The sequence below is a fragment of the Streptomyces sp. NPDC018263 genome, from assembly GCF_055562575.1.
On sequence record NZ_JBVHFA010000002.1, the window covers coordinates 247,604 to 303,440 of the forward strand.

At 72.9% G+C, this 55,837-nt stretch carries 52 protein-coding genes (1 of these 52 only partly in view); 26 read left to right on the top strand and 26 right to left on the bottom strand.

Going from position 1 to position 55,837, the window contains the following annotated elements:
• The coding region (locus tag ACZ3HQ_RS06025; RefSeq protein ID WP_467508424.1) for an FG-GAP-like repeat-containing protein at positions 1–412 on the top strand (412 nt) is incomplete at its 5' end.
• A 107-nt stretch (positions 413–519) separates the two neighbouring features.
• Here ACZ3HQ_RS06025 and gndA read toward each other — a convergent pair.
• Positions 520–1,959 (bottom strand): NADP-dependent phosphogluconate dehydrogenase, encoded by a 1,440-nt coding sequence (gene gndA / locus ACZ3HQ_RS06030; RefSeq protein ID WP_467508426.1) that lies wholly within the window; start codon positions 1,957–1,959, stop codon positions 520–522.
• 283 nt (positions 1,960–2,242) lie between these two features.
• Between gndA and ACZ3HQ_RS06035 the strand changes: the two genes are divergently transcribed.
• Entirely contained in the window at positions 2,243–3,484 is a 1,242-nt protein-coding gene (locus ACZ3HQ_RS06035; RefSeq protein ID WP_467508428.1) for a transglycosylase family protein, read from the top strand.
• A gap of 3 nt (positions 3,485–3,487) precedes the next feature.
• Here ACZ3HQ_RS06035 and ACZ3HQ_RS06040 read toward each other — a convergent pair whose 3' ends face one another.
• The gene (locus ACZ3HQ_RS06040) at positions 3,488–4,492 is read right to left on the bottom strand and encodes a DMT family transporter (protein WP_467508430.1); all 1,005 of its coding nucleotides are present in this window, start codon (positions 4,490–4,492) and stop codon (positions 3,488–3,490) included.
• Between the two features lie 202 nt (positions 4,493–4,694).
• On the opposite strand from ACZ3HQ_RS06040, the gene ACZ3HQ_RS06045 reads away from it, so the two are divergent.
• The 8 genes from ACZ3HQ_RS06045 (at position 4,695) to ACZ3HQ_RS06080 (ending at position 14,492) form a co-directional block, all read left to right on the top strand.
• The gene (locus ACZ3HQ_RS06045; RefSeq protein WP_467509051.1) at positions 4,695–5,432 is read left to right on the top strand and encodes a (2Fe-2S)-binding protein; all 738 of its coding nucleotides are present in this window, start codon (positions 4,695–4,697) and stop codon (positions 5,430–5,432) included.
• Positions 5,433–5,472: 40 nt separating this feature from the next.
• Positions 5,473–6,624 carry a glycogen synthase gene (glgA, locus tag ACZ3HQ_RS06050; protein ID WP_467508432.1) on the top strand — a complete coding sequence of 384 codons (1,152 nt, stop codon included), beginning with the start codon at positions 5,473–5,475 and terminating at the stop codon, positions 6,622–6,624.
• A gap of 52 nt (positions 6,625–6,676) precedes the next feature.
• Positions 6,677–7,897 (top strand): glucose-1-phosphate adenylyltransferase, encoded by a 1,221-nt coding sequence (gene glgC / locus ACZ3HQ_RS06055; RefSeq protein ID WP_467508434.1) that lies wholly within the window; start codon positions 6,677–6,679, stop codon positions 7,895–7,897.
• Positions 7,898–8,020: 123 nt separating this feature from the next.
• On the top strand, positions 8,021–10,339 hold the full coding sequence (locus tag ACZ3HQ_RS06060) for a GH92 family glycosyl hydrolase (protein WP_467508436.1): 2,319 nt from the start codon (positions 8,021–8,023) through the stop codon (positions 10,337–10,339).
• 147 nt (positions 10,340–10,486) lie between these two features.
• Positions 10,487–11,818 carry a wax ester/triacylglycerol synthase family O-acyltransferase gene (locus ACZ3HQ_RS06065; RefSeq protein WP_467508438.1) on the top strand — a complete coding sequence of 444 codons (1,332 nt, stop codon included), beginning with the start codon at positions 10,487–10,489 and terminating at the stop codon, positions 11,816–11,818.
• A gap of 147 nt (positions 11,819–11,965) precedes the next feature.
• Entirely contained in the window at positions 11,966–13,483 is a 1,518-nt protein-coding gene (locus tag ACZ3HQ_RS06070) for an SDR family NAD(P)-dependent oxidoreductase (protein ID WP_467508439.1), read from the top strand.
• A 299-nt stretch (positions 13,484–13,782) separates the two neighbouring features.
• Complete coding sequence (locus ACZ3HQ_RS06075) at positions 13,783–13,956, top strand: hypothetical protein (RefSeq protein ID WP_399565485.1); 174 nt, start codon at positions 13,783–13,785, stop codon at positions 13,954–13,956.
• Positions 13,957–14,009: 53 nt separating this feature from the next.
• On the top strand, positions 14,010–14,492 hold the full coding sequence (locus tag ACZ3HQ_RS06080; protein WP_467508442.1) for a GNAT family N-acetyltransferase: 483 nt from the start codon (positions 14,010–14,012) through the stop codon (positions 14,490–14,492).
• A 14-nt stretch (positions 14,493–14,506) separates the two neighbouring features.
• On the opposite strand, the gene ACZ3HQ_RS06085 is transcribed toward ACZ3HQ_RS06080, so the two are convergent.
• Together ACZ3HQ_RS06085 and ACZ3HQ_RS06090 are read right to left on the bottom strand one after the other, a co-directional pair.
• On the bottom strand, positions 14,507–15,850 hold the full coding sequence (locus ACZ3HQ_RS06085; RefSeq protein WP_467508444.1) for an amidase: 1,344 nt from the start codon (positions 15,848–15,850) through the stop codon (positions 14,507–14,509).
• A gap of 88 nt (positions 15,851–15,938) precedes the next feature.
• Entirely contained in the window at positions 15,939–17,351 is a 1,413-nt protein-coding gene (locus ACZ3HQ_RS06090; RefSeq protein ID WP_467508445.1) for a lipase maturation factor family protein, read from the bottom strand.
• A gap of 191 nt (positions 17,352–17,542) precedes the next feature.
• Here ACZ3HQ_RS06090 and ACZ3HQ_RS06095 point away from each other — a divergent pair, with 191 nt between their 5' ends.
• A complete protein-coding gene (locus ACZ3HQ_RS06095; protein WP_467508447.1) occupies positions 17,543–19,636 on the top strand; it encodes a SpoIIE family protein phosphatase in 2,094 nt (697 codons plus the stop codon).
• Positions 19,637–19,678: 42 nt separating this feature from the next.
• Positions 19,679–20,542 (top strand): Fpg/Nei family DNA glycosylase, encoded by an 864-nt coding sequence (locus tag ACZ3HQ_RS06100; RefSeq protein ID WP_467508449.1) that lies wholly within the window; start codon positions 19,679–19,681, stop codon positions 20,540–20,542.
• A 10-nt stretch (positions 20,543–20,552) separates the two neighbouring features.
• On the opposite strand, the gene ACZ3HQ_RS06105 is transcribed toward ACZ3HQ_RS06100, so the two are convergent.
• From ACZ3HQ_RS06105 to ACZ3HQ_RS06115, 3 genes are all read right to left on the bottom strand, one after another.
• Positions 20,553–21,206, bottom strand: coding sequence for a zf-HC2 domain-containing protein (locus ACZ3HQ_RS06105; RefSeq protein ID WP_467508451.1), 654 nt, complete (start codon positions 21,204–21,206; stop codon positions 20,553–20,555).
• Positions 21,207–21,451: 245 nt separating this feature from the next.
• Positions 21,452–21,967: a hypothetical protein gene (locus ACZ3HQ_RS06110; RefSeq protein WP_467508453.1), complete on the bottom strand. Its 516-nt coding sequence runs from the start codon at positions 21,965–21,967 to the stop codon at positions 21,452–21,454.
• Positions 21,968–22,102: 135 nt separating this feature from the next.
• On the bottom strand, positions 22,103–22,648 hold the full coding sequence (locus ACZ3HQ_RS06115) for a sigma-70 family RNA polymerase sigma factor (RefSeq protein WP_467508455.1): 546 nt from the start codon (positions 22,646–22,648) through the stop codon (positions 22,103–22,105).
• A 228-nt stretch (positions 22,649–22,876) separates the two neighbouring features.
• On the opposite strand from ACZ3HQ_RS06115, the gene ACZ3HQ_RS06120 reads away from it, so the two are divergent.
• Entirely contained in the window at positions 22,877–23,977 is a 1,101-nt protein-coding gene (locus tag ACZ3HQ_RS06120; protein ID WP_467508457.1) for a CapA family protein, read from the top strand.
• Here the strand turns inward: ACZ3HQ_RS06120 and ACZ3HQ_RS06125 are convergent, their stop codons facing one another.
• Positions 23,978–25,399, bottom strand: coding sequence for an amino acid permease (locus tag ACZ3HQ_RS06125; RefSeq protein WP_467508459.1), 1,422 nt, complete (start codon positions 25,397–25,399; stop codon positions 23,978–23,980).
• A 90-nt stretch (positions 25,400–25,489) separates the two neighbouring features.
• The gene (locus ACZ3HQ_RS06130) at positions 25,490–26,413 is read right to left on the bottom strand and encodes a LysR family transcriptional regulator (RefSeq protein ID WP_467508460.1); all 924 of its coding nucleotides are present in this window, start codon (positions 26,411–26,413) and stop codon (positions 25,490–25,492) included.
• A gap of 109 nt (positions 26,414–26,522) precedes the next feature.
• Here ACZ3HQ_RS06130 and ACZ3HQ_RS06135 point away from each other — a divergent pair, with 109 nt between their 5' ends.
• The gene (locus ACZ3HQ_RS06135; RefSeq protein ID WP_467508461.1) at positions 26,523–27,779 is read left to right on the top strand and encodes an MFS transporter; all 1,257 of its coding nucleotides are present in this window, start codon (positions 26,523–26,525) and stop codon (positions 27,777–27,779) included.
• Here ACZ3HQ_RS06135 and ACZ3HQ_RS06140 read toward each other — a convergent pair.
• Positions 27,715–28,188 (bottom strand): universal stress protein, encoded by a 474-nt coding sequence (locus tag ACZ3HQ_RS06140; protein WP_467508463.1) that lies wholly within the window; start codon positions 28,186–28,188, stop codon positions 27,715–27,717. The genes ACZ3HQ_RS06135 and ACZ3HQ_RS06140 overlap by 65 nt on opposite strands.
• Before the next feature lie 152 nt (positions 28,189–28,340).
• Between ACZ3HQ_RS06140 and ACZ3HQ_RS06145 the strand changes: the two genes are divergently transcribed.
• Positions 28,341–29,174, top strand: a complete 834-nt coding sequence (locus ACZ3HQ_RS06145; protein WP_467508464.1) for a polysaccharide deacetylase family protein — start codon at positions 28,341–28,343, stop codon at positions 29,172–29,174.
• 30 nt (positions 29,175–29,204) lie between these two features.
• On the opposite strand, the gene ACZ3HQ_RS06150 is transcribed toward ACZ3HQ_RS06145, so the two are convergent.
• Positions 29,205–29,960, bottom strand: a complete 756-nt coding sequence (locus tag ACZ3HQ_RS06150; RefSeq protein ID WP_467508465.1) for a class F sortase — start codon at positions 29,958–29,960, stop codon at positions 29,205–29,207.
• Between the two features lie 333 nt (positions 29,961–30,293).
• On the opposite strand from ACZ3HQ_RS06150, the gene ACZ3HQ_RS06155 reads away from it, so the two are divergent.
• Positions 30,294–31,136 carry a hypothetical protein gene (locus ACZ3HQ_RS06155; RefSeq protein ID WP_467508466.1) on the top strand — a complete coding sequence of 281 codons (843 nt, stop codon included), beginning with the start codon at positions 30,294–30,296 and terminating at the stop codon, positions 31,134–31,136.
• 91 nt (positions 31,137–31,227) lie between these two features.
• On the opposite strand, the gene ACZ3HQ_RS06160 is transcribed toward ACZ3HQ_RS06155, so the two are convergent.
• Together ACZ3HQ_RS06160 and ACZ3HQ_RS06165 are read right to left on the bottom strand one after the other, a co-directional pair.
• Positions 31,228–31,986 (bottom strand): bestrophin-like domain, encoded by a 759-nt coding sequence (locus ACZ3HQ_RS06160; RefSeq protein ID WP_467508467.1) that lies wholly within the window; start codon positions 31,984–31,986, stop codon positions 31,228–31,230.
• Positions 31,987–32,016: 30 nt separating this feature from the next.
• Complete coding sequence (locus tag ACZ3HQ_RS06165) at positions 32,017–32,145, bottom strand: hypothetical protein (protein ID WP_467508469.1); 129 nt, start codon at positions 32,143–32,145, stop codon at positions 32,017–32,019.
• Positions 32,146–32,988: 843 nt separating this feature from the next.
• Here ACZ3HQ_RS06165 and ACZ3HQ_RS06170 point away from each other — a divergent pair.
• The 3 genes from ACZ3HQ_RS06170 (at position 32,989) to ACZ3HQ_RS06180 (ending at position 37,117) form a co-directional block, all read left to right on the top strand.
• Positions 32,989–33,939, top strand: coding sequence for an SCO0930 family lipoprotein (locus ACZ3HQ_RS06170; RefSeq protein WP_467508471.1), 951 nt, complete (start codon positions 32,989–32,991; stop codon positions 33,937–33,939).
• Between the two features lie 230 nt (positions 33,940–34,169).
• Positions 34,170–34,982, top strand: a complete 813-nt coding sequence (locus ACZ3HQ_RS06175) for an SAM-dependent methyltransferase (protein ID WP_467508473.1) — start codon at positions 34,170–34,172, stop codon at positions 34,980–34,982.
• The gene (locus tag ACZ3HQ_RS06180) at positions 34,979–37,117 is read left to right on the top strand and encodes a putative bifunctional diguanylate cyclase/phosphodiesterase (RefSeq protein WP_467508475.1); all 2,139 of its coding nucleotides are present in this window, start codon (positions 34,979–34,981) and stop codon (positions 37,115–37,117) included. The genes ACZ3HQ_RS06175 and ACZ3HQ_RS06180 overlap by 4 nt, the downstream gene beginning before the upstream one ends.
• Positions 37,118–37,234: 117 nt before the next feature.
• Here the strand turns inward: ACZ3HQ_RS06180 and ACZ3HQ_RS06185 are convergent, their stop codons facing one another.
• Positions 37,235–38,119 (bottom strand): LysR family transcriptional regulator, encoded by an 885-nt coding sequence (locus tag ACZ3HQ_RS06185; RefSeq protein ID WP_467508477.1) that lies wholly within the window; start codon positions 38,117–38,119, stop codon positions 37,235–37,237.
• A 118-nt stretch (positions 38,120–38,237) separates the two neighbouring features.
• Between ACZ3HQ_RS06185 and ACZ3HQ_RS06190 the strand changes: the two genes are divergently transcribed.
• From ACZ3HQ_RS06190 to ACZ3HQ_RS06200, 3 genes are read left to right on the top strand one after another with little or no spacing between them, the layout of a single operon-like run.
• The gene (locus ACZ3HQ_RS06190) at positions 38,238–38,909 is read left to right on the top strand and encodes a succinate dehydrogenase (protein ID WP_467509052.1); all 672 of its coding nucleotides are present in this window, start codon (positions 38,238–38,240) and stop codon (positions 38,907–38,909) included.
• A 2-nt stretch (positions 38,910–38,911) separates the two neighbouring features.
• Positions 38,912–40,858, top strand: coding sequence for a fumarate reductase/succinate dehydrogenase flavoprotein subunit (locus ACZ3HQ_RS06195; RefSeq protein ID WP_467508479.1), 1,947 nt, complete (start codon positions 38,912–38,914; stop codon positions 40,856–40,858).
• On the top strand, positions 40,855–41,604 hold the full coding sequence (locus ACZ3HQ_RS06200) for a succinate dehydrogenase/fumarate reductase iron-sulfur subunit (RefSeq protein WP_467508480.1): 750 nt from the start codon (positions 40,855–40,857) through the stop codon (positions 41,602–41,604). The genes ACZ3HQ_RS06195 and ACZ3HQ_RS06200 overlap by 4 nt, the downstream gene beginning before the upstream one ends.
• A gap of 101 nt (positions 41,605–41,705) precedes the next feature.
• On the opposite strand, the gene ACZ3HQ_RS06205 is transcribed toward ACZ3HQ_RS06200, so the two are convergent.
• Both ACZ3HQ_RS06205 and ACZ3HQ_RS06210 read right to left on the bottom strand, forming a co-directional pair.
• Complete coding sequence (locus ACZ3HQ_RS06205) at positions 41,706–43,460, bottom strand: NlpC/P60 family protein (protein ID WP_467508481.1); 1,755 nt, start codon at positions 43,458–43,460, stop codon at positions 41,706–41,708.
• A gap of 132 nt (positions 43,461–43,592) precedes the next feature.
• Positions 43,593–43,787 carry an antitoxin gene (locus ACZ3HQ_RS06210; RefSeq protein ID WP_086694295.1) on the bottom strand — a complete coding sequence of 65 codons (195 nt, stop codon included), beginning with the start codon at positions 43,785–43,787 and terminating at the stop codon, positions 43,593–43,595.
• A gap of 107 nt (positions 43,788–43,894) precedes the next feature.
• Between ACZ3HQ_RS06210 and ACZ3HQ_RS06215 the strand changes: the two genes are divergently transcribed.
• Complete coding sequence (locus ACZ3HQ_RS06215; protein WP_467508483.1) at positions 43,895–44,386, top strand: phosphatase domain-containing protein; 492 nt, start codon at positions 43,895–43,897, stop codon at positions 44,384–44,386.
• Between the two features lie 59 nt (positions 44,387–44,445).
• Here ACZ3HQ_RS06215 and ACZ3HQ_RS06220 read toward each other — a convergent pair whose 3' ends face one another.
• The 7 genes from ACZ3HQ_RS06220 to ACZ3HQ_RS06250 form a co-directional block, all read right to left on the bottom strand.
• The gene (locus tag ACZ3HQ_RS06220) at positions 44,446–44,658 is read right to left on the bottom strand and encodes a dodecin (RefSeq protein ID WP_030817079.1); all 213 of its coding nucleotides are present in this window, start codon (positions 44,656–44,658) and stop codon (positions 44,446–44,448) included.
• A 158-nt stretch (positions 44,659–44,816) separates the two neighbouring features.
• Positions 44,817–45,776, bottom strand: coding sequence for an L-histidine N(alpha)-methyltransferase (gene egtD, locus ACZ3HQ_RS06225; protein ID WP_467508485.1), 960 nt, complete (start codon positions 45,774–45,776; stop codon positions 44,817–44,819).
• A complete protein-coding gene (egtC, locus tag ACZ3HQ_RS06230; RefSeq protein ID WP_467508486.1) occupies positions 45,773–46,552 on the bottom strand; it encodes an ergothioneine biosynthesis protein EgtC in 780 nt (259 codons plus the stop codon). Before egtC ends, egtD begins: the two co-directional genes overlap by 4 nt.
• On the bottom strand, positions 46,552–47,886 hold the full coding sequence (gene egtB / locus ACZ3HQ_RS06235; protein WP_467508488.1) for an ergothioneine biosynthesis protein EgtB: 1,335 nt from the start codon (positions 47,884–47,886) through the stop codon (positions 46,552–46,554). The genes egtC and egtB overlap by 1 nt, the downstream gene beginning before the upstream one ends.
• Positions 47,883–49,220 carry an ergothioneine biosynthesis glutamate--cysteine ligase EgtA gene (gene egtA / locus ACZ3HQ_RS06240; protein WP_467508490.1) on the bottom strand — a complete coding sequence of 446 codons (1,338 nt, stop codon included), beginning with the start codon at positions 49,218–49,220 and terminating at the stop codon, positions 47,883–47,885. The genes egtB and egtA overlap by 4 nt, the downstream gene beginning before the upstream one ends.
• A 378-nt stretch (positions 49,221–49,598) precedes the next feature.
• Complete coding sequence (locus ACZ3HQ_RS06245; RefSeq protein WP_467508492.1) at positions 49,599–50,045, bottom strand: type II toxin-antitoxin system PemK/MazF family toxin; 447 nt, start codon at positions 50,043–50,045, stop codon at positions 49,599–49,601.
• A gap of 46 nt (positions 50,046–50,091) precedes the next feature.
• A complete protein-coding gene (locus tag ACZ3HQ_RS06250; protein WP_467508494.1) occupies positions 50,092–51,078 on the bottom strand; it encodes an alpha/beta hydrolase in 987 nt (328 codons plus the stop codon).
• Between the two features lie 121 nt (positions 51,079–51,199).
• Here ACZ3HQ_RS06250 and ACZ3HQ_RS06255 point away from each other — a divergent pair, with 121 nt between their 5' ends.
• On the top strand, positions 51,200–52,168 hold the full coding sequence (locus ACZ3HQ_RS06255) for an SDR family NAD(P)-dependent oxidoreductase (protein ID WP_467508496.1): 969 nt from the start codon (positions 51,200–51,202) through the stop codon (positions 52,166–52,168).
• 63 nt (positions 52,169–52,231) lie between these two features.
• Here ACZ3HQ_RS06255 and ACZ3HQ_RS06260 read toward each other — a convergent pair whose 3' ends face one another.
• Positions 52,232–52,795 carry an NAD(P)H-dependent oxidoreductase gene (locus tag ACZ3HQ_RS06260; protein WP_031182146.1) on the bottom strand — a complete coding sequence of 188 codons (564 nt, stop codon included), beginning with the start codon at positions 52,793–52,795 and terminating at the stop codon, positions 52,232–52,234.
• A 102-nt stretch (positions 52,796–52,897) separates the two neighbouring features.
• Between ACZ3HQ_RS06260 and ACZ3HQ_RS06265 the strand changes: the two genes are divergently transcribed.
• Positions 52,898–53,641 (top strand): TetR/AcrR family transcriptional regulator, encoded by a 744-nt coding sequence (locus ACZ3HQ_RS06265; protein ID WP_467508498.1) that lies wholly within the window; start codon positions 52,898–52,900, stop codon positions 53,639–53,641.
• Here ACZ3HQ_RS06265 and ACZ3HQ_RS06270 read toward each other — a convergent pair.
• Both ACZ3HQ_RS06270 and ACZ3HQ_RS06275 read right to left on the bottom strand, forming a co-directional pair.
• Positions 53,553–54,713: an FAD-dependent oxidoreductase gene (locus tag ACZ3HQ_RS06270; protein ID WP_467508500.1), complete on the bottom strand. Its 1,161-nt coding sequence runs from the start codon at positions 54,711–54,713 to the stop codon at positions 53,553–53,555. The two genes, ACZ3HQ_RS06265 and ACZ3HQ_RS06270, sit on opposite strands and share 89 nt — an antisense overlap.
• A gap of 17 nt (positions 54,714–54,730) precedes the next feature.
• Complete coding sequence (locus tag ACZ3HQ_RS06275; RefSeq protein WP_467508501.1) at positions 54,731–55,396, bottom strand: TetR/AcrR family transcriptional regulator; 666 nt, start codon at positions 55,394–55,396, stop codon at positions 54,731–54,733.
• A 139-nt stretch (positions 55,397–55,535) separates the two neighbouring features.
• On the opposite strand from ACZ3HQ_RS06275, the gene ACZ3HQ_RS06280 reads away from it, so the two are divergent.
• Positions 55,536–55,837, top strand: the 5' portion of a protein-coding gene (locus ACZ3HQ_RS06280) for a LacI family DNA-binding transcriptional regulator (RefSeq protein WP_467508503.1). Its footprint extends 697 nt past the window's final position; 302 of the gene's 999 nt are visible here — the first part of the coding sequence; its start codon is at positions 55,536–55,538; its stop codon lies off the right edge, out of view.

Consider the following 55,837-nt stretch of genomic DNA (forward strand, 5'->3'; position numbering starts at 1 on the left):
GATCGTGCACACCAAGGACGGAAACGTCGCCGTCCGTACCAACCGTGGCACCTACTGGGACCAGGGTACGAACTGGTCCGGTGGCTGGGGCCGTTTCACCGACGGCAGCGACCTGGGCCGGCTGTACTTCGCCGATGTCACCGGCGACGGCAAGGCGGACCTGATCGTGCACACCAAGGACGGAAACGTCGCCGTCCGTACCAACCGTGGCACCTACTGGGACCAGGGTACGAACTGGTCCGGTGGCTGGGGCCGTTTCGTCGACGGCAACGACCTGGGCAGCCTGATCTTCGGCGACGCCACCGGTGACGCCAAGGCCGACCTGCTCGTCTACACCAAGGATGGCCGAGTCGCCCTGCGTACCAATCGCGGCACCTACTGGGACCAGGGCAGGGACATGGTCACCCTGTGACCCCGTGAGCCGTCGGCTCCTCGCCCGGTGGTCCGCCCGTCCTGGTGCCCGGATGCCCGTGAACGCTTGCTGTTCACGGGCATCCGGGCTGTGGTCTCCCGCCGGTGTCAGGCGCTGACCTCGGTGCGGTCGCCGCCCCAGAGGGTGTGGAAGGTGCCGTCGCGGTCGACGCGACGGTAGGTGTGGGCGCCGAAATAGTCGCGCTGGCCCTGGGTGAGGGCTGCCGGGAGGCGGGGGGCGCGCAGGGAGTCGTAGTAGGCGAGGGTGGCGGCGAAGGCGGGGGTGGGGACGCCCTGGGTGACGGCGGTGGCGATGACGCCGCGCCAGTCGTCCTGGGCGGCGGCGATCTCGTCGGCGAAGCCCTCGTCGGCCAGGAGGCTGGGGAGGTCGGGCTGGGCCTCGTAGGCCCGGGTGATGCGGTCGAGGAAGGCGGCGCGGATGATGCAGCCGCCGCGCCAGATCGCGGCCACCTTGCCGAGGTCGATATCCCAGTCGTACTCGGCGCTGCCGGCGGCGATCTGGTGGAAGCCCTGGGTGTAGGAGACGATCTTCGAGGCGTAGAGGGCCTGCTCGACCTGGTCGGCGAAGGCCGCCGCCTCCTCCTTGCCCAGCGGCGTCGGCTTCGGCCCCGCAAGGTGCCGGGAGGCCTCGCGCAGCTCTGCGTGGCCGGAGACGGAGCGGGCGAAGACGGCCTCGGCGATGGCGGAGACCGGCACGCCCAGGTCGAGCGCGATCTGCACCGTCCACCGCCCGGTGCCCTTCTGCTCGGCCTGGTCGACCACCACGTCCACGAAGGGCTTGCCGGTCTCCGCGTCCACGTGGGACAGCACCTCGGCGGTGATCTCGATCAGGTAGGAGTCGAGGCGGCCCCGGTTCCAGGTACGGAAGATGTCCGCGATCTCGGCGGGCGAGTACCCGGCGACATCGCGCAGCAACTGGTACGCCTCACCGATGAGTTGCATATCGGCGTACTCGATGCCGTTGTGCACCATCTTCACGAAGTGCCCGGCGCCGTCGGGACCCACGTGCGTCACACAGGGCGCGCCGTCGTCCGCCTTCGCGGAGATCTTCTCCAGCATCGGGCCCAGTGAGTCGTACGACTCCACCGAGCCGCCCGGCATGATGCTCGGCCCGTGCAGCGCGCCCTCCTCGCCGCCGGAGATGCCGGTGCCCACGAAGTGGATGCCCTGCTCGCGCAGCTCCCGCTCCCGGCGCCGGGTGTCCGCGAAGTGCGCGTTGCCCCCGTCGATGATCATGTCGCCGGGCTCCAGCAGCGGCGCGAACTCCTCGATCACCGCGTCCGTCGGCTCGCCCGCCTTGACCATGATCACCAGTCGGCGCGGCCGCTCCAGCGCCGCCACGAAGTCCTTGGCGGTCTCGGCCGGGACGAACTCGCCCTCGTCCCCGAACTCCTCGACCAGCTCGCGCGTCTTCGACGCCGTGCGGTTGTGGACGGCGACCGTATAGCCGTTGCGCGCGAAGTTCCGGGCGAGATTGCGGCCCATGACCGCGAGGCCGGTGACGCCGATCTGCGCGTGTGTGCTCATACCGCCTGCTCCCTAGCTGCGTCGTTGCTGCGGGCCGTCGGTGGGGGCCCTGCGGCCCATCCTGTCGCGCCGCCCCGGCGAGCGCACATCCGGCTCGCCAGGTACAGGTACGGACGCGGTACCCGTCCCGGCTCACTTCACGGGGTGCCGAACAGCTCCGACCTCAACCAACGCCCGTCTCCAGCCACTTGAAACCGTGACAGGCCGGATTCCGCTCTTGTCCTGGCCTGTTCCCGGCGCTTACTTTTGCCCCTCCTGACGCATGTCGAGGGGATTTCGGACCATGGCCGTACGCGGCCGGCATCGCCGGTACCAGCCGAGCAGGATCAACCGCGCCTCACTCACCGTCACCGCCGGCGGCGCCGGACTCGCCATTCCGCTGGTCGCGGCGGGCACCGCGGACGCGGCGGACGCCTCCACCTGGAACAAGGTCGCGGCCTGCGAGTCCAGCGGCAACTGGAGCATCAACACCGGCAACGGCTACTTCGGCGGCCTCCAGTTCACCCGCTCCACCTGGGAGGCGTACGGCGGCACCCGGTACGCGCCCCGCGCCGACCAGGCCACGCGGGCGCAGCAGATCGCCGTCGCCGAGAAGGTCCTCGACGGCCAGGGCCCCGGCGCCTGGCCCGCCTGCGGCCCGCGCGCCGGCCTCGCCCGCGGCGGGAACGCGCCCCACGTGGAGAGCGCGCCGAGTCATCCGGCCAAGGCGGTCAAGAGCCAGGCGAGACCCGCCGCCGCCCAGGACGTACGCCCGCAGACCACCCCGCAGTCCCGCGCCGGCCGCGCCGAGATGTACACCGTGGTGCGCGGCGACACGCTGTCCGGCATCGCCGGGGAGCACCGGGTACGGGAGGGCTGGCGCGGCCTCTACGAGGACAACCGCACCGTCATCGGCGCCGACCCCGACCTGATCGTCCCCGGCCAGCGGCTCAGCCTGCACGGCGCCGCCAAGGCGCCCGGCACTGCCGCGCCGAAGCACCGGACGCAGCCGCGGACGACCGAGAAGAAGACCGAGAAGAAGGCCGAGAAGAAGGCCGAGAAGAAGACCGAGAAAAGGGCCGCGCCGAAGCCGCAGCGCAAGGCCGCCACCGAGCACAAGACGTCTTCGAGCCACTCCGGCCACACCGTCGTCGCCCCCGTGCGCGCCTCCATCGGCACCAGCTACCGCACGGCCGGCTCACACTGGTCGAAGGGCTACCACACCGGCGTCGACTTCCTGGTGCCCACCGGCACCTCCGTCCATGCCATCTCCGACGGCCTGGTGGTCTCGGCCGGCTGGGGCGGTTCGTACGGCTATCAGGTCGTCGTACGGCACAGTGACGGCCGCTACTCGCAGTACGCCCACCTCTCCGCCATCTCCGTGCGGTCCGGGCAGAGCGTGGGCGCCGGCCAGCGCCTCGGCCGGTCCGGCGCGACCGGCAACGTCACCGGCCCCCACCTGCACTTCGAGGTGCGCACCGGGCCCGCCTTCGGCAGCGACGTCGACCCGGTCGCCTATCTGAGGGCACACGGCGCCCAGCTCTGACGGTCAGGCGCACAGAGGGACGTCGGGCAGCGAGCGGGGGACGGCGGGGGTGTCCCCGTCGTCCCCCTCCGGTGCGGGCTCGGTGTCCACGGAGGTGAGCACCGGGGCGGACGGGTCCACCGGCCACCGCGCACCCGGTACGCGCGCGGGGTCCGCCGGGGACGCCTCCCGGTCCGCCGGGCCGCCCAGCCGCTCCGTGGTCAGCAGGATCAGCCCGCCGCACGTCACCACCGCGCAGCCCAGGGCCAGGACCGTGCCCGTGGTGCCGTGCCGGAAGGTCTCGCCGAAGACGACGATGCCGACGACGGCGGCCAGCACCGGATTGACCACGGTCAGCGTGGCCAGCGGCGCGGCCAGCCCGCCGTCCCGGTAGGCCGACTGGGACAGGAACACCCCGGCCGCCGACAGGACGGCGATCACCCCGAGCGACGGCAGCCCGGCGAGACCGGCGCCCGCGCTCCAGTCGACGGCGACCGTCTTGGTGAACACCGACGACATGCCGAACGCCGCTCCCGCGCCGGTCGCCAGCAGCACGCTGCGCACCGCCGGATGCCGGTGCGCGGCCCGCGCGGCCGCCATCAGCGCGACGATCGCGCCGCCCGTCACCAGCGCCAGCGCCGTCCGCTGCGCCGGGCCCAGGGAGCCCGCCCCGGAGGCGCCGACCAGCGCGAGCAGGCCCGCGAGACCGGCCGTCGCCATCACCGCGCCCCGCCAGGCGGTCGCCCCGGCCTTCCGGCCGACGAACAGCGCCGCCATGGGCAGCGCGAAGACGATGGTCAGCGCGCCCAGCGGCTGGACCAGGCTCAGCGGGCCCAAGGCCAGCGCCACGACGTGCAGCACCCCGCCGAGACCGTTCAGCCCCAGCGCCGCCCACCACCCCGGCCTGCGCAGCGGCGCGAACCGCTCACCGGAGCAGGTGTCCGCGACGCGCTCCTGCACGACGGCACCGCCCGCGTACGCGACGGCGGAGACGAAGGACAGCAGCACGGACAACGCGAGGGCGCTCATCGGTGGCCACCTCGCGGCAATCGGGCCCGGCTCAGGGCACGGTCGGCTTCCATGCCGGACACTCTGCCCGCTCACGCCCGAATAGTCGTCGTCCCTGAGCACGCGATGAGTCCTACTGCCGATGGAGTACGAATGCGCCCCGCTCATCCCCACGGCGGGTGACGCGACGCCCGCCTTGGGGGGACTGGTACAAGTGCTGACCGTGGAACTCGATCCCGGCCTCACCGCGTTGCACCCGCTCGGCGGCTTCTTCGTCCTGCGCACCGGCGGTCCCGCAGACCCGACGGCACCTCCTCTCGACCGGACATACGCGGGACAGGTGACGGGCGTTCAGGCCGACGCCCTGGCGGACCGGGTCGCCGTCGTCGCGGACCGGCTGCGCGTCCGCGAGCCCCGCGTCTGCGCCTCCCTGGCCCAGCAGGGCCTCGCCGCCCGCCTCTGGTCGGCCGCGCTCGCCTGCGCCGCGCTGTACGGCCGGGTGCCCGACCTCCACCCGCGCCTGCTGCGCTGGGACGCCGCCGCCACCGCCCCCGAGGACCTGTGGCTGACCGAGGTCCACCCGCTGCCCGGCGACCCCGGCACCCTCGCCGACACCGTGCTGCACGCGCACCTTGAGCCCCTGGGGGAAGCCCTGACCCGCCGGTACGGGGTCGCGCCCGGCCTGCTGCGGGGCAACGCCGCCTCCGCCCTCGCCGGAGCCGCACGGCAACTGGACCAGTGGGCCCGCCGCAATTCCCGTACGGACGTGGCCGAGAGGGCGGCCGGCCTCACCGACGCCCTCTTCACGCACCCCCTGTTGCGCGACACCGGAGTCCGCTCGGGCACGAGGTTCCGCCGCCGGAGCTGCTGCCTCTACTACCGGGTCCCCGGTGGAGGCGTCTGCGGGGACTGCTGCTTCAGCCGCCCGCCGGGCTCTTCCCCGCGCGCCGCTTCTGGGTGACCATGAGGGCAACTGCCGCCGAAACCCAGGGAGTCACCGGGTGCGAGTGGGACTGCTGACGCGTGAGTACCCCCCGGACGTCTACGGCGGTGCGGGCGTCCATGTGGAGTTCCTGGCCCGCGAGCTGGCCGGACTCGTGGACCTGGAGGTGCACTGCTGGGGCGAGGGCCGGGGCGTCGGCGTCGTACGGCACCGCCCCTGGCCCGTGCTCGACGGCTCCAACGACGCCCTGCGCACCTTCTCGGTGGACCTCTCCATGGCCGCCGCCCTCCAGGGCAGCGACCTCGTCCACTCCCACACCTGGTACGCGGGCCTCGCCGGCCACCTGGCCAAGCTGCTGTACGGCATCCCGCACGTGACGACCGCGCACTCGCTGGAGCCGCTGCGCCCCTGGAAGGCCGAGCAACTGGGCGGCGGCTACGCCCTGTCGAGCTGGGCCGAGCGCACCGCGATCGAGTCGGCGGACGCCGTGATCGCCGTCTCCGGTGCCATGCGGGACGACATCGTCGCCTGCTACCCCGCGCTGGACCCGGACCGCGTGCACGTCGTGCACAACGGCATCGACACCCGCCTGTACCGCCCCGACCCCGGCACCGACGCCCTGCGCAGGCACGGCATCGATCCGGAGCGGCCGTACGTGCTGTTCGTCGGCCGCATCACCCGGCAGAAGGGTGTGCCCCAACTGCTGCGCGCGGTACGGGAGATCGACCCGGACACCCAGGTCGTGCTCTGCGCGGGCGCCCCCGACACCCCCGAGATCGACCGGGAGTTCCGGGACCGCTTCCAGGAACTCAGTGCTGTGCGGGCCGGGGTGTTCTGGATTCCGCAGATGCTGCCGCGCGCCGAGGTCGTCCAACTCCTCACCCACGCCGCCGTGTTCGTGTGCCCCTCGGTCTACGAGCCGCTCGGCATCGTCAACCTGGAGGCCATGGCCTGCGGCACCCCGGTCGTCGCCTCCCGCGTCGGCGGCATCCCGGAGGTCGTCGACCACGGCCGCACCGGGCTCCTCGTCGACACCGACGGCGACTTCGAGGGCAACCTCGCCCGCGCGCTCGACTCCGTGCTCGCCGACCCGATGGCCGCGCGGCGGATGGGGGAGGCCGGACGGGCGCGCGCGGTGGGCGAGTTCGGCTGGGACGCGGTGGCCCGGCGCACCGCCGGACTGTACGAGGAGATCCGCAAGCAGGCTTAGCCGGCGCCTCGCCAGGGCATCAGTGGGATCAACCAAGGGGAGGGGAGGCGCCATGCGCCGAGGAGGTCCTTCGGTTCTCGGGATCGTGCTGGCCGGCGGTGAGGGCAAGCGGCTGATGCCGCTCACCACGGACCGGGCCAAACCCGCGGTCACCTTCGGCGGCACCTACCGGCTGGTCGACTTCGTGCTGTCCAACCTGGTCAACGCCGACGTGCTGCGCGTCTGCGTACTCACCCAGTACAAGTCGCACTCGCTGGACCGGCACGTCACCACCACCTGGCGGATGTCCAGCCTGCTCGGCAACTACGTCACCCCGGTCCCCGCCCAGCAGCGGCTCGGCCCGCGCTGGTACCTCGGCAGCGCCGACGCCATCCTCCAGTCGCTCAACCTGGTCCACGACGAACAGCCCGAGTACGTCGCGGTGTTCGGCGCCGACCACGTCTACCGCATGGACCCCCGGCAGATGCTGCGCCAGCACATCGAGGGCGGCGCGGGCGTCACCGTCGCCGGTATCCGGGTGCCGCGCGCGGAGTCCTCGTCGTTCGGCGTGATCACACCGGGCTCGGACGGCCGCATGGTCCAGCGCTTCCTGGAGAAGCCCGCCGACCCGCCGGGCCTGCCCGACGACCCGGACAGCGTCTTCGCCTCCATGGGCAACTACGTCTTCACCACCAAGGTCCTCATCGAGGCCCTTCAGCGGGACGCCGAGGACGAGCAGTCCGCGCACGACATGGGCGGCTCGATCCTCCCCCAGCTCACCGGCCGCGGCGAGGCCCAGCTCTACGACTTCCAGGAGAACCACGTCCCCGGCGAGACCACCCGCGACCAGGGCTACTGGCGGGACGTCGGCACCCTCGACGCGTACTACGAGTCGCACATGGACCTGATCGCCGAGCGGCCCGCGTTCAACCTGTACAACACCCAGTGGCCCATCTACACCCACGCCAACCAGCTCTCCCCGGCCCGGTTCAGCGCGGGCGGCATCGCCAGCGAGTCCATCATCAGCGCCGGCTGCCTGATCCGTGGCCAGGTCAGCCGCTCGGTGCTCTCGCCCGGGGTGCGCGTCGACCCCGGCGCGGTCGTCCAGGGCTCGGTGCTGCACGACAACGTGCGGGTCGGCCGGGGCGCGGTGGTGCGGGGCGCGGTGCTGGACAAGAACGTGGAGGTCCCGCCCGGCGCGACCATCGGGGTCAACCCCGACCGCGACGCCGAGCTGTACACCGTCTCCCGGGGCGGGGTGATCGCCCTGGGCAAGGGCCAGCTCGTCACCTGACCCGCCGCCAGGAGTCCCCGACCCCGCGACGCGCCGCCCGCGAACCGTCCCGGATGCCCGAGTTCACGCCGTTCGCCCCGCACGATGCAGGCAACGACGTCGAACCAGCGGAGGTCATCCGACATGAGAGGGACCCGGCGCACCCGGCTGTGCCTGGCCGGGGTGATGGCAGCGTCCGCGCTGGCCGCCACCCCCGCCCGCGCCGCCGAACCGTCCGACGGCCACCTCACCGATCTGGTCAACCCGTTCATCGGGACCCAGAACGAGGGCAACACCTTCCCCGGTGCCGCCGTGCCGTTCGGCATGGTGCAGCTCTCCCCGGACACCGGGCACCGGACGGGCTACGACCACACCCAGGACCACATCCGCGGCTTCTCCCTGGTCCACGTCTCCGGCGTCGGCTGCCGCATCGGCGGCGACCTGCCCGTCCTGCCCACCACCGGCGAGGTCACCGCCACCGACAACGCCCGCTACGCCGCCGCCTTCTCCCACGACGACGAGGAGGCGAGCCCCGGCTACTACCGGGTCGGCCTCGGCACCGGCATCGAGGCCGAACTCACCGCCACCGCCCGCACCGGCGTCCAGCGCTACACCTTCCCGGCCACGAAGCAGGCCAACGTCCTGCTGAACGCCGCCCAGTCGCTGCACAAACCGGGCGGCGCCGAGGTCGAGATCCTCGACGACCGCACCGTGCGCACGAAGATCTCCGGCCACGGCTTCTGCCGGGACACCGGCCCGTACACCGTGTACACGCTCACCCGGTTCAGCCGGCCCTTCACCGCGTACGGCGCCTGGGACTCCGGCGCGGTCACGGCCGGGGCGCGCACCGGGACGGGCGGGGCGTACGTCCGGTTCGACACCACCAGGGACCGTACGGTCGAGGCGACCACCGCGCTGTCGTACGTCGACGCGCGTGGTGCGGACGCCAACCTGCGCGCGGAGGGCGGGACTTCCTTCGACACCGTGCGCCGGCGGGCCCGCGAGGCGTGGGAGAGGCGGCTCTCGACCGTCCGGGCGCACGGGGGCGACCCGGCGCTGCGCCGCACCTTCTACTCCTCGCTGTACCGCTCGTTCCTCGCGCCCAACATCGGCAGCGACGCCGACGGCCGCTACCTGGGCTGGGACCAGAAACCGCACCGCGCGCGGGGGTTCACCTACTACCAGAACTGGTCCCTGTGGGACACCTACCGCACCCAGGCCCAGCTCCTCGCCCTGCTCGCCCCGCGCGAGGCCCGTGACATGGCGCGCTCGGTGGTACGGATCGACGAGGACGGCGGCTGGCTGCCCAAGTGGGGATACGGCCCGGTCGAGACCAACATCATGACCGGCGACCCGGTCACCCCCTTCCTCACCACCGCCTTCCACCTCGGCCTGCTGAAGGGCTTCGAGGACCGGGCCTACCGGGCCCTGAGGAAGAACGCCGACGGTGTGCCGCCCGCCGCCCATCCGGGTGTCGGCCGGGAATCCAACGCCGAGTACCTGGCGCACGGCTTCGCGCCGTACATCAAGGGCCGTCCGTACGCCAAGGACGGTGACTCCGACTACCACTTCGGCGCCTCCGTCACCCTGGAGTACGCCCTCTCCGACGCCATGCTCGCCCAGATGGCCCGCGCCCTCGGCCACCGGGCCGACGCGGACCGCTACGCCGCCCGGTCCCGGAACTACCGCAACGTCTTCGACCCGACGACCGGCTTCTTCCGCGCCCGTGACGCCTCCGGCGCCTTCACCGGACCGGCCGACCCGGCCCGGAGCGTGGGCTTCCACGAGGGCACGTCCTGGCAGTACCAGTGGCTCGTCCCGCAGGACCTCCCCGGCGTGATCGGCCTGATCGGCGGCAAGCAGGCGGCCGAACGGCGCCTGGACTCCTTCTTCGCCTACGACAAGCTGCTCGCCGACCCCGAGGGGACCGCCCGCCAGGTGTGGGTGCACGGCGACGCGTACGACTACTACGGCGCCGACAAGTACAACCCGCAGAACGAGCCCGACCTGATCGCGCCGTACACCTACCTCTCCACCGGCCGGCCCTGGAAGACCACCGACGTGGTGCACGCGGCGCTGACCCTGTTCACGGACGGGCCGACCGGGATGACCGGCAACGACGACCTGGGCACCATGTCCGCCTGGAACGTGCTGTCGTCCATCGGCGTCTTCCCGGTGCAGCCCGGCTACGACACCTGGGGCCTGTCCACCCCCGTCTTCGACCGGGTCGACCTCACCCTGGACCGCCGGTACTGGCCCACCGGCGCCCTCACCGTCACCGCCCCCGGCACCTCGGCCGCCGACCGCTACATCCAGGGCGTCCGCACCGACCGCACCGCGCACGACCGCACCTACCTGACCACCCGCGCCCTGCGCTCGCTGCGGACGCTGGCGTTCACGGTCGGCCCGCGCCCGTCCGAGTGGGGCACCGGACCCCAGGCGGCACCCCCGGTACTCAGGTGACCTGAGGGTCTGCCGAGTCCCGCCTCCCCGAGGGGGCGGGACTTTATCCGTTGTTAACTGTGCGTAACCTGATCGCACTTGACCGTAATCGGGGTTCGGGGATTGACTCGGGGGACAGCCCACCCGTCGACGACGCGAGGCACGCTCTTGACTTCCGATCCGCTCGCCCCTCTCGACCTCGCCTTCTGGAACATGGAGTCCGCCCGGCACCCCATGCACCTCGGCGCGCTCGGCGTCTTCGCCACCCAGTCACCCACCGCGGGCGCGCACGCCGCCGACCTGCTGGCCTCCCGTGCCGCCGCCGTCCCCGGCCTGCGCATGCGCATCCGCGACGTCTGGCAGCCCCTCGCCTTCGGCGGCGCCACCCGCGAGCCCGTCCCGGACTTCGACCCCCTGGACCACGTACGGCTGCACGCCCCCACCGAGGACTTCCACGGGATGGCGGGACGGCTCATGCAGCGCCCGCTGCGGCGCGGACGCCCGCCGTGGGAGGCGCACGTCCTGCCCGGCGCGGACGGCGTGTCCTTCGCCGTGCTGTTCAAGTTCCACCACGCCCTCGCCGACGGCCTGCGCGCCCTGAAGCTGGCCGCCTCCCTGCTCGACCCCGTCGACCTGCCCGACCGCGCCCCGCGCCCCGCCGAGCCCCGGCCCGGCCTGCTCTCCGAGGTGCGCGCGCTGCCCGGCCGCGTCCCCGACCTGGTCCGGGGCGCCGTCTCCGACCTGGGCCGGGCCCTGGACATCGGTGCCTCGCTGGCCCGCTCCACCCTCGGCATGCGCCCCGCCCCGGCCCTGACCTCCGCCCCCAGCGGCACCCGCCGCACCGCCGGGGCCGTGCTCGACATCGACGACGTGCACCGGGTCAGGAAGAGCGCCGGGGGCACCGTCAACGACGTACTGATCGCCGTCGTCGCGGGCGCCCTGCGCCGCTGGCTGGACGAGCGCGGCGACGGGACCAAGGGCGTCGCCCCGCGCGCCCTCATCCCGGTCTCCCGGCGCCGCCCGCGCACCGCCCAGCCACAGGGCAACCGGCTCTCCGGGTACCTGATGCGGCTTCCGGTCGCCGACCCCGACCCGCTGGCCCGGCTGGAGACCGTGCGCGCCGCGATGGTCCGCAACAAGGACGCCGGCTCCGACCGGGGCGCCGGTGCCGTCGCCCTGCTCGCGGACCACGTCCCGGCGCTCGGGCACCGGCTCGGCGGACCGCTGGTCGGACAGGCGGCGCGGCTCTGGTTCGACATCCTCGTCACCAGCGTCCCGCTGCCCGGCATCGGCCTTCGGCTCGGCGGCCACGAGCTGGCCGAGGTCTTCCCGCTCGCCCCGCTCGCTCCCGGCCAGTCCCTCGCCGTGGCCATCTCCACCTACCGGGGACACGTCCACTTCGGCCTCGTGGCCGACGCCCGCGCGGTGCCCGACCTCGACGTCCTGGCCCGCGCGCTCACCGCCGAGATGGAGACCCTGCTCACAGCCTGCGAGGTCTGACCCCTGTCGTCAGGGGCTGTTCCCGGCCCCCGGGCCGCCCGCCACCGGTGCGGGTTTGGTCCAGGGGCCGGGCGCTCCGTAAAATTCCCCGGCCGACAGCGGGTGCGCCCATGCCCCCGCGCGGGTGACCAGGGAAGCGGCAGCGCGATGACGGTGACAGAGGACGGCGCGGCGTCCACGGACGCGGCGGCCGCGGGTGAGATGGACGAGATGGTCTACGGGCCCGGTATCGACCCGGAGCGCCTGGCCGTCTGCCTCAGCGTGCTGGAGGAGCTGGACCGGATCGACGTCGACCACCCCGACGCCATCCAGGTACGCCGGGCCACCTCGCACATCTACCGCACGGTCAAGCAGCGCCGCCGCCAGGAGCGCCGGGCCGCCAAGACCGCGCACGACCGCACGGTCACCGAGGCCACCGCCACCGGCTCCGCCGAGCGCATCGACGACGAGACCGAGGGCATCCTGCCCACCTCCAAGATCGAGGCCGGCCGGATCGCGGGCATACTCCAGCGCCCCCGCTCCTGCTACATCTGCAAGCAGCGGTACACCGAGGTCGACTACTTCTACCACCAGCTCTGCCAGGGCTGCGCGGCCGAGAACCGCGCCCGCCGCGAGGCCCGCGCCGACCTCACCGGCAAGCGCGCGCTGCTCACCGGCGGCCGGGCCAAGATCGGCATGTACATCGCGCTGATGCTGCTGCGCGACGGTGCCCACACCACGATCACCACCCGGTTCCCCAAGGACGCCATCCGCCGCTTCAAGGCGATGGAGGACTCCGCGGACTGGCTGCACCGCCTGGAGGTCGTCGGCATCGACCTGCGCGACCCGGCCCAGGCCGTCGCCCTCGCGGACCGGGTCGCCGAGGCCGGCCCGCTGGACATCCTGATCAACAACGCGACGCAGACCGTACGCCGGCTGCCCTCCGCCTACGCGGCGCTGGTCGACGGCGAGAGCGCTCCGCTGCCCGCCGGTGAGCTGCCCGCCCACCAGGTCATCGGCGCCTTCAACTCCGGCGCGGTCGACGGCCTGGCCGCGCTGCCCGTCGGCACCAGCGGCCTGGAGGCCCAGAAGGTCGCCGACCTGGCCCTGGTCGCGGGCAACGCCAGTGTCGCCCGGCACCTGGACGGCACCGCGATCGACGCGGGCGGCCTGCTGCCCGACGTGGTCGACACCAACACCTGGGTGCAGTCCATCGAGCAGATCTCCCCGGTGGAGCTGCTGGAGACCCAGCTCTGCAACTACACCGCGCCGTTCATCCTGATCAGCAAGCTCCGCCCGGCCCTGGCCGCCGCCGCGAAGCAGGCCGGCAAGGGACGCGCGTACGTCGTCAACGTCTCCGCCATGGAGGGCGTCTTCGCCCGTGGCTACAAGGGCGCCGGCCACCCCAACACCAACGCCGCCAAGGCCGCGATGAACATGGTGACCCGGACCAGCGGCCAGGAGATGTTCGACACCGACCGCATCCTGATGACCTCGGTCGACACCGGCTGGATCACCGACGAGCGCCCGCACTACGACAAGCTCCGGCTGGCCGAGGCGGGTTTCCACGCCCCGCTCGACCTGGTCGACGGCGCGGCCCGTGTGTACGACCCGATCGTGCGCGGCGAGCAGGGCGAGGACCTGTACGGCGTCTTCATGAAGGACTACGCGCCCGGCAAGTGGTGACGCGACCGGCCTTCCCGTACCTGACGGCGCGGCACCGGACCCTCGGTCCGGTGCCGCGCCGTCGTATGACGGGGCATCGGGCGGGCAGACGCATGACTGGGCCGAGTGAGTGAATCGACGGCCCCCGCAGGGGATGCGCTTTGCGGTAAAAGGCCCCGTATCAAGGGGGTTTGAGGGGGTGGCGGGCGGGCGGAAGTTACGTCTTGTTTGCACTCCCTATCGAGCGCGGGTCCGCTCATTTGGTTAATCTGGAGGTCCGGGACGCCCCCCAGGGTGATCCGACACATAAGGAGTGCGCGGTGACACCGGAGAAGACGACCAGCGAACAGGGCCCCGACGAACGCACGGAGCGTTCCCGCCGCAGGCCCGGAGAACTCGGCAGCCTGGACGTGTGGGCTCGCTCCGCCCCGATCCGCCTGGCGGGCTACGAGGAAGACCTCGCGGAGCCCCACATCCTGCCCAGCGTGGACTGACCCCTTCCGCACCCCGCGACCGTCGGGCGCATGGGCGTGACAGACTCACGCCCATGCTGATCAGAGAAGCCGGGGCCGAGGACTGGCCCCGGATCTGGCCCGTCTGGCACCGCATCGTCGCCGCCGGTGACACCTACACCTGGGACCCCGGCACCCCCGAGGAAGCCGCCCGCGCCCTCTGGATGAGCCCCGCCAAACGGGTGTACGTGGCCGAGGACGCCGACGGGACCCTGCTCGGCTCGGCCTACCTCACCCCGAACTACGGCGGACCCGCCGCGCACATCGCCAACGCCGGCTTCATGGTCGACCCCGACCGGGCCGGACGGGGCACCGGCCGCGCGCTCGCCGAGCACCTCCTCGCCGAGGCGAAGGCCCAGGGCTACCGCGCGATGGTCTTCAACGCCGTCGTCGAGACCAACCCCGCCGTCCGCCTCTGGACCTCCCTGGGCTTCACCGTCCTCGGCACGGTCCCGGCCGCCTTCGACCACCCCCGCGACGGGCTGGTCGGGCTGCACATCATGCACAAGGCGCTCTAGATCCTCCTGGACCCTCAGCTCAGCGGTGCCGTGCGCGCCCAGGGACGCAGACGCTCCAAATCCTCCGCCACCGCCAGCAGGTCCGCCTCCGTGCCCGGGCGGCCCACCAGTTGCACCGCGGCCGGGGCGCCGCTGGGCAGGGCGCCGAAGGGGACCGACATCGCGGGCCAGCCGGTGAGGTTCCACACCGGGGTGAAGGGTGAAGTGGCCGTATTCACCGCGAGGTTGGCGAGCCAGCTCCGCTCGTGCCAGGGCGCGGCGGCAGGAGCGCGGCGGGCCAGTGCCGGGGTGAGCAGCACATCGTACTCGGTGAGGAACGGCAGGAGGCGGGCGCGGAGCCGGTCGCGGGCGGTGCCGGTGCGCACCGAGCGGACGAAGCGGCGGCCGACGGCCGCGTGCGTGCGGGTGCGGGGGGCCAGCCGGGCGGGGTCCAGCTCGGCCGAGTCCACCGCCGTACCCGCGGTCCAGGTCCGCAGCGCGGTCAGGCCCAGGTCGAGGGGGTAGGGCGGCTCGGCGCGCCGCACCGTGTGGCCGGCGCCGTTGAGCAGGCCCGCCGCCTCCCGGACCGCCGTGCGGAACGGCGCGGTCACGGGGACCCCGGCCAGCGGACTGCGGACGGCCGCCGCGATCCGGCGGGGGGTGCGCTCGGCGGGTGCCGGGAAGGCGGTGTCCGCCAGGACGGCGAGCATCAGCCGCAGGTCCTCGACCGTGGTGGCCAGCGGGCCGTTCTCCGACATGCCGAACCAGTCGCCGTGGCCGATGTCTGCAGGGACCACGCCGTGGCCCGGCTTCAGCGTCACCAGGCCGCAGGCCGCCGCCGGGATGCGCAGCGAACCCATGCCGTCGTTGCCGAGCGCCAGCGGGACCAGGCCGGCCGCGACCGCCGCCGCGCTGCCCCCGGACGAGCCGCCCGCCGTGCGGGTGAGGTCCCAGGGGCTGCGGGCCGTGCCGTAGACGCCCTCGGTGGTGCCGAACACGCACAGCTCGGGCACGTTGGTCAGACCGACCACCACCGCGCCCGCCGCGCGCAGCCGGGCCACCGTCACATGGTCCTCGGCGGCCGGGGTGTCCGGGGTCGCGGCGGAGCCGTTGCGCGCGGACTCGCCGCGGACGCCCAGGTTGTCCTTCACCGCCACCGGCACACCGGCCAGCGGGAGTTCGGCCAGATCCGGGCGGGCGCCGACCTCGTCCGCCTCGGCCAGGGCCGCCTCCGCGCGCACGGTACGGAACGCGCCTACCCGCCCGTCCAGCTCCGCGATCCGCGCGAGATGCTCCGCCACCACCTCCCGGGGGGTGACCCGCTTCTCGCGGACGGCTGCGGCGATCTCGGCGGCCGTACGGCCGACCCACCTGCTCACGTGCACTCCTCAAGTACTCCGGGCGCGCGGACGGCGCGCACGGCAGCACTGTGCCCGCTCCCGCGCCCGGAGTCGAGAGGGGGGCGGTTCACCGGGTGCCGCTGAGCCGGGTCGGGCGCAGGAAGTCCCGTACGTAGGTCCGCTCCCAGCAGGCGCCCGTCTCGCGCAACTCGCGCCAGGTGGTGAAGCGGTAGCGGAACAGGCGGGCCCGGACGAAGCGGGGCGGGGCGCCGGGCGGGAAGGGGGAGCGGCGCAGCAGGCGCAGGGTGTCGCGGTCGTCCTCCAGCAGCTTCTCCACCAGCCTGCCGAACCAGTCCCCGGCGTAGGCGGGCGACAGCGCGGCGAACCACATCAGCCAGTCCAGCCGCAGATGGTAGGGCGCGAACTGGCGCGGCCAGCGGCGGGGATCGCCGGGCTTGCCGTGGAACTCGTACTCCCGCCAGTCGCCGTCCTCGCTGGGCCGTTCGTCGTCGGTGCCCTCGATCACCACCTCGTAGCGGTGCCGGCTGACGCTGCCGAACGCGCCGTAGGTGTTGACCAGGCGCAGCGGGTCGAAGGAGCGGTTCATCACCTGGCGCCGGGAGACCATGTTCATGACCGGGCGGGAGCTGAGGGCCAGCAGGACCACGCCGACGGCGAGCACCAGCACCTCGTACCAGAGGGGTGCTGGGGGCACGGCGGGCGCGTCGGTGGGGAGCCGGAGCGCGGACAGGGCGAGCACGATGGTGATCCAGTTCAGCCAGGAGAAGTTCCCGGAGAGCACCAGCCAGAGCTGGGTCACGATCATCAGCGCGGCCGCCGCCGAGGCGATCGGCTGCGGGGTGAACAGCAGTACCGGGACCGCGAGTTGGGTGACGTGGTTGGCGGCCGCCTCCACCCGGTGCAGGGGTTTGGGCAGATGGTGGAAGAACCAGCTCAGCGGGCCCGGCATCGGCTGGGTCTCGTGGTGGTAGTCCAGACAGGTCAGCTCGCGCCAGCAGGCGTCCCCGCGCAGCTTGATCAGCCCCGCGCCGAACTCCACCCGGAACAGCACCCAGCGCAGCAGGAACAGCACCACCACCGGCGGCGCCACCTCGTCGTTGCCGAGGAACGCCGCGAGGAAGCCGACCTCCAGCAGCAGCGTCTCCCAGCCGAACGCGTACCAGGTCTGTCCCACGTTCACGATCGACAGGTACAGCGCCCACGGCACCAGCCAGAGCACGATCCCGGCCCACAGCGGCAGAGCCGAGTCCGCCCCCGCCAGCAGCGCCGCCGACACCGCGCAGCCCGCCCAGGCGCATCCGGCGAAGAAGCGGTCCGAGTAGTACGCGTGGAACAGACTCGGCGACTCCTTGAAGCGCACCCGCGCCAGATAGCGCGGTACGGGCAGCAGCCCGCGCTCGCCCAGCAGCGGCCGGAACTGGCGTACCGCCGCCAGGAACGCCACCAGATAGAGCGCGGCCAGCCCGCGCTGGAGCACCAGCCGGCTCAGCCAGTAGTCGGGGGCGGTGAACCACTCCATCGCGCTCGCGCTCCTGCCTCCACGGCGGTCGCCCGGCCGGGGCCGCTCCCCACCCGTCGCGTCCGCCCGGTCTTCCGGGTACCGCGCCGCCCGGCCCGCATAACCCGGCCCGCATAACCCGTACGGGCCGGGCGGGCACACCCTGCCACGCCCCACTCGAAGATTCGGACATTTGCTGGCAAGGTGGGCCCATGGCTGATCGGGGTGCGAGTGCCCTGTCACTCCCGGAGGACCGGCCCGCCGCCCCGGACACGATCCTGGCGCTCAACCACATGGGCAGCTTCGACTGGGACCTGGACGCGGGCCTGTTCCACATGGACGCCCGGGCCCACGAGATCTTCGACCTGCGCCCCGACGAATACGACGGCCGGGCCACCTCCCTGGCCGCCCGCGTCCCCCCGCCGGACGCGGCCCGGCTGGACGCGGCGGTCGCCCGCGCCATCAAGGAGGGCAGCGACACCTACGGCGCCTACTTCCGCGTCCGCCGCCGCGACGGCGCCATCCGCTGGGCGCACAGCCAGGGCGCCATCCGCCGCGACGGCACCGGCCGCCCGCACCGGGTCGTCGGCCTCGTCCGCGACGCCACCCGGGAACTCGCCGACAGCCCCGCCCGCGCACCGCGCACCGCGCGGGAGGAGGCGCTCCGCCAGCAGGCCGGCATCGTGGAGGCCGTCTCCGCCGCCCTCGCCCACGCCCGCAGCGTCCAGGACGTCATCGACGCCCTCAAGGACACCCACGGCATCCGCCACCTCGGCGCGGCCAGCGTCGTCATCGGACTGGTCGAGGCCGGCCGCATCCGGCTGGTCGCCGAGGGCCCCACCGAGAGCTTCGTCCCCGGCACCCGCATCACCCGGATCGACGAGCCCTACCCGATGAGCGAGGTCGTGCGCACCCTCGTCCCCCGCTTCATCGAGTCGCCCGAGGAGTTCGCCGAGGACTACCCGATCCTCTGGCCGCACATCACCGAGCTGCACATCACCTCCGCCGCCTACCTCCCGCTGATCGCCCAGGGCCGCCCGCTCGGCGCCATGGGCCTGCTCTACAGCGACCGGCGCGGCTTCTCCGCCGAGGAACGCGCGGTCCTGGTCGCCCTCGGCAGCAGCATCGCCCAGAGCCTCCAGCGCGCCATGCTCTACGAGCAGGAGAAAGACCTCGCCCAGGGCCTCCAGCAGGCGATGCTGCCCCGCACCATCCCCAGCGTCCGGGGCGCCGACGTGGCCGTGCGCTACCGCGCCGCCGCCCTCGGCCGGGACATCGGCGGCGACTGGTACGACCTGATCCCGCTGCCCGGGGGTACCCCCTCCGGGGGAGGACGGGTCGGCGCCGTCATCGGGGACGTCCAGGGCCACGACACCCACGCCGCCGCCGTCATGGGCCAGCTCCGGATCGTGCTGCGCGCCTACGCCGCCGAGGGCCACACCCCGGCCACCGTCATGGCCCGCGCCTCGGTCTTCCTCGACGAACTCGACACCGACCGCTTCGCCACCTGCCTCTACGCCCAGGCCGACCTCTCCACCGGCGTCGTCCAGATCGTCCGCGCCGGCCACCTCCACCCGCTGGTCCGGGACGCCGACGGCACCACCCGGCGCGTCGACGTCGAGGGCGGGCTGCCGCTCGGCCTCTCCGCCGAGTTCGGCCGCCTGGAGTACCCCGTCGCCACCCTGGAGCTGGACCCCGGCCACACCCTGCTGCTGTGCACCGACGGCCTGGTCGAACAGCCCGGCGCCGACCTGGACGACGGCATGCGCGACCTCGCGGAACTCTTCGCCGAGGGCCCGGACGACGTGCGCGAACTCGCCGGGCGCCTGATCGCCATGGCCGAGGAACGCGGCGGCGAGGACGATGTCGCCCTGCTCCTGCTGCGCCGCCGGGAGCCCGAGGAACCCGGCGCCCGCGGCCGGCTCCGCCAGCACGTCGCCCCCGGCGACCCCGACGCCCTCACCCGCGCCCGGCACCTCATCGGCGCCGAGGTACGGGCCTGGGGCGCGGGGGAGCGGGCCGACGAGATCGAACTCGTCGCCGACGAACTGATCACCAACGCCCTGATGCACACCGAGGGCTCCGCGACCGTCACCCTGCGCCTGCTGACCGGCGGCGAGCGGCGGCTGCGCGTGGAGGTCGAGGACTCCTCCAGCGCGCTGCCGCGCCGCCGTGAACCGCAGGACGACGGGGTCTCGGGGCGCGGGCTGCTCCTGGTCGACATGCTGGCGGACGCCTGGGGCGTGGAGGCGCGCGGCGGCGGCAAGGCCGTGTGGTGCGAGTTCCGGATGAACCCGGACGGCTGACCGCCGCCTGTCACCGCGGCCCGCCGGTGGCACCCTGGACTCATGCCGGAACTGCCCGAGGTAGAAGCGCTGAAGGACTTCCTCACCGAGCACCTGGCCGGACGCCGGGTGACCCGCGTGCAGCCGCTCGCCATCAGCGTGCTCAAGACCTACGACCCGCCGGTCACCGCCCTGGAGGGCACCGAGATCACGGCCGTGCGGCGGTACGGCAAGTTCCTGGACCTTCAGAGCGACAGCGGCCTGCACCTGGTCACCCACCTGGCCCGCGCGGGCTGGCTGCACTGGCGCGCCCCCGTCCCGGACGCCCCGCCGCGCCCCGGCAAGGGCCCGCTGGCGCTCCGGGTGGCGCTGGAGGGCGGCGAGGGCTTCGACCTGACCGAGGCCGGCACCCAGAAGCGGCTCGCGGTGTACGTGGTGCGCGACCCGGCCGAGGTGCCGGGGATCGCCCGCCTCGGCCCCGACCCGCTCGCCGACGACTTCGACGAGGAGCGCTTCGCGGGGCTGCTGAAGGGCGAGCGGCGCCAGCTCAAGGGCGCGCTGCGGGACCAGTCGCTGATCGCGGGGGTCGGCAACGCCTACAGCGACGAGATCCTGCACGCGGCGAAGATGTCCCCGTTCAAGCTCGCCGCCTCCCTCACCCCCGAGGAGACCACCCGCCTGTACACCGCGCTGCGCACCACCCTCACCGACGCGGTCGAGCGTTCGCGGGGGATCGCGGCCGGGCGGCTGAAGGCGGAGAAGAAGAGCGGGCTGCGCGTCCACGGCCGTACCGGCGAGCCCTGCCCGGTGTGCGGGGACACCGTCCGCGAGGTCTCCTTCAGCGACTCCTCGCTCCAGTACTGCCCCACCTGCCAGACGGGCGGGAAACCGCTCGCGGACCGTCGGCTGTCCCGCCTGCTGAAGTAACTCGCGCCGGTCAGTGCGCGGGGAGGGTCACCAGCCGCTGGCCCCTGTCCGTGCGCACCTCGTAGTGGTCGATGTCGTCCGGGTCGAGCGAGGAGCCGGCCATGGTCGCGGTGGTGCCCTCGTCGTGCGCGCCGACGCTCCAGCCGCCCGCCACCTGCTCCGAGCCGTCCCGGCCGACCACGATCAGCCGGCAGGAGTGCGGACCGGCGCTGTCCCGCACCTCCAGCCGCAGCCCGGTGCCCCAGCGCTCGCCCTCGGTGGTGACCCGCGCCCACACGCCGGTACCCGGATCGGTCACCGCCGTGACCCGTGAGGCGGGCTGCGGGTGTCCGGCGAAGGCCGTCACCGCGGGCCCGGCCACCGCGAGCACCACCGAGGCGGCCAGCCCGTAGAGGACTCTGCGCCGCCGGGCCCGGTGGCGTACGGTGATCTCGCCGAGCAGCCGGTCCAGCAGCCGGGGTCCGGGCTGGGCCAGCGCGGGCACGAAGGCGGGCGTGGCCTCCCGGTACAGCATCAACTGCCGAGCCGTGGGGCCGAATTCGGCCGCGTCGGTCGCGCACCGGGGGCACTCGGCGAGGTGGTCCTCGAAGCGGAAGGTCTCCGCCTCGTCCAGCACGCCGAGCGCGTACGCGCCGACGGCGCGATGCCTTTCCAGGGACCTCATGCCGAATCCTCGTGCCTATGGGTGCGGGTGGGGTTACGCGGTGCACCCATGGGTACGCACCGGCCGCCGGAATGACTCAAGCCGCACGCAGAAACCCGAGGGGGATTCGGAGCGGCCGGGGCCCCGGATTGGTCCGAGTTCCAAGTGGCCGGAAAACGTGCCGGGTCCATGGTCGGAACCCGGACTCGGCACAGGTGTCGGGACAGGCATCGGGACAGGTGTCGGGACAGGCGTCCGGACAGGCGTCAGAACAGGTGGATGGCCAGGTGCCCGAGCGGCAGGCCGAGCCGCCAGGCCGGGGTCCACACCTTCGGCCCGTCGTCCTCGCCCCAGGCCGCGCCGCCGCCCGGCACCGCGTCCAGGTCGGGCGCGAGCAGCTCCGTCTCCTCCAGCCAGCGCCAGGCGTTCCCCGCGAGCGCCAGGTCCGGGTCGGGAGTGTCGGACGTGGCCGCCTCCGCTGTCAGTTCGGCCATCCGGCCGCCGATCCACTCCCGCCACGGCTGGTCGTACGCCGTGAGCGACAGCCAGGTCTCCAACTGCGAGACGACGCCGATCCCGGAGAGTTCCCGCTCGGGGTCGGACAGGAAGACGGTGAGCGCCAGCGCGTCCCGCCCCGCCCGGAACTCGAAGGACGTCGGTGGCATCAGATCGCCGGTGCGCAGCAGCTCGTCGGCGATGTATTCGGCGTAGAACCAGGCCATCGGTACGGTGAGTTCACCGCCGCCTGCGCCGCTCGTACTCTCGTGGTCTCTGTGGAGCATCCCTGCCTGCCTTCCTCCGGTGCGTGCGCGTCGCCCGAACCCGGCCCCCCGCCCGGAACACGGATGAGGACAGCTCATGGCCCCGACGGGGGTCACGGCAAGGCGCTTTACCGAGGCTTGACCAGGCGCCCGGTTTCACCGCAGGTCAGTCGCGTATCCCGGAAGAACCTGGCGCAGGGCGCGCAGTGCGTAGTACGCGCGGGACTTCACGGTACCGGGCGGAATGCCCAGGATTTCGGCGGCCTCCGCCACGCTGGCCCCGCGGAAGTACACGAGTACCAGGACGTCACGGTGGTGCGGAGTGAGTGTCTTCACAGCCTCGCGCACATCGAGCGCGGCGGCGGCCCGCTCGGCGTGGTCGGCGGTCACGCGCGCGGTCTCCGGCACCTCGTCCACCACCTCCGGCGGCCGGGCCCGCCGTGCCCGCCGGGCGTCGATGGCGAGGCGCCGGGCGACGGTCAGCAGCCAGGGACGCGCCGAGGTGAAGTTCTCGGCGCGCAGCGCCTCGGGATGCTGCCAGGCCCGTACGAGGGTCTCCTGCACCAGGTCCTCGGCGCGCTGCCGGTCCCCGTCGCTCAGCCGCAGCAGCAGCGCGAAGAGGGGCCGCCCGTGCTCCCGCGCCAGCGCGGCGAGTTCATGCTCGGCGGTCGTCGTCCCTGGGGCAGTGGTCCCGGCCGTCATGGGCGTATGGCAGCGCAGCCCGTCCCCCGGCGACACCCCGCGCGCACGCCGGTGCGGCGGGCGGTCGCCAGGGGGCGGTGAACGGTCGGACGAACGGTCGCCGAGGGGTCCGACAGCACCGGATGGGCTAGGGGCTGTTTGCGCGGCTGGTCAGCTTCATACCCATATGCCCGTCAGAGCTTGTCTGTCAATACGACAAGTCCCCTCCGACAACCCTGGGGTGAGTTGATGATCGGACGCAGGCACCAGGTGGCCCTCGCGCTGACCGCCGTGCTCGCGGCGGTGGCCGCCTGCCAGCATCAGGACCGGGCCGGGTCCGGCTCCGGGCAGCCCGCGCCGGGCGCCGGGAAGGGCTTCACGCTCGTCGCCGCCGGCGGTGTCCAGCCGTACGCGTCCGCCGCCGACCGGGCAGGCTTCGACGCCTCCGGCGCCGGGCACGACTTCCGCCCCATGCTCGCCGGGGCCCGCCCGGTCGTCTCCGGCGCCGACCTGGCGCTGTGTCACCTGGAGCCGGTGCAGGGCGCCGACGGCGACCCGGCCGTCACCGCGCTGCCCCCGCTGGCCCAGGGCCTCGCCGCGACCGGCTACGACAGTTGCTCCACCGCCTCCGCGCAGGCCGACGCCGCCGGGATCACCCGCACCCTGAACGCCCTCGACCAGGCGGGCGTACGGCACGCCGGGACCTCCCGCACCGACACCGAGGCCCGCACCGTCACCCTGCTGCGCGCGGGCACCGCCAAGGTCGCCCATCTGTCGTACGCCTACGACACCACCGGGCAGTCCGGGGCGGTGGACCCGGCCGACGCGGGCCGGATCGCCGCCGCCGCGCGGGCCGCCCGGAAGGCGGGCGCCGACGTGGTCGTGCTCTCCGTCAACTGGGGCTCCGCCTGGCAGGACGCCCCCGACACCGGGCAGGTCACCCTCGCCAAGCAGCTCACGGCCGCCAGGACCGGCGGGCGCCCCGACATCGACCTCGTCCTCGGCGACCACGCCCATGTGCCCCAGCCGTACGAGAAGGTCAACGGCACCTGGGTGGTCTTCGGGCTGGGCGACCAGATCGCGGACGGCGGCGCCGGCCAGGGGGAGTGGCGCGGCAACGAGTCCACCCTCGCCCGCTTCACCTTCGCCCCGCCCGCCAGGCCCGGCGCCCGCTGGGAGGTGCGCCGCGCCGAGTTCTTGCCCCAGGTGTACGACCTCGACGCCGGCCGCGCCATCGACGTCAACCGCGCCATCACCGCGGGCGCCGACCTCGCCGCCACCCGCGACCGGGTACGGAACACCGTGCTCAGCCGCGGCGGGGCGAAGGCCGGACTCACCATGGGGCAGTGATCACTCGGCGGGCGTCCTGCGGGCCAGCACCGAGTGCCGGTAGGAGTAGCCGAAGTAGATGACACAGCCGAGCAGGAACCAGATGGCGAACCGCACCCAGGTCTGCCACTGCAGGAAGGTGACCAGCCAGAGCGAGAACAGCGCGCCGAGCGCCGGGATGAACGGCATCAGCGGGGTACGGAAGCCGCGCGGCAGGTCCGGTCGCCGGTAGCGCAGCACGATCACCGCGACGCACACCACCACGAAGGCCAGCAGGATGCCGATGTTGGTCAGCTCGGCCGCCTCGCCGATCGGCACGAACCCGGCGATGGCGGCCGCCCCGACACCCACGATCCAGGTCACGCGGGTCGGCACGTGCCGGGTGGGGTGCGTCTTGGCGAACCAGCGCGGCAGCAGCCCGTCGCGGGCCATCGAGAACCAGACCCGGGTGACGCCCAGCATGAAGGTGAACATCACGGTGAGGATGCCGATGATCGCGCCCACCGCGATCACGTCGGCCAGCCCGCCGAGCCCCACCGACTTGAAGGCCGAGGAGAACCCGCTCTCCGGGTCGATGTCCTTGTAGTTCTGCATGCCGGTCAGCACCAGGCAGGCCGCCACGTACAGCACCATCGAGATGACCAGCGAGTAGATGATCGCCTTCGGCATGTGCCGCTGGGCGTCCTTGGACTCCTCGGCCGCCGTCGACATCGCGTCGTAGCCGAACACCGCGAAGAACACGGTGGCCGCGCCGGTGAAGGCGCCGCTGATGCCGAAGGGGAAGAAGGGGTGGTAGTTCGCGGTGTTGATGTGGAAGAAGCCCACCGCGATCACCAGCAGCACCACCAGTACCTTCAGTGCCACCACGAACGTCTCGAACCGGGCCGCGCTCTTCATGCCCAGGTTCAGCAGCCAGGCGATCAGCAGGCACAGGATCGCCGCGAACAGGTCGACCCGGTGCCCCGAGCCGGTGCCGGGCGCGCCCAGCATCCACGCGGGCAGGTCGGCGCCCGCCTCCTCCACCAGGAAGCTGAAGTAGCCCGAGATGCCGATGGCGACCACCGCCACGATCGCGGTGTACTCCAGCAGCAGGTCCCACCCGATGAACCAGCCCACGAACTCGCCCAGCACCGCGTACCCGTAGGTGTACGCCGACCCCGCCTTCGGGATCATGCCCGCGAACTCGGCGTACGACAGCGCGGCGCAGGCGCTCGCGAAACCGGCGATCAGGAACGACACCAGCACCGCGGGCCCGGCCGTGCCGTTGGCCACCGTGCCGGCGAGCGTGAAGATGCCCGCGCCGATGATGCCGCCCACGCCGATCGCGGTGAGCTGCCACAGGCCGAGCGAACGGTCCAGGCTGCCCTCGGCCGCCTCGGACTCCTCGATGTGTTCAATGGGTTTGCGACGGAGAATCCCCTCACCCGAACGGATCTTGGCCACACGCCTCACCTCTTCCCCGACGGCAAACGGCTGACGGCGGATCATGATGGCTCAGGGGCGGCCCGTTCGGAAGGCGCCACGCACGAGGGCTCAGGCCACGGCCCACTCCGGGACCCAGGTGCCGGAGGCGCGCGGGACCTCCCGGCCGTCGTTCAGATGCGTGCGCAGGGCGGCCAGGGCCGGGTGGGCGTTGGCCCGGTCCCAGATCAGGGAGTGCGGATAGACCGGCGTCGGGTCCGTGAGCGGGATCAGCCGCAGGTCGCGCCGGGCGAGCCTCGGGTGCTCGCCCATGAAGGTCGCCAGCTCCGGCGACCCGGCGATCCGGTCCAGCATCGCGCCGCTGCCGAAGTTGGGACCGGCCGAGTCGATGGTGAGCCCGAACTCCGCCGCCAGCGAGGCGTAGTACGCGCCCCACTCGACGCCCTCCACGATGCTCGGCATCCAGATCCGGTGCCCGGCCAGCTCGGCGGGGGTCACCGACTCCGCGTCGGCCAGGGCGTGCTCCGGCCCGGTGAGCAGATGCAGCGGCTCGTCCAGCACGCGGGCGCTCGCCAGGCTCTCGGGCAGCCGCCGCCCCGGCATGCCGACCGCGCGGAACGTCGCGTCGACCCGGCCCGCCTGGACGGCTGCGACGGCGGTGTCCGCGTCGAACAGCGTGACGACCTCCAGCTCCACCCCCGGACGCGCCTCGTGGAAGCCGCGCAGCAGGACGGCCGGGGCGCCCCGGGGGCCGATCACGTCCACCCGGAGCGCCCGCCGCCCCGGCCGGACCGACGCGGCCGCCCGCTCCTCGGCCAGCAGCAGTGCCCGCGCGTGCGGCAGGAAGGCCCGGCCGTCGAGCGTCGGCTCGGCGCCCCGCGCGGTCCGGGTGAACAGCCGGACCCCGAGGTCCCGCTCCAGCGCCGCGATCCGCTTGGATACGGCCTGCTGGGTGACGGCGAGCACGGCGGCCGCCTCCTGGAACTGCCCCGCGTCCGCCACGGCGACGAAGGTGCGTACGGCCTTGAGATCCATGGCCGACAGAGTAGTCGTACAACCACTGGTTGTGCCGATGACGGGTTTGGTTGTTTGCTCCCGCCGTCTCCCGGCCGATTTCATGACCTCGGTCAACGGGAGGTTGTGCATGAGGCTGGGGTCACGGTTCGGGTGGCTGTGGGCGGCGTACGCCGTGAGCGCGGCCGGGACCTGGCTGGCGTTCGACGCCTTCGCGCTGATCGCACTCCTCGTGCTGCACGCCGGTCCGGCCCAGGTGGCCCTGCTGGCTTCCGCCGGACCCGCCGTGGGCGCGGTGCTGGCGGTGCCGCTCGGGCCGTGGATGGAGTTCCGCCGCAAGCGACCCGTCATGATCATGGCTGACCTGGTCCGGTGCGCCGCCCTGCTCGCCGTGCCCGCCGCCCACTTCCTCGGGGTGCTCGGCTTCGGCCAACTGCTGCTGGTCTCCATGGTCGTGGCCGCCGCCGACCTCACCTTCACCGCGGCCTCCGGCGCTCATCTGAAGAGCCTCGTACCGCGCGCCGGGCTGCTCACAGCCACCAGCAGGTTCGAGTCCACCACCTGGACCGCCACCGTGCTCGGACCCCCGCTCGGCGGTGCCGTCGTCGGCCTGTTCGGTCCTGTGGTGACGGTCGCCGCGAACGCCCTGAGCTTCCTGCTGTCCGCCCTCGGCATCCGCGCCATCAAGGGCACGGAGACCGCCCCGGTACGGCCGCCCCGCGATCCCGGACGCCCGCGCGCCGCCGACCTCCTCGACGGCTGGCGGCACCTGCTCACCAGCCCCGAGCTGCGCCCGCTGTTCCTCAACACGGTCCTGGTGAACGGCCTGATCATGGCCCAGGCGCCGCCGCTCGCCGTGCTGATGCTCGGCCCGCTCGGCTTCGCACCCTGGAGTTACGGCCTCGCCTTCGCCGTGCCCTGCCTCGGCGGACTGCTCGGCTCCCGGCTCGCCCGCCCGCTCGCCGCCCGCTACGGCAGGCGCCGGGTGCTGCTCACCTCGGGCGTGCTGCGGGCCTGCTGGCCGGTGGGGCTGGCGCTGGTCCGGCCCGGTGTGTTCGGCCTGGTCCTCGTCATGGCGGTCGAGGTGTGCCTGATCACCTGCGCGAGCGTCTTCACCCCGGTGCTCGCCGCCGAGCGGCTGGAGCGCACCCCGGACGACCGGGTGGCCCGTACGCTCTCCGCCTGGTCGGTCTCCGTCAAGGCCGGCACGGCCGCGCTGACCGCGCTGTGGGGGCTGCTGGCCTCACTCACCGGGCCGCGCACAGCGATCGCCGCGGCCGGGGTGCTGCTCCTCGCCACCGCGCCGATGCTGCGGTCCCTCGCTACGGGACGACCGTCACCGGCCAGCGTCCCGCCTTCACCAGCCGGACCGCCACCGAGCCGATGATCCGGTGCCCGGCCTGCTCCGAGGCGCCCACCACCACCGCGTCCGCCTTCAGCTCGTCGGCCGCCTGCACCAGGCCGTTGAACGGGTCGCCGCGGAAGGTGTGGAACTCCCAGCGCACCTCGAATATCCCCTTCACCCGCTCCGCCGCCTCCCTGATCTGCGCGATCAGGTCCTCGGCGATCTCGTCCGTGGCCTGCGCCACCGGCACCCCCAGCGCCGCCCCGGCCGCCAGCACCGGCTGCACGTACACCACCGCCAGCAGCGCCCCCTGCCGCCGGGCCAGACCGCCCGCGTAGGCGGCCGCCCGTAGCGAGGAGTCGGAGCCGTCCACCCCGACGACGATGACCTTGGGACCGTCCGTGCCCCGCTCGAACCGGTGCCGCTCGTGCTCTGCCCGCTGTTCCGTCACGGCGGTGAGGCTATCGGAAGCCGCCGTTCCGTCCAGTGCGCGGGCCGGAGGACCTCCGCGATCGCGCCGCCGCTCGGCCGACCGGGTGGACCGGACCCGCCGCACCGGTGTCGGTGCGGTGCGGCGCGGGCTCGGCGGGCGACTGATGGTTCATGGAGAAGGATCAGTTGTTCACACGGCGCCGGATGCTCCTCGGCTCGGCCGCCGTCCTCGGCGCCGCGGGTGCCGGGGGAGTCCTCATGTCGGGCGGCGACGAGGCCGCCCGCACCACCCCCGGCCTCGCCGGGCCCCAGGCCCGACAGGCCCTCAAGCCCTCCGCGTTCCGCCTCCAGCCCCTCATCGGCTCCGGCACCCCGCACACCGCCCCCGGCAGGCTGAAAGTGCGTCACCAGCCCATCCTGCGCCTCACCGGCAAGGGCCGGAACATGATGCTCACCTTCGACGACGGCCCCCACCCCGACTACACCCCGCACATCCTGGACACCCTCGCCAAGTACGACGTACGCGCGATGTTCTTCGTGTGCGGGGAGATGGCCGTCGACAACAAGGAAATCCTGGCCCGGATGGCCGAGGAGGGGCATGTGGTGGGCAACCACACCTGGACCCACCCGCTGCTCACCGAGCTGGCCCGCAAGGACATCCGCGACGAGATCGAGCGCACCAGCGACGTCATCGAGGACGCCTACGGGGACCGTCCGCAGTGGTTCCGCGCCCCCTACGGCGCCTGGAACCGGGCCACCTTCCAGCTCGGCGCCGAGATGGGCATGGAGCCGATGGCCTGGACCGTCGACACCACCGACTGGATGACCCCCGGCACCAGCACCGTGGTGAAGCGGGTGGAACACGGCGCCGCCCCCGGTGTCGTCATCCTCTCCCACGACGCCGGGGGCGACCGGACGCAGAGCGTCCGCGCGATCCGCGAGTACCTGCCCTATCTGCTCGACCACGGCTACCACCTCACCGTGCCGCCCCGCCGCATGACCTGAGACGGCCCGTGCGCCCCTGGTCGCGGTGGCTCAGGCCCCCGTGACCAGGCGGGCGAAGACGACCACGTTGCCGTCGTAGCCGTTCTGCTTGGAGAAGCCGCCGCCGCAGGTGATCACCCGCAGCTCCGGGGTGCCCTTGGAGCCGTAGACGCGGTCGCCGGGGAACTTGCTCTTCTCGAAGACCTCCACTCCGTACACCTCGAAGACGGCGGTACGGCCGTCCTGCCGGGCCACGTCGATCCGGTTGCCCTTCTTCAGCGCGCCGAGCCCGTAGAAGACGGCCGGGCCCCGGGTGTTGTCGACATGACCGACGATCACCGAGGTGCCCTTCTCGCCGGGGGAGACAGCGCCGGTGAACCAGCCGGCCAGGTTCGGGTCCTCGGGCGGGGGTGCGCCGACCCAGCCGTCCGCGTCGAGGCCCACCGGGGTGACCGGGGCGTCGACCTGGATCGCCGGGATGCGGACGCGGTCCGCGGGGGAGAACGAGAGGCCGGCGGGGGCTGAGTCGGGCGGGGTCGCGTCCGCGGCCGTGCCCGTGCCTGTGCTCGCGCCCGTGCTCGTGTTCGTGTTCGTGCCCGTGCCTGTGCTCGTGTTCGGCGAGGACCGTACGTCGGGGGCCGGGGCGGCGGCCGCGGCGGGCTGCGGGGGGCCCACGTCGAACTCGCCGGACCCGTTCCGGATCAGCGCCACACCGGTCAGCAGCACGAGCGCCAGTACACCCCAGGGGGCGCGCCGCTTCCGCCGCTCCTCCCGTTCGCTCCACTCCGCCAGCTCGGACGCAGACATTCGCCATCCCCTCTCGACGCGGCTGTCACCACGTCCGTCGCGCATGGGAAAACGCTAAGTCCCGCACGGGCGGGCGGCGACGGGGCGGCGGGCGAACGGGTGGCGGCCCGGCTTTCCGGTGCGCCATCCGAGTTGCAGAGCGGAGAGAATTTCTGACGGGGTGTGACCTGCGGAGATATCCGATTGTGTGGTTGTCGCACGGGAGGGGCGCTCACCAGGACGGCCCATTCTCGACATGCGGGCGTGTTCCTTGCGCCTGAGGGTTCAGTCGGGAGGTGCTTTCTCGCCGATCGACCGGGGACCGGCCCCGGCGTGCCTCTCGCGGAGGAACACATGCGTAACCAGCGTGCCTTGGCGGCCACGTGCGCCGCTGTCGCCGTCCTTGGTATCGCCGCCCCCGTCGCCGTCGCGGACGGCATGGGCAACGGGAACGGCACCACCACCGTCACGGGCGTCAGCCCGAACACCGGCGTCTTCAACGGGAACGGCAACTTCAACGGCAACTTCAACAACGGCAACGGGAACTTCAACGGCAACGGCAACTTCAACGGCAACGGCAACTTCAACGGGAACGGCAACAACAACGGGAACTTCGGGAACGGCAACGGGCACGGGAACGACAACTTCGGGAACGGGAACGGCAACCGGGGCAACGACAACTTCGGGAACGGGAACGGCCGGGGTAACGACAACTTCGGGAACGGCAACGGCAACGGCCGGGGTAACGACAACTTCGGGAACGGCAACGGCAACGGCGGTCACGGCGGCGGTGGCAACAACGACGGCAACCTCCGTAACATCCTCGTCACCCCCAGCGTGCTCCCCGCCGGCGGCCGGCTGACCATCACCGTCGAGGACTGCCGCGGCGGCACCGTCTCCTCGCGCGCCTTCGGCGCCGCCCGGCTGCAGGGGAACGGCAACACCTCCCGCGTCACCGTCACCATCGACCGCAACGCCCGCCCCGGCCGCTACGACATCACCGTCGAATGCGTCGGCCGCACCCTGACCCGCCCCAACGCCTTCACCGTGATCGGCGGTGTCAACGGCGGCCTCGGCGGCAGCATCACCACCGGCGCCACCCGCGTGGACATGGCCATCGGCGGCGGACTCGTCGCCTCCGCCGCGCTCGGCGGCGGCGCCGTCTGGCTGCGCCGCCGCACCGAGAAGCGCGCCTGAGCCCCACCCCGCGTCCTCGCCGGCGCGGGAGATGCCTGCACGGGCCCTCGTCCCACCCCTCGCCGGGCCGGGACGAGGGCCCGTGGCATCGCTACGCGTGCGGGAACAGCGTGAGGAACGGCTCCGCCGTCACCGCGATGCCCCGGCTGAAGGGGGCGTCGAAGTCCCAGATCAGGAACAGCATGAACGCGATGGTGGCCGAGAACAGTCCCGCGAGGACCAGTTCGCGCGCGGTGCGCCGGATCTGGAGGGCGAACACCATGCCCACCGTGATCACCGCCCCGGCGAGCAGCCCCCACCACACCACGGGTGGCATGGTCGGGCCGGTGGAGTCCGCCCGGGCGTTGCGCGCCTGGTCGGCCGCGGCCACCTGGTCCACCAGCGGCTGGTACGCCTGCGCCTCGAAGTCGCTGCGCGGCTGGTAGTCCGTCACGTCCTGCCGCACCTTGTCCAGCAGCCGCGACCCCTGGGCGGTGACCTCCCCCTTGTCCGTCATCGACTTCCACTCGGTGTCCACGACGTAGGAGACGTACGAGTCGACGTCCGCGCGCACCTGGTCACGCACGTCCGCGGGGTACACCCGGACGCGTTCGGAGACCTCGTGGAGCGCCTGCGCCTCGGCCTGGACGGTGTCCCCGGCCGCGCTGCGCGCCTCCCAGACGCCCGCGATGGCCAGGCCCAGCACGATGGCGTACACCACGCCGATCCACATCGTCATGTACTCGATGACGTCGGGCGTCTCGCTAGGGTCCTCGTCCTCCGGGGCCCGCCGGTGCCGGACGAGGGTGATGAGCACGACCACGGCACAGGCGCCCAGCATGGCCAGGACGAGAACGAGCCAATCCGACAACGGATACCTCCAGGGGTGGGTGCGGCCGCGTCACCGCGGGCGCAACGCCGCGACGGCGACGATCGCGGGGATGGTGACGAGCAGGACGTAGCGGACCGGCGAGGTGTGGGAGCGGGTGATGTGCCGGGCGGCACGGGCGTGGTACGCCGGGTAGGTCACCGGGGTCACGGTCGGCCGGGGGGTGGGCTTCGGCGGCTTGGGTGCCGACCGGGGCGGCGCGGGTGCGGGAGCCGGAGGGGGCGGGGGTGGCGGTGTCGGGGCCGGGCGAGGAGCCGGTGGGCGCGGCGTCGGCCGGACGGGGGGCTCGGGAGCGGGTGGTGCCGGCCGGGGCTGCGGCTTGGGCGGCTCGGGCGGCTTCGGCTGTGGCTTCGGCGGCGGGGGAGGAGTGGGGGTCGGGGTGGGAGTCGGCGTCGGGGTGGGAGTCGGCGGCGGCGGCGGTGGCGGAGTCGGGGTGGGCGTGGGAGTAGGGGTCGGTGTGGGTGTGGGCGTGGGCGTGGGTGTCGGTGGGCACGGGGGCGGAGGGTGCGGATGGCAGGGTGGCGGGCCGGGGTGGTGGTATCCGGCCACCGCCACGGCCACCGTGCCGTCCGGGCCCGTGGAGGCGTAGGCGCAGGCGTCGGCGGACGCCGTGCCGACCGGGCAGCCGACCACGCTCCACACCACCGCGAACAGCGCCAACGCCCTGAAGGCGACCGCGTATCGGGTTGCTTGGGGACCTTGCACGAGCGAGATCATGGAGGCCCCGTGAAGCCCCCGCGACCATTCGTACGGGGATTGGTCCGAAGGAGGGACAACGCGCCCCACCTGGTTTGACACGCCGAGCGGGGCCATCGGACCGATGGGTACGCCTGTACGCACCGCCACCCCCTCGGCACGCCCCGTCGGAGACCGGGGAAAGAATTTCGCCGGTCTGTTGAACGCTCCGCCCCCCGCGCCCCGTACCCATGGCCGTGCGGTGCCTCAGTGGCTTCGCAACAGACTGGCGAAAATGGGGAGTTGAGGATGAAGACCTCCTGGCGGACCGCCGCACTGGTGGCCACGGCCGCTTCGGTGCTGGCGCTGACGACGGCGTGCGGTCAGGACAACGCCACGCCCCCGGTGTCGGCGGCCCAGAACGTGGGAGCGTCGGCCAGTGCCGCCGGTATCGGCACCGGACTCGGCTCGGGCAACGGTTACGGCGCGGACGGCGCCCAGGCCAGCGCCTCCCCGACGCTCGCCGCCCCCGCGGGCAAACTGACGGTGGCCACCAACCCGCAGCTCGGCAATGTGCTCACCGACGGGTCCGGCCTCACCCTGTACCGCTTCGACAAGGACACGGCCGAGCCGCCGAAGTCCAACTGCGACGGCGACTGCGCCACCACCTGGCCCCCGGTCCCCGCCGACGACGCCAACGCCGGCGCCGGCATCGACAAGGCCATGCTCGGCGAGGTCACCCGCGCCGACGGCACCAAGCAGCTCACCATCGGCGGCTGGCCCGCGTACCGCTACGCCAAGGACCTCAACTCCGGCGACGTCAACGGCCAGGGCGTGGGCGGCAAGTGGTTCGCGCTCGCCCCCAACGGCAAGAAGGCTTCGCTGACTTCGCTGCCCGGACTCTCCGTCCGCAAGGACCCCAAGCTCGGCGACATCGTCGTCGACAAGAACGGCCGCACGGTCTACCGCTTCCTCAAGGACAAGGCGTGGCCCAAGTCCGTCTCCAACTGCACCGGAGCGTGCCTGGAGAAGTGGCCGGCGGTCGCGCCGGTGAGCGCCGACGACACCCAGGGCGTGAAGAAGAAGGGCCTGATGCCCTTCACCCGCCCCGACGGCGTGAAGCAGATGTCGGTCAACTGCTGGCCCATCTACACCTTCACCGGCGACAAGGCGCCCGGTGACACCAACGGCCAGGGTGTGGGCGGGACTTGGTACGCCGTCTCGCCCGAGGGCAAGCCGATCGGGGCGCCCGCCCAGTAGCGGTCACCGCCCGGCGCAGGGCCCGTACCGTCCGTGTCACGCGGAGGGGACGGGCCCTCGCCCGTGCGCCAGGGCGGTCACCCAGCGGGGTCGGACGGGTACTTCCCGCAGGCGGTGACCGGGAACGGATGGTCAATTTCCGTTTCGGGTCGCCGCTTTGGCGGGCGATCAGTAGCCTCAGCTCGAACACCGGCTCGCCCGTCCCTGCCGCCTACGCCTTGGAGTGATACATGGAGCGCCCCGCCTGGGCCCCCCGGAGCATCGACGTCTCGGTGCCGAGCGTCTCGCGCATGTACGACTACTACCTGGGCGGTTCGCACAACTTCGAGGTCGACCGGGAAGCGGCCCGCAAGGCGATGGAGTTCCTCCCCGGCCTGCCCAAGATCATGCAGGCCAACCGGGCGTTCCTGCGCCGGGCCGTGCGCTTCGCCGCCGGGCAGGGCATCGACCAGTACCTCGACGTCGGCTCCGGCATCCCCACCTTCGGCAACGTCCACGAGATAGCCCAGGCCGCCCGGCCCGGCGCCCGCGTGGTCTACGTCGACCACGATCCCGTCGCCGTCGCGCACAGCCAGGCGGTGCTCGCGGGCAACGAGGACGCCGGTGTCGTCGCCGCCGATCTGCGCAAGCCGCGGGACATCCTCACCAGCCCCGAGGTGGCCCGCCTGATCGACCTCGAACGGCCGGTGGCGCTGCTGCTGGTGGCCGTCCTGCACTTCCTTCAGGACGCCGACGAACCGCACCGCGCGGTGGCCGAACTGCGCGCCGCGCTCGCGCCGGGCAGCCTGCTGATCCTCTCCCACGCCTCCTTCGAGGGCATCCCGCTGCCCGAGGAGCGCGCCGAGGGCGCGGTGGACGTCTACCGGGACACCCGCAACCCGCTGGTCATGCGCTCGCGCGACGAGATCGCCCGCTTCTTCGACGGCTTCGAGCTGCTCGACCCCGGACTGGTCCATCTCCCGGACTGGCGGCCGGAGTCGGCGCGGGAGGACGAGGACGACTTCGCCTTCTCCGGGTTCGCCGGCGTGGGACGTACGGCGTGAGCGCGGAGCCGGACGGCCCGGAGGGCAGAGTGCGGCGGCTGACGACGATATGGAGCCGGGCCGTCTACCCCGTCACCGCCACGTCGCTCACCCGCGCCGAGTTCGAGGAGCGGCTGCTCCCCCTCGCCCACCGCCTCAGCCGGGCGCTGAGGGCCCACAGCTTCGACGCCGGGGAGGCCCGGGCGGTCGGCGCCGCGCTGATCGAGGCGCACGGCACCGATCCGGAGGTGCTCGCCCGCACCCTGGACTGCGTCGACGCCTACCTCGTGCTGTACTGCGGTGACGACAGCCCGCAGGACCAACTCCGCATGCGCTCCTCGCGGTTGCAGCACGCGATGGCCGCCGGGTACGCCCAGGCGCTGCGCGAGCGGACCCTCGCCGAGCAGGAGTCCATCGCCCAGGCCGCGCTCCGCGCCCAGGGCGTGGTCGCCGAGGCGCTGCACGCCAGCGAGGCCCGCTTCCGCGCGGTCTTCGAGGGTGCGGCGATCGGCATCGGCATCGCCGACCTCGACGGCAACGTCCTCCAGGTCAACGGCGCCCTCCAGCGCATGTTCGGGGTCACCGAGACCACGATGCGCGGCCGGAAGGTCCGGGACTGGACCCACCCCGAGGACGCGCCGCAGACCTGGCGGCTCTACGAGGAGCTCGTCCGCGGCGAACGCGACCATTACCACGTGGAGAAGGCGTTCAACCGGACCGACGGCACCGCCCTGTGGACCAACCTCACCGTCTCCCTGCTCCGCGACGCCGACGGCACCCCGCAGTACCAAATGGCGATGCTGGAGGACACCACCGAGCGCCGGCTGCTCCATCTCCGGCTGCGCTACGAGGCCACGCACGACGCCCTCACCGGGCTGCCCAACCGCACCCTGTTCTTCGAGCGGCTGGAGAAGGCCCTCGCGGCGGGCGAGGGCCAGCGCTTCGGCCTGTGCTATCTCGACCTCGACGGCTTCAAGGCGATCAACGACAGCCTCGGCCACGCGGCCGGCGACCGGCTGCTGGTGGAGGTCGCGGACCGGCTCCAGTCCTGCACCGCCGCGCCCGGCGAGATGGTGGCCCGGCTCGGCGGCGACGAGTTCGTGGCCCTCACCACCGGCCGCGACACCGAGCGCGGGGTGGAGGAGCTGGCCGAGCGCATCACCAACGCCCTGCTCACCCCCATCGGCATCGACGGCCGCGACCTCCTGGTGCGCGGCAGCCTCGGCATCGTGGAGGGCCCGGCGGGGGAGCGTACGGCGGCGGAGGTGCTGCGCAGCGCCGACATCACGATGTACCGGGCCAAGTCGGCGGGCGGCAACCGGGCCGAGCTGGCCGACCCGGAGGCGGACGCCCGCGCGATCACCCGGCACGGGCTGACCACCGCGCTGCCGAGCGCGCTGGAACGCGGCGAGTTCTTCATCGAGTACCAGCCGCTGGTCCACCTCGGCGACGGCACCGTGAGCGGCGCGGAAGCCCTGGTCCGCTGGCTGCACCCGCAGCACGGGGTGCTCGGTCCGGACCGCTTCATCCCGCTGGCCGAGCACACCGGGCTGATCGTCCCACTGGGCCGGTGGGTCCTTGAGGAATCGATCCGGCAGGCCCGTGCCTGGCGGGAGAAGCAGGACGGGAACGCGGGCCCGCTGCGGATCAACGTCAACCTCTCCCCGTGCCAGCTCACCCACCCCGGCCTGGTGCAGGACACCGTCGACATCCTGGAGCGCGCGGGGGTCACCCCGGACGCGCTGTGCCTGGAGGTCACCGAGTCCGCGCTGATCGGCGCCGACGACGGCCTCCTCAAGCCGCTGCGCCGGCTGGCCGAGATGGGCGTCGACATAGCCCTGGACGACTTCGGCACCGGCTACTCCAACCTCGCCAACCTCCGCCGCCTCCCGGTCAGCGTCCTCAAGCTCGACCGCTCCTTCACCCAGGGCATGCAACAGTTCCCGGCCGACCCGGTGGACCTCAAGATCGTCGAGGGCGTCGTCTCCCTCGCCCACAGCCTCGACCTGGCGGTCACCGTGGAGGGCGTGGAGACCAGCGCCCAGGCCGAACAACTCCGCCTCCTCGGCTGCGACACCGCCCAGGGCTGGTACTACGCCCGCCCGGGCCCCCCGGAACAGCTCCACGCGCTGGCGTTGGCGGACGCGACGGGCTGAGCGGACGGGGTGCAGCAGCGAAGCGGGCTGCACCCCGTCAGGGGCGCGGGGAACTGCGCGACCAGCCCAAACGAACCCGCACCCGCACAACCACAGCACCCGGCAGACGACCAGGCGCTACCGCTCCAACAACATCCTCTGCAACTCCCGCGCCCCCCGAGGCGGAGCCACATCGCTGCGGTGGGCCAGGGCGATGGTGCGGGACAGGCCCGGTCGGGCAAGGGGGGTCACGCGAAGTCCCCGGCCGGCACGGCTCGCCACCATGCGAGGCACGACGGCGACACCGAGCCCCGCTCGCACGAAGCCGAGGACCGCGTCCATCTCGCCCCCCTCGACGGCGAACTCCGGCTCGAAGCCGGCGGAGCGGCACGCGGCGACGGTCAGCTCCCGCAGGTCGTACCCATACCGGAACATGACCAGGCGCTCGTTCTCGAGGTCGGAGATCTCCACAGTGGGCCGCCCTTCGCCAGGGGCCGCCGCCTCCGGGGAGGACACCACGACCAGGTCCTCCCGCAGCAGCTCGACCGTGGTCAGCGCGGGCGCCGGCGCCGGGAGGGGGAGGACGATCAGGGCGAGGTCGAGGGCGCCGCGGGCGAGTTCGCGGACCAGGTCGCGGGAGCCGCTCTCCTGGACCAGGAGCTGGATGCCCGGGTAGCGGTCGTGGAAGGCGCGCAGTACGTCCGGGAGCAGGCCCGTGCAGAGGCTCGGGGTGGCGCCGAGGCGGACCCGGCCGCGCCGGAGCTGAACCAGTTCCTGCACCTCGTGCCGGGCGGTGTCCGCGTCCGCGAGGATGCGGCGGGCCAGCGGCAGCAGCGCCTCGCCCGCGTCGGTCAGCGCGATGTTGCCCCGCGCCCGGACGAACAGATCCGCGCCCAGCTCCCGTTCCAGCGCGCGGATCTGCTGGGAGAGCGAGGGCTGCGCGACATGGACCCGCTCGGCGGCACGGGTGAAGTGCCGGGTCTCGGCCACGGCCACGAAGTACTGGAGCTGCTGGAACTGCACCTCTCCAGGATAGCGAGAGCCTATGGAAACCAGCCGATCCATGTCTTGGACCGATCGGCTACCCGGTCGTAACGTCCTGTCCATGGCTCTGGCAACGCGGACGGACCGACGGCCGTCGATGGCGCGCACGGTCTGGGACAGCTCCGTCGGCAAGAAGACCGTGATGGCCGTCAGCGGCATCGTGATGCTGCTGTACCTGGTCGCGCACATGATCGGGAACCTGAAGATCTACTTCGGGGCCGGCGAGTTCAACAGCTACGCCCACTGGCTCCGCACGGTCGGCGAGCCCTTCATGCACTACGAGTGGACGCTCTGGATCATCCGGGTCGTCCTGGTCGTCGCCGTGATCGCCCACGCCACCGCCGCCTACCAGCTCAGCCGCCGCGACATCAAGGCCCGGCCCAGCAAGTACGTGCACAAGAAGGCACGCACCAGCTACGCCACCCGCACCATGCGCTGGGGCGGCATCATCCTCGGCCTCTTCATCGTCTGGCACCTGCTGGACCTGACCACCGGCACCGCGCACCCCGGCGGCTTCCAGGAGGGCCACCCGTACCAGAACGTGGTGGACACCTTCTCCACCTGGTACGGCAACGTCGTCTACATCGTGGCGATGCTCGCCCTCGGCCTGCACATCCGGCACGGCTTCTGGAGCGCCGCCCAGACCCTAGGCGCCGGCGGCCGGACCCGCGAACGGTTCCTGAAGGGTGCCGCAAACGTCCTCGCACTGCTGCTCACGGCCGGCTTCATCGCCGTACCCGTGGGCGTCATGACCGGAGTGGTGAGCTGACCATGACCTACACCGACTACGCCACCGGAGACCCGGTCGCCGACACCAAGGCCCCCTCCGGCCCGGTCCAGGAGCGCTGGGACACCCGCCGCTTCGAGGCCAAGCTGGTCAACCCGGCCAACCGGCGCAAGCACACCGTCATCGTCGTCGGCACCGGCCTCGCGGGCGGCTCGGCCGGTGCCACGCTCGCCGAACAGGGCTACCACGTCGTCCAGTTCTGCTACCAGGACTCCCCGCGCCGCGCCCACTCCATCGCGGCGCAAGGCGGCATCAACGCGGCGAAGAACTACCGCAACGACGGCGACTCCGTGCACCGGCTGTTCTACGACACCGTCAAGGGCGGCGACTTCCGCGCCCGCGAGTCCAACGTGCACCGCCTGGCGCAGATCTCGGTGGAGATCATCGACCAGTGCGTGGCCCAGGGCGTGCCCTTCGCCCGCGAGTACGGCGGTCTGCTGGACACCCGCTCCTTCGGCGGCGTCCAGGTCTCCCGCACCTTCTACGCCCGCGGCCAGACCGGCCAGCAGTTGCTGCTGGGCGCCTACCAGGCGCTGTCCCGGCAGATCGCGGCCGGGAACGTGGAGATGCACCCGCGCACCGAGATGCTCGACCTGATCGTGGTCGGCGGGCGGGCCCGCGGCATCGTCGCCCGCGACCTGATCACCGGGAAGATCGACACCTACTTCGCGGACGCGGTGGTCCTGGCGAGCGGCGGCTACGGCAACGTCTTCTACCTGTCGACCAACGCCATGAACTCCAACGCCACCGCCATCTGGCGGGCGCACCGGCGCGGCGCGCTGTTCGCCAACCCCTGCTTCACCCAGATCCACCCCACCTGCATCCCGCGCACCGGCGACCACCAGTCCAAGCTGACGCTGATGAGCGAGTCGCTGCGCAACGACGGCCGTATCTGGGTGCCCAGGGCGGAGGGCGACACCCGGCCGCCGAAGGAGATCCCGGAGGACGAGCGGGACTACTACCTGGAGCGGATCTACCCCTCGTTCGGCAACCTGGTCCCGCGCGACATCGCCTCCCGTGCGGCCAAGAACGTCTGCGACGAGGGACGCGGCGTGGGCCCCGGCGGCCAGGGCGTCTACCTGGACTTCGCCGACGCCATCGCCCGCCTGGGCCGCGAGGCGGTCGAGGCCAAGTACGGCAACCTCTTCGACATGTACCACCGGATCACCGACGAGGACCCGTACGAGGTGCCGATGCGGATCTATCCGGCCGTGCACTACACGATGGGCGGACTCTGGGTCGACTACGACCTCCAGACCACCGTCCCCGGTCTCTTCGCCATCGGTGAGGCCAACTTCTCCGACCACGGTGCCAACCGGCTCGGCGCCTCCGCGCTGATGCAGGGCCTGGCCGACGGCTACTTCGTGCTGCCGGCCACCCTCAACGACTACCTGGCCCGCCACCCGCACCAGGAGCCGCTGAGCGACGAACACCCCGAGGTGCAGGAGGTGCTGGCCGAGACCGAGGACCGGGTCAACCTGCTGCTCGCCGTCGACGGCGACCGCACCCCCGACTCCTTCCACCGCGAACTCGGCGAGCTGATGTGGGAGTTCTGCGGTATGGCCCGCAACGCCGAGGGTCTGCGCAAGGCGCTCACCGAAATCCCCCGTATCCGCGAGGAGTTCTGGCGCCGGATCAAGGTCCCCGGCATCGGCGAGGAGTTCAACCAGTCGCTGGAGAAGGCCAATCGCATCGTCGACTACCTCGAACTGGCCGAGCTGATGTGCCTCGACGCCCTGCACCGCGCGGAGTCCTGCGGCGGCCACTTCCGCGAGGAGTCCCAGACCCCGGACGGAGAGGCGGCGCGCCGGGACGACGAGTTCGGCTACGCGGCCGCCTGGGAGTTCACCGCCACCGGCGAGGCCCCCGTCCTGCACAAGGAAGACCTGGTCTTCGAGTACGTCCATCCCACCCAGCGGAGCTACGCATGAGGCTCACCCTGCGCGTCTGGCGCCAGCGGAACGCCGACACCGACGGCGCCATGTCCACCTACGTGGTGGACGACATCTCGCCCGACATGTCCTTCCTGGAGATGCTGGACGTGCTCAACGAACGGCTCATCGTGGAGGGCGAGGACCCCGTCGCCTTCGACCACGACTGCCGCGAGGGCATCTGCGGGGCGTGCAGCCTCGTCATCAACGGTGACGCCCACGGCCCCGAGCGCACCACCACCTGCCAGCTCCACATGCGGTCCTTCCGCGACGGCGACACCATCGACATCGAGCCCTGGCGGGCCGCCGCCTTCCCGGTGATCAAGGACCTGGTGGTGGACCGGTCCGCCTTCGACCGGATCATCCAGGCCGGCGGCTATGTCACCGCTCCCACGGGCTCCGCCCCGGAGGCCCATGCCACGCCGGTGCCCAAGCCCGACGCCGACTTCGCCTTCGAGCACGCCGAGTGCATCGGCTGCGGGGCCTGCGTGGCCGCCTGCCCCAACGGCGCCGCGATGCTCTTCACCTCGGCCAAGGTCAACCATCTCAACGTCCTCCCGCAGGGCGCGCCCGAGCGGGAGACGCGGGTGCTGGACATGGTGGCCCAGATGGACGCGGAAGGCTTCGGCGGCTGCACCCTGGCCGGCGAATGCGCCACCGCCTGCCCCAAGGGCATCCCGCTCTTCTCCATCACCGGTATGAACAAGGAGTGGCTGCGCGCCACCCGTAAGGCGGGCAAGCGGTAGCCGCCACAGCAGACGTTCGCCAAAGGGGGCGGACGGGCGGGGCCGGGAGTGGTGCTCATCCCCGGCCCCGTCTGCTGTGTCCGGGCTCGCTGTGCCCGGGCTCAGATACGGCGGACCGTGTGCAGGGACGTGGCGTAGGTGCCGGTGCCGTCCAGGAGGGACGCGCCGCCCAGGTCGGACATGGTGGGGCCGTCGACCGTCTTCCGGCTGGACAGGAAGCGGCGCCTGCCGTCGGCGTCCGGGCCCAGATAGATCCCCACGTGGTCCACGGTGACCGTGGGGTGGTCGTCGCCGGAGTCGGCGTTGAACAGCACCAGGTCGCCGGGCTGGAGCAGCGCGGCGGCGGGGGGCTCGGTGCCGTTCGTCCGGTCGACGACGACACCGGGCGCGTAGTCGGCGATGTCACGCGACTTGCGCGGTATCCGGGTTCCCGAGGTGTCCGCGCCCGCGGCCAGCGGGACGCCCAGGTGGTAGCCGTACACCATCCGTGTGTAGCCCGAGCAGTCCAGATTGCCGGCCTGCTTGCTCGACGGTCCGGTGTAGGTGCCGTCGGGGAAGGTCCAGCCCACGTTCATGTACTCGTGGAAGTCGGCGCCCTCGTACCGGTAGCCCTGCGGGTCCAGGTAGCCGTAACCGGCCTCGCCCAGCACCTGCCTGTCCCGCGCGGGCCCGTCCCCGGCGGTGACCGCCGGGGCGCCGCCGAGGAACATCGCGGCGTACGCCAGCACGTCCGGCGCCGTCGACCCGGCCCAGTCGCGCACCGTGCGCTCCAGGTCGGCCGTCCAGGTGCCGTCGAAGGGCTGCGGCAGCACGCGCACCCAGTCGCCGTGGGTGACGGTCGGCGGGGTGTCCCAGTTCGCCGCGTCCACCTCGAAGCGGCTCACCTGGAGCCTGACCGGCAGGTTGGTACAGCCCTGGTTGGCCAGCGCGCGCAGGCCCACCCGGCCCGCGCCGAAGGTGGCGTCGGTGGTGTCCACCGCCCAGCCGGACGGTTCCGCCGTGCCCGTCCGCCATGCCTTGACCCTGATCCGGGCGCCCTCCCGGCGCACCCGGACCGTGAAGTCGGTGCCCGCCGGTACGCCGGTGGCGAGGGTGACGGCCGTGGCGAGCTGGGTGACCGTGTCGGCCACCTCCTTCTCGATGCGCAGTTCGACCGCGCCGCTGGTCAGGAAGGACAGCCGGGCCCGGTAGTTGTTGTGGGTGTCCTGGTATCCGAAGGAGAGGGCGTAGGAGCACGCCTGGCCGGTGGGCACCTTGTCGAAGCGTGCGGTCGCGCGCACGTCCACGTCGGTGATCCGGTCGTCCCGCAGCGTCGCGTGCCGGCTGGCGTAGTCCGTGGTCAGCGCGATGACACCGGTGCCGGGCAGCACCGAGTAGTCGGTGTCGGCCGGGCCCAGCGTGGACCAGCTCCCGCCGCCCGGAGAGGTCCCCCAGTACGAGCGGTCGGCGGCCGGGAGCGAGGTGTCCGGCAGGGTGCGCCCGAAGTCGTCCACGAAGGGCCGCTTGTTCTCGGCGAACGTTCTTCGCGGACCCGGCAGCAGCACGGTCCGCGCGCCCCGGGTGAGCAGGGCGACCCGTCTGCCGCCGCTGGTTATCTCGGTGCGCGAGGGAGTGCCGGGCAGCACGGTGGCGGTGAGCGGCGCGGCGAGGGTCACCCCGGAGAAGTAGGAGGCGTCCAGCGGCGGCAGGGTCACCGAGGAGCGGGCCGAGGTCAGCCCGGCCGGGGCGGGCAGCGGGTCCACGGGGGCGGGAAGGGCGTCGGCCCGCGCGGGGGCGGTGGCCAGGGCGCCCAGCGGAAGGGAGGCGGCGGTGACGGCGAAGGCGGCCAGCAGGCCGCGGCGCGAAGTGTGGATCATGCGAGGCATGATCCCGCACCCGGCCGCGCACACGACCGCGTCCGGTTCGGAACCGATCCGAACCGGACGCGGACGTATGCCTGGTGGGAGTTCTGGCCGGCATCACACCGTGCGGGCCGCCCCCGCGGGGTCCTAGGAGTGCGGCGGGTTGTCGCGGTGCTGCTGGGAGCCGAACTGGTCCCTCAGCTTCTCCTGAGCGGTGTCGACCTGGGACTGGTGCTTGTTGCCGGTCCGCTGGTCGAGGTAGTCGCCACCCCTGTCGATGCCCTTGTCGGCCATGTCTTCGTGGCCCTTGAGCATTCCCTTGATCTTGTCCATAAAGGACATGGCAGCCCTCCTGGTCGCTTGAGGCTTCCCCTCCCAGGGTCACCGGGCCGGCCCGGCTTCGCATCTTGAACGTCCGGCGGGCATCACGGCCGCTCTACAGTGGGCCTGTGGCACACAGCAGCGAACGCCCGGTGACCGTCTTCGACCTCGACAACACCCTCGCGGAGACCGCGCACCGGCAGCACTTCCTTCAGCGGCGCCCGCGCGACTGGGACGGCTTCTTCGCCGCCGCGTCCCTCGACCCGCCGCTCGCCGAAGGCGTGGCCATGGCCCGTACCGCCGCCCGCACCTGTGACGTCGTGTACCTCACCGGGCGTCCCGAGCGGTGCCGCCGGGACACCCTCGACTGGCTCGCCCTCCACCAACTCCCGGACGGCGAGCTGCACATGCGGCCGAACCAGGACCGCAGGCCCGCGCGGGCCACCAAGCTGGAGATCCTGCGCGGGCTCGCCCGGCGGCGTGAGGTGCTGGTCGTGGTGGACGACGACGAGCTGGTCTGCGACGCGGCCGAGCGGGCCGGCTTCGCCGTCGTACGGGCCCGCTGGGCCGAGTCCTCGGCCGCGCTGGAGCAGGCCCAGGAGCAGGAGGGCCGCACCTGAGCCGGCGGGTCCGGCCGGCAGCCCCAGGCGTCTCAGGCGTGTCAGATGAATCAGACGTGTCAGACGTCTTCCAGGCGGAAGCCCACCTTCAGGCACACCTGGTACTTCTCGATCCGCCCGTTCTCGATCTGCCCCCGGACCTGAGTGACCTCGAACCAGTCCAGGTTGCGCAGGGTCTGGTCGGCACGGCCGATGGCGTTGCGGATGGCCTGGTCGACACCGTCGTTGGAGGTGCCGACGATCTCGCTGACCCGGTAGGTGTGGTTCGACATGGGCGGGTGCTCCTCTTCGCCGTACGGCAGGATGACGGCGCCCGGCTGCCCCGACATGGCCGGTTCGTCGCGCCGTAATCCACCGTGCCGCATCCCCGCCCGGCGCGCGAGACAACGCCCGCCGGGCGGGGAGACGGCCGCCCCCGGACCGCCCTCGCTCAGCGCGCCACGCTGAGCGACAGCGCGAAGCGGTTCTCGGAGTCGGTCCACCAGTGGGTCAACTCCAGCCCCGCCTTCTCCAGTTCGGCGCCGACGCCCTCCCGGCGGAACTTCGCCGACACCTCGGTGCGCATCTCCTCACCGGCCGCGAAGTCCACGACCATGCCGAGCGCCGGGATCTTCACCGTCTGCGCGGTACGCGAGCGCAGCCGCATCTCGATCCACTCCCGCTCCGGGTCCCAGCGGGCCACATGGTCGAACGCGTCCGGGTCGAAGTCGGCGCCCAGCTCGCGGTCGATCACGCTCAGCACGTTCTTGTTGAAGGCGGCCGTCACCCCGGAGGCGTCGTCGTACGCCCGGATCAGCACCGCCTCGTCCTTCACCAGGTCGGTGCCGAGCAGCAGTCCGTCGCCCGGCGCCAGCATGGCCCGCACGGTGGCCAGGAAGTCGGACCGCTCGGCGGGCAGCAGGTTGCCGAGCGTGCCGCCCAGGAAGGCGACCAGCCGGGGTCCGGGAGTCTTCGGCAGTGTCATCGGCCGGGTGAAGTCCGCGATCAGCGCGTGCACCGCGAGGCCGGGCCGCTCCTCGGTGAGTGCCTGCCCGGCCCCCACCAGGGCGCTCTCGCTGACGTCGACCGGGACGTACGCCTCCAGCGAGGTCAGCGCGTGGATGAGATGCCGGGTCTTGCTGGACGACCCCGACCCCAGCTCGATCAGGGTGTGGGCGCCGCTGGCCGCGGCGATCTCGCCGGAGCGGTTCTGGAGGATCTCCCGCTCGGCACGGGTCGGGTAGTACTCGGGCAGCTCCGTGATCCGCTCGAACAGCTCGCTGCCGCGCGCGTCGTAGAACCACTTGGGCGGCAGGGTCTTGGGGTCGGTGGACAGGCCGTCGAGGACATCGGCGCGCAGCGCGGCGTCGGTGGCGTCCTCGGGGAGGGTGCGGGTCACGTGCAGGCTCACGTGCAGGGCTCCTTCGGTGGCACGGACACGAGGTCCTCGACGGGGTCGAGCCGCACCCCGGTACGGCTCGCGGTGACCACGGTGCGGTCGGGGACCTCCCGCCACAGCGGTTCGTCGTCGTACGGCTCGGAGGCGACGATCACGGCGTGTCCCGGCTCCACGCGGTACCAGAGGCTGTCGCCCCAGGCGGTCGCGGTGACGGTGTCGCCGTCGGTCAGCAGCAGGTTGAGACGGGAGGCGGGCGCGGCCTCGGCCAGTTGGCGGACCGTCGCGGCCAGGGCGTGCTCCGGCGCCTCGCCCGACCTGAGCCGGTGCAGGACCAGCGCCCAGACGAACGCCGAGTCGGTGCGCGCCTGGAGCGACAGCACGTCGACCGGGGGCAACAGCGAGACCAGCGGGGCGGCCGCGTCGGGCCAGCCGGCGACCGCCCCGTTGTGGCTGAACAGCCACCGCCCGGAGGCGAACGGCGCGGCCGCCGCCTCCGCGTCCGCCCCGGTCAGCGTGGCGTCGCGCACGGCGGCCAGCACCGCGCCCGAGCGCACCACACGGGCCAGGTCCAGCAGCGACTGGTCCGCCCAGATCGGCCCGGAGCGCCGGTAGCGGGCCGGCACCGGGTCGCCGTCCGCGTACCAGCCGACCCCGAAGCCGTCGGCGTTCACCGTGCCGTTGCGCTGGCGCCGGGGCGCCCAGGACTGCCGGTACAGGCTGTGCGGCGGGTCCAGCAGCAGGTCCTTGAGCGGCTGTTCGGGGCCCAGGTAGGCCAGGTGGCGGCACATCAGGCCGACTCCGAGCGGGCGGTGCGGAACCCGGCGAAGATCTGCCGCCGGATCGGGTAGTCCCAGTTGCGGAACGTACCCCGGCAGGCCACCGCGTCCACGGCGAACGAACCTCCGCGCATCACCTTGTAGTCCGGCCCGAAGAACACCTCCGAGTACTCCCGGTACGGGAACGCGGCGAACCCCGGATACGGTTCGAGGTCGCTCGACGTCCACTCCCAGACGTCCCCGATCAACTGCCGTACCCCGAGCGGCGATTCACCGGCCGGGTAGCTGCCGACGGGGGCGGGGGAGAGGTGCCGCTGGCCCAGGTTGGCGTGCTCGGGGCCGGGGTCGGCGTCGCCCCAGGGATAGCGGGTGGAGCGGCCGGAGACCGGGTCGTGCCGGGCCGCCTTCTCCCACTCCGCCTCGGTGGGCAGCCTGCGCCCGGCCCAGCGGGCGTACGCGTCCGCCTCGTACCAGCACACGTGCAGCACCGGCTCGTCGGGCGGGACGACCTCGGTGACCCCGAACCGGCGCCGCAGCCACTGGGTGCCCTCCCGGCGCCAGTACAGCGGCGCCTTGAGGGAGTTGCGGCGTACGTGCGCCCAGCCCTCCGGGGTCCACCAGCGCTCGGTGTCGTAGCCGCCGTCCGCGATGAACGCCTGGTAGGCCGCGTTCGTCACCGGCACCGTGTCGATCCAGTACGGCGCCACCTCCCGTGTGTGCGCCGGGCGTTCGTTGTCCAGCGCCCACGGTTCGGTGGAGGTGCCCATGGTGAACGGGCCGCCGGGGACCAGGACTTCGGCCGGACCGGTGTACGGCGGCACCGGCTCGTGGGCGGGCGCGGTCAGCGCGGCCGGGCCGGTGCGGAGCTGATGGGTGATCAGCATCGTCTCGTCGTGCTGCTGTTCGTGCTGGGCGATCATCCCGAAGGCGAACCCCGCTTCGGTGAGCCGGCCGCCGCCCTCGAAGTCGGCGCCCTCCAGCAGGTCCAGCGCCCGCCCCCGCACCTCGGCCGCGTACTTCCGCGCCTCCTCGGGCGGGAGCAGCGGCAGCGAGGGGCGTTCGGAGCGCGGGTGCTCGAAGGCGTCGTACAGCACGTCGATGTCGGGCCGCATCGCCTCCCGGCCGCCGACGTTGCGCAGCAGCCACAGCTCCTCCTGGTTGCCGATGTGCGCGAGGTCCCAGACCAGGGGCGACATCAGCGGGGAGTGCTGGGCGGTGAGGTCGGGGTCCTCGACGCAGCTCGTCAGCAGGGTGGTGCGGTCGCGGGCGGTGACCAGCGAGGCGAGCAGCCGCTCGCGCAGCGTCTCGGTGCCGGCCGTCGTCGTCCCGCTCTCCTGGGTGGTCATGAGCGGATGTCCTTCCTCGCGTCGGCGCGCGGGTCCGTGGCGCCGGCGCCGGCCGGCAGGTCGTCGGCCGGGCAGCGGCCCCGCAGGACGTAACGGTCCAGATACCCCGCCACCGCGTCCGACACCTCGGCGGTGGCACCGAGCCGGGGCAGCGCCGCCAGCGCCGCCGTGAAGCAGGCGGTGGCGGCCTCCCGCAGCCCCGGATCGGCGAGGCCGAGCCGGGCGGCGTCCGCCCACAGCGGGTTGTGCGGGGCGGGGCGGTCCAGCGCGCGTTCCGTCAGCGGCTTCACCGCCCGGTGCGCGGCCTCGGCGGCCTCCGGGTCGTCGAACAGGGCCGCCGTCACCGCGAGCGGCACGATCCAGCCGTCGTCGCCGGGCTGCGCGTCGATCATCCGCAGCTCCAGATGACCGCGCGGCCTGACCGGCGGGAACAGTGTGGTCAGGTGGTAGTCGAGATCCGCGCGGGTGGGCGGGCGCGGGGCCCGCATCCGGGTCCACTCGCGGAAGGTCAGCCCCTCCGGCACGTCCCAGGGGCCCTCGTCGCGGCGGACGCACATCACCGGGGAGTCCAGCACGTGCCGGGCCCAGTCGGCCCGAGGTTCGCCGTCGGTCGGGGGAGCCCCGGCCCGGCCGGGACCGATCTCCATCCAGTGGAGCTGCCGGGTGGAGCGCCAGCCGGTGGGCCGGCGTCCGGTCATCGGGGAGTTGGCGAACGCGGCCACCAGGACCGCGCCGAGCTGGTGCGCCAGCCACCAGCGCCGTTCGTAACCCAGCGGGCCCGGCTCCTCGTACCCGGCGTCCACGCAGACCTGCACGGAGGCCGAGGCGCACATCATGTGGCGGCCGGCCCGGCCGGTGCGGTCCAGGCACGCCTCCATGGCGTCGTAGCGGGGTTCGTGGAGGAAGCGGCGGGGCTCCTGCCAGGGGTCGTGGCCGACGCCGAGGAGGGCCAGGCCGTGCCCGGCGAGGACCTTGCGGACCGCCGTCAGGTCGGCGGAGACGGAATCGACGCACTCCGTCAGGGAGGCGGCGGGCAGCGAGCTGAGCTCCAACTGGCCGCCGGGCTCGACCGTGAGGGGCGAGTCCAGGGGGACGGTGCGCACGGCCGCGTGGGCCGCTTCGAGCCGTTCGGGCGGTACGGGGAGCCAGGGCCGCTCCGGGTCACGGACCAGCCACTCCACCTCCACCCCGAGGGTGCGGGGCGGGCCGGTCTTGAAGCAGATGCCGCGGACCAGGGCGTCCACCTCGGCCTCGGTGACCGCCGCGCGGTGCCGGGTGCAGTCGTGTTTCGTGCAGTGGTGCTCCGTACAGTCACCACTCGATGCGTCAGACATGTCGGGTTTCTCCTGGGATTCCAGCGTGCCGACGGAGCCCGGCCAGGGGTGTACCGGGCAGAGACGCATTCCACCCAAGACCCTCGCACCGAATCGCACAAGAGCGCCCAATGGGACGTCCGGGATCGTTCATCTCCGTCTCCTCGCGCGTTTCCTCCCGTACCGGGTGACCGGTTCCGGGCGCCTTCGCGGCACCCCACCAGCATTACCCCGGCGGCGCGTGGGGGCACGGCGGGGAGAGCGCCGGGCGGGGGCGGTTCGGGCAGCTCAGGAGGGCTCGCGGGGTCGGGGCGGGTCTGCTCCGACCGGGTGAGTGAGGGCGCCCTGCGCGGGCACGAAGAAGGCCCGCCCCGGCGGGGGCGGGCCTTCTTCGTGCGGTCAGGTCCAGCCGTAACGCTCGTAGAGCCGCCGCCGGACCAGGTTGAAGCGCATCCGGTCCAGCGCGCACGCCTCCCGGCGCATGCCGTCGTCGTGCAGCCGCAGCACCCGCTCCACGGACACCCAGGAGTCGCGGCCGGTGCGGTCCCAGGGGCCCTGGCCTATCGCCACCCACTCCCGCTCGCCGTCGTGCTCCTTGCTGGACAACTGGACGGCGAGGAAGGTGCCGGCGGCCTCCCTGGCCACGACCAGCACCGGGCGGTCCTTGCCCCGGCCGTCGTTCTCCTCGAACGGCACCCAGGTCCAGACGATCTCACCGGGATCGGGGTCGCCGTCACGCTCGGGCGTGTACTCGGTGGCGACCGGGCCGACCTGGCGCGGGTCGGCCTCGGTGGTGGCATGGGGGCCGAAGCGGCCGGGAACGTTCTCATCGCTGTACGTGCTCACGCCGTGCACCCTAATGGCCGCCCAACGGGCCCGTGGACCGCGGGGTTTACCCGTTGCCGTGGGCGAGCAGCCGCTCCAGCCAGCCGAGTTGGGCCGCGCGGGCCGCCCGGGAAAGGGCGGCCTCGGGCGCGAAGGCGTCGAAGCCGTGGAACCCGCCCGGCCAGACGTGGAGTTCGGCCACCCCGCCACTCCGCCAGATCCCGGAGGCGTACTCCACCACCTCGTCCCGGAACGTCTCCGCCGAGCCCACGTCGAGGAAGGCCGGGGGAAGTCCGGACAGGTCCGTGGCGCGGGCCGGGGCGGCGTACGGGGAGACGTCCGGGCCGCCCGCGTCCCCGCCCAGCAGGGCGTTCCAGCCGGTCTCGTTGGCGGTGCGGTCCCAGACCCCGGTGCCCGCCATCTGATGGCTGGAAGGGGTGTCGTTCCGGTCGTCCAGCATCGGATACCGGAGCAACTGGCCGAGCACGGGCGGGCCTTGGCGGTCCCGCAGCATCAGGGCGACGGCGGCCGCGAGACCGCCGCCCGCGCTGGCGCCCGCGAGGACGATCCGCTCCGGGTCGCCGCCCAGCTCCTTCGCGTGCTCCGCCGTCCACAGCAGCCCGGCGTACACGTCCCTTACCGGCGCCGGGTGCGGATGCTCGGGGGCGAGCCGGTACTCCACGGAGACGACCACCGCGCCGCCCAGGTCCAGCGCGAGGGACAGGGCCGCGTCCACGCCCGCGCGGTTGGTGCCGAGGATCATGCCGCCGCCGTGCACGTAGTAGATCACCGGCAGCCGGGCGCCGGGCGCGGTGCCGGCGGGGCGGCAGAGGTACAGGGAGACGTCCGGGGCGCCCGGCGGCCCCGGCACCTCGCGGTCCTCGACCTCGAAGGCGCCGTCCATGGTGAGGTCCAGCGAGCCGAACACCTCCATGGCGGCGTTCTCCCGCGCCGCCTCGATGCCGTCCGGGGTCAGGCCCGGCTCCATCTCGTCCTGGAGCGGTTCCAGGGCGGCGGCGAGTTCCGGGTCGAACGGAGGCGGGTCCATGGTCATGATCGTGCGCCTTCCCTCGCTCGCGGACGATTCACCCCTACAGGATCGGTGCGGGAGCGGTCCGGCGCGCCCCGGTCCACCGCTTGACTTCGAGAGCACTCCAATCCGTAGCGTTCCGGGTATGAGCACTCCTGCACAGCACAAGATCGGTTCGGGTTTCGGGGCGGACAGCACCGCCGACGAGGTCCTGCGGGGCATCGACCTCACGGGCAGGCTGGCGATCGTCACCGGCGGCTACTCGGGGCTCGGTCTGGAGACCACCCGCGCGCTGTCCAGGGCCGGCGCCCATGTCGTCGTCCCGGCCCGGCGCCCCGACGCGGCCCGGGAGGCGCTGGCCGGGATCGACAACGTCGAGGTGGACGAGCTGGACCTCGGCGACCTGGACAGCGTGCGCGCCTTCGCCGAGCGGTTCCTCGCGTCCGGGCGCTCCATCGACTTCCTCATCGGCAACGCCGGGATCATGGCCTGCCCCGAGACGCGGGTCGGGCCCGGCTGGGAGACGCAGTTCGCCACCAACCACCTCGGCCACTACGCCCTCGCCAACCGGCTCTGGCCGGCGCTCGCGTCCGGTGACGGAGCCCGTGTCGTCTCGGTGTCCTCGCGCGGCCACCACTTCTCGCCGATCCGCTGGGACGACGTCCAGTGGACCGAGGGCTACGACAAGTGGCAGGCGTACGGCCAGGCCAAGACGGCCAACGCGCTGTTCGCCCTCCAGCTCGACACGCTGGGCCGGGACGCCGGTGTCCGGGCCTTCTCCCTCCACCCCGGCGGCATCATGACCCCGCTCCAGCGGCACCTGCCCAAGGAGGAGATGGTCGAGCGCGGCTGGATCGACGAGCAGGGCAACCCGCTGAACCCGGCCGGTTTCAAGACCCCGGAGCAGGGCGCCGCCACCCAGGTCTGGGCCGCGACCTCGCCCCGGCTCGACGGCCTCGGCGGGCTGTACCTGGAGGACTGCGACATCGCCGAGCCCGCCCCCGAGGACGGCACCTGGGCCGGCGTCAAGGACTGGGCCACCGACCCGGAGCAGGCGGCCCGGCTGTGGACGCTGTCGGCGGAGCTGACGGGTGTGGACGCGTTCGCGAAGTAGAGCCGCCGCGCACGCGCCGAGGGCCGGGGTCCAGTGGACTCCGGCCCTCGGGCGTACGGAAGGTCAGGCGGCGACGACGTCGCCCACGGTGCCGTGCAGGCGGGTGACGACCTCGGTGAGCTGGCCGGCGACCTCGGCGTCGTCGGACGGGTGGGTCTCGGCGAAGCGGGTCACGGAGCCGGGGATGGAGAGCTTGATGTCCTCGATCACCTTGCCGCCCGCGATGCCCACGGCCTTGCGGGTGTCGTCCTGCGCCCACACGCCACCGTACTGGCCGAAGGCGGTGCCGATGACGGCGACGGGCTTGCCGCCGAAGGCGCCGGCGCCGTACGGGCGGGACAGCCAGTCGATGGCGTTCTTCAGCACGGCCGGCATCGTGCCGTTGTACTCGGGGGAGAAGACGAGGAACGCGTCGGCGGCCTGGGCGGCGGCACGCAGCTCGGCGGCGGCGGCCGGGACCTGACCCTCGATGTCGGTGTCCTCGTTGTAGAACGGCACGTCGGCCAGACCCTCGTAGATCACGACCTCGGCGCCCTCGGGGGCGAGCTTGGCGGCCGCCTCGGCGAGCTGGCGGTTGTGCGAACCGGCGCGGAGGCTGCCGACGAGCGCGAGGATGCGAACGGACATGAGGTACTCCAAGGGATGGTGAAACACGCTGGAAACTATCCGGACCGGGGTCCGTTTAATTTTCTACCACCATAACCGGACCGGGGTCCAGTTTTGTTCCCCATGCTTTACGCTGACTTCATGTCCAGCGCTCTGCCGCCCTGCCCGCCGCCTCAGGAGCCCGTCGACACACCCCCTCTGCTGGAGGTCGGCACCGGCCCCGACGAGCCCTGCCTGCGCGCCGACGCCGCCCGCAACCGGGCCCGGCTGCTGGAGGCCGCCGCCCGGCTGATCGCCGAGCACGGGGTGGCCGGGGTGACCATGGAGGCCGTCGCCAGTGCGGCCCAGGTCGGCAAGGGCACCGTCTTCCGCCGCTTCGGCGACCGCACCGGACTCCTCACCGCCCTGCTGGACCACTCCTCCGCCCGGCTCCAGGCCGACTTCCTCGCCGGCCCGCCCCCGCTGGGCCCCGGCGCACCCCCGCGCGAGCGGCTGCATGCCTTCGGGGTCGCGGTGCTGCACCTGTGCGCCGACCAGCTCGACCTGCAACTGGCCGCGCTGCCCGAGCCCACCCGGCGCCACCTGCACCCCTCCCACCAGGCCATGCGCGCCCACGTCCTGGTCCTGCTGCGCCAACTGCTGCCCGGCGGGGACTGCGAACTCCTCGCCCCGGTCCTGCTGGCCTACCTCGACCCCGCCCTCATCCACCACCTGACCCGCCAGCTCGGCATGCCGATGGCGCGGGTGGAGGCGGGCTGGCGCGACCTGGTCGACCGGCTCACCGCTCCTCGGCCCACGGCTGACGCCCCCCGAACATCGCCGCCAGCCGCTCCGGCGCGTCCGGCCGGAACAGCGTCCCGCCCATGAGCTTCGAGTCCGCGGCCGAGCGCTCCGCGCGCGGGAACATCCGCCCCTCGTAGGCGGCCAGCGCGGCCTCGGTGTCGGCGGGGTGGGCGAGGAGGGCGCGGGCCAGGTCGGCGCCGTCGATCAGGGCCAGGTTGGCGCCCTCTCCGGCGAACGGTGACATCAGATGGGCCGCGTCGCCGAGGAGGGTGACCCCCGGGGTGCGCGGCCAGCGATGGCCGACCGGGAGGGCGTGGATGCGGCGGGGCACCAGGGGGGCGTCGGCGTCCGCGACCAGCGCGCGCAGGTTCTCCGCCCAGCCGTCGAACTCCTTGAGGACGGCCTGCTTGGAGGCCTCCGCGTCGGTGAAGTCGATGCCGTCCAGCCACTCCTCCGGGGCCTCGACGGCGGCGTAGACATGCAGGCTGCCGTCCGGTTCGCTGTGGGCGAGGAAGCCGTGGCCGGCGCCGAGGGCGAACAGCATGCCGCCGCCCACGACTTCGGCGCTGACCGGATGCCGGGTGTCGGCCGACAGCAGGTCCGCCTCGACGAAGGACATCCCGGTGTAGGCGGGGACCGCGTCCGACAGCAGGGGGCGTACCCGTGACCAGGCGCCGTCCGCGCCGATGAGCAGGTCGGTGGTGAAGGCGGTGCCGTCGGCGAGCGTCACCTCGTGCCGGCCGCCGTCCAGCGCACGTGCGCCGGTCGCCTTGGCGCCCCAGCGGATCAGCCCCTCGGGCAGCGACTCCAGCAGCAGCGCGCGCAGTTCGCCCCGGTCGATCTCGGGGCGCCCGCCCGTGCCGTCGTCCGCCTGCGACCAGTGCACCCCGGCGTGCCGGTCCAGGACGCGGGTGGCCTGGCCGCCCGCGTGGACCCGGGCGAGGAACGCCTCGTGCAGCCCGGCCGCGCGCAGCGCCTCCTGCCCGGTGTCGTCGTGGATGTCGAGCATCCCGCCCTGTGTGCGCGCCTCGGCCGAGGCGTCGAGGTCGAACACCGCCGCCTCGACGCCGTGCGCGTACAGCACCCGCGCGAGCGTGAGCCCGCCGAGTCCCGCGCCGATCACGGCTATCGGGTGATGGGGGGTGGTTCCGGTCATGGAGGTCTCCTGATGGCTCATTCCGGTACGGCGGTCCGCTCGATGCCGTTGATCAAGGTCTGGAAGGCCCACGAGAGCCGGTTCTCGGGGGTGCCCGAGAGCAGCACGTCGGCGCTGCCCGCGATGTGCGGGTGGGTCCGCTCCGGTACCTCGCGCAGGGCGCCGACCAGGTCGCGCCAGTCGTCCGCCGGTTCCTCGCCGGCGTGCTCGGCGGCGGTCGCGGTGGCGTGCTGGAGCAGCAGGTCGACACCCCACGCGGCCCGTTCGCGCGCCACCCCGCCCTCGGCGAGCAGTCCGAGCAGGGTCTCGATCAGGTTTAGGTAGTGCGGCCCGCTCGGCCGTGCGGTCAGCGCGGAGCGCGCCAGCTCGGGGTGGGCCAGCAGCATCGCCGTACAGGACGTGAGCACCTGCTCCAGGCGCTCCCGCCAGGTGCCCTCGGCGGGGACGGGCGGGAGGGTGCCGAGCAGTTCGTCCAGCACGGCCGCGTGCAGCTCATGGGTGTTGCGGACGTAGACGTAGAGCGAGGCGGGGCCGGTGTCGAGTTCCTGCGCCAGCCGCCGCATGGTGACCTTGCGCAGCCCCTCGGCACGCAGGATCGCCAGCGCGGCGGTCACGATGCCCTCGCGGGTGAGGGCGGGCTTGGCGGGACGCTCGCGACGGGAGCCGGGGGGAGGCGGTGTCATGGCTCGACAGTAACGAACATGTTCGCTCCGAACAAGTTCGTGACGAACATGTTCGTAGGCATCACGTTTTCGTCCGGTCCTGTACGACCTCGCCCCGCCCGGAGCCGCCCCGGCCGCCTCTGCCAGGATGCGCCGTGTCATGGTGCAGATACCGAACACGCCCACGAGCGCCGACGTGGCCCGCCTGGCGGGCGTCTCGCGCGCGACCGTGTCCTACGTCCTCAACGACACCGACGCCGTACGGATCAGCGAGCCCACCCGCCGCCGCGTCCACGCCGCGGCCCGCGAACTCGGGTACGTGCCCCACGCCGCCGCCCGCACCCTGCGCGCCGGACACAGCCGGATGGTGCTGATGCCCGCCCCGGCCGTCCCGGTGGGCCCCCTCTACCACCGCTTCCTCGGCGAACTCCAGGCCGCCCTCGGCCGGCTCGACTACACCGT

Coding starts and splice junctions, on each gene's coding strand:
- ACZ3HQ_RS06035 (WP_467508428.1), top strand. CDS start 2,243: ATGGCCGTACGCGGCCGGCATCGCCGGTACCAGCCGAGCAGGATCAAC.
- ACZ3HQ_RS06060 (WP_467508436.1), top strand. CDS start 8,021: ATGAGAGGGACCCGGCGCACCCGGCTGTGCCTGGCCGGGGTGATGGCA.
- ACZ3HQ_RS06110 (WP_467508453.1), bottom strand. CDS start 21,967: ATGCTCCACAGAGACCACGAGAGTACGAGCGGCGCAGGCGGCGGTGAA.
- glgC (WP_467508434.1), top strand. CDS start 6,677: ATGCGCCGAGGAGGTCCTTCGGTTCTCGGGATCGTGCTGGCCGGCGGT.
- ACZ3HQ_RS06255 (WP_467508496.1), top strand. CDS start 51,200: ATGAGCACTCCTGCACAGCACAAGATCGGTTCGGGTTTCGGGGCGGAC.
- ACZ3HQ_RS06270 (WP_467508500.1), bottom strand. CDS start 54,713: ATGACCGGAACCACCCCCCATCACCCGATAGCCGTGATCGGCGCGGGA.
- ACZ3HQ_RS06040 (WP_467508430.1), bottom strand. CDS start 4,492: ATGAGCGCCCTCGCGTTGTCCGTGCTGCTGTCCTTCGTCTCCGCCGTC.
- ACZ3HQ_RS06205 (WP_467508481.1), bottom strand. CDS start 43,460: ATGATCCACACTTCGCGCCGCGGCCTGCTGGCCGCCTTCGCCGTCACC.
- ACZ3HQ_RS06120 (WP_467508457.1), top strand. CDS start 22,877: ATGATCGGACGCAGGCACCAGGTGGCCCTCGCGCTGACCGCCGTGCTC.
- ACZ3HQ_RS06275 (WP_467508501.1), bottom strand. CDS start 55,396: ATGACACCGCCTCCCCCCGGCTCCCGTCGCGAGCGTCCCGCCAAGCCC.
- ACZ3HQ_RS06260 (WP_031182146.1), bottom strand. CDS start 52,795: ATGTCCGTTCGCATCCTCGCGCTCGTCGGCAGCCTCCGCGCCGGTTCG.
- ACZ3HQ_RS06250 (WP_467508494.1), bottom strand. CDS start 51,078: ATGACCATGGACCCGCCTCCGTTCGACCCGGAACTCGCCGCCGCCCTG.
- ACZ3HQ_RS06105 (WP_467508451.1), bottom strand. CDS start 21,206: ATGAGGTCCCTGGAAAGGCATCGCGCCGTCGGCGCGTACGCGCTCGGC.
- egtC (WP_467508486.1), bottom strand. CDS start 46,552: ATGTGCCGCCACCTGGCCTACCTGGGCCCCGAACAGCCGCTCAAGGAC.
- ACZ3HQ_RS06200 (WP_467508480.1), top strand. CDS start 40,855: ATGAGGCTCACCCTGCGCGTCTGGCGCCAGCGGAACGCCGACACCGAC.
- ACZ3HQ_RS06175 (WP_467508473.1), top strand. CDS start 34,170: ATGGAGCGCCCCGCCTGGGCCCCCCGGAGCATCGACGTCTCGGTGCCG.
- ACZ3HQ_RS06090 (WP_467508445.1), bottom strand. CDS start 17,351: ATGGAGTGGTTCACCGCCCCCGACTACTGGCTGAGCCGGCTGGTGCTC.
- ACZ3HQ_RS06150 (WP_467508465.1), bottom strand. CDS start 29,960: ATGTCTGCGTCCGAGCTGGCGGAGTGGAGCGAACGGGAGGAGCGGCGG.
- egtB (WP_467508488.1), bottom strand. CDS start 47,886: ATGACCACCCAGGAGAGCGGGACGACGACGGCCGGCACCGAGACGCTG.
- ACZ3HQ_RS06195 (WP_467508479.1), top strand. CDS start 38,912: ATGACCTACACCGACTACGCCACCGGAGACCCGGTCGCCGACACCAAG.
- ACZ3HQ_RS06130 (WP_467508460.1), bottom strand. CDS start 26,413: ATGGATCTCAAGGCCGTACGCACCTTCGTCGCCGTGGCGGACGCGGGG.
- ACZ3HQ_RS06135 (WP_467508461.1), top strand. CDS start 26,523: ATGAGGCTGGGGTCACGGTTCGGGTGGCTGTGGGCGGCGTACGCCGTG.
- ACZ3HQ_RS06220 (WP_030817079.1), bottom strand. CDS start 44,658: ATGTCGAACCACACCTACCGGGTCAGCGAGATCGTCGGCACCTCCAAC.
- ACZ3HQ_RS06115 (WP_467508455.1), bottom strand. CDS start 22,648: ATGACGGCCGGGACCACTGCCCCAGGGACGACGACCGCCGAGCATGAA.
- ACZ3HQ_RS06080 (WP_467508442.1), top strand. CDS start 14,010: ATGCTGATCAGAGAAGCCGGGGCCGAGGACTGGCCCCGGATCTGGCCC.
- gndA (WP_467508426.1), bottom strand. CDS start 1,959: ATGAGCACACACGCGCAGATCGGCGTCACCGGCCTCGCGGTCATGGGC.
- ACZ3HQ_RS06145 (WP_467508464.1), top strand. CDS start 28,341: ATGGAGAAGGATCAGTTGTTCACACGGCGCCGGATGCTCCTCGGCTCG.
- ACZ3HQ_RS06070 (WP_467508439.1), top strand. CDS start 11,966: ATGACGGTGACAGAGGACGGCGCGGCGTCCACGGACGCGGCGGCCGCG.
- ACZ3HQ_RS06190 (WP_467509052.1), top strand. CDS start 38,238: ATGGCGCGCACGGTCTGGGACAGCTCCGTCGGCAAGAAGACCGTGATG.
- ACZ3HQ_RS06155 (WP_467508466.1), top strand. CDS start 30,294: ATGCGTAACCAGCGTGCCTTGGCGGCCACGTGCGCCGCTGTCGCCGTC.
- ACZ3HQ_RS06170 (WP_467508471.1), top strand. CDS start 32,989: ATGAAGACCTCCTGGCGGACCGCCGCACTGGTGGCCACGGCCGCTTCG.
- ACZ3HQ_RS06210 (WP_086694295.1), bottom strand. CDS start 43,787: ATGTCCTTTATGGACAAGATCAAGGGAATGCTCAAGGGCCACGAAGAC.
- ACZ3HQ_RS06265 (WP_467508498.1), top strand. CDS start 52,898: ATGCTTTACGCTGACTTCATGTCCAGCGCTCTGCCGCCCTGCCCGCCG.
- ACZ3HQ_RS06100 (WP_467508449.1), top strand. CDS start 19,679: ATGCCGGAACTGCCCGAGGTAGAAGCGCTGAAGGACTTCCTCACCGAG.
- ACZ3HQ_RS06095 (WP_467508447.1), top strand. CDS start 17,543: ATGGCTGATCGGGGTGCGAGTGCCCTGTCACTCCCGGAGGACCGGCCC.
- egtA (WP_467508490.1), bottom strand. CDS start 49,220: ATGTCTGACGCATCGAGTGGTGACTGTACGGAGCACCACTGCACGAAA.